We start from the raw sequence: 57,671 nt of genomic DNA, 5'->3' as shown, positions 1-57,671 counted from the left end.
CCGCTTATTTCTTACCGTTGTTGGATGTCTTTGAGCCTGCGTGGCCCTTGTAAGTTCTTGTAGGAGCAAACTCACCGAGCTTGTGACCTACCATATCCTCTGTTACATATACCGGAACGTGCTTACGACCGTCATGTACAGCAAATGTGTGACCTACAAAATCAGGGAATATTGTTGAAGAACGGCTCCATGTCTTGAGGACCTTCTTCTCACCTGCTTCATTCATTGCAACGACCCTCTTCAGGAGAACTTCCTGGACATAAGGTCCCTTCTTAATGCTTCTGCTCATTTAATCAGTTCCTCCTTTCAGATTACTTGCCGTTGCGGCGCTTTACGATGAACTTATCAGTTCTGTGATGCTTCTTACGAGTCTTGTAGCCGAGTGCGGGCTTGCCCCAAGGGGTAACAGGTCCGGGACGGCCGACAGGTGACTTACCTTCACCACCGCCGTGGGGGTGATCGCAGGGGTTCATTACAGAACCGCGAACTGTAGGTCTCCAGCCCATGTTTCTTACACGGCCTGCCTTACCATAGTTAACGTTCTCGTGATCGATGTTGGAAACCTGACCGATTGCAGCCTTGCATCCGATCGGAACCTTTCTCATCTCGCCGGAAGGAAGTCTGATAAGAGCGTAGTTGTCCTCCTTGCCCATGAGCTGAGCCTGGTTGCCTGCGCTTCTTACGAGCTGAGCGCCCTTGCCGGGATAAAGCTCGATAGCGTGGATAAATGTACCAACGGGGATATCAGCGAGCTTGAGAGCGTTGCCGGGCTTGATATCAGCCTCAGCGCCTGACTCGATCTTGTCGCCTACCTTGAGGCCGTTGGGAGCGAGGATGTATCTCTTCTCTCCGTCCTCGTACTGAACGAGAGCGATGAATGCGCTTCTGTTAGGATCGTACTCAAGAGTCTGAACAACAGCGATCATATTGTCCTTGTCTCTCTTGAAGTCGATAACGCGGTACTTTCTTCTGTTACCGCCGCCTCTGTGGCGAACTGTTATACGGCCGTAGCTGTTTCTTCCCGACTTCTTCTTCATGGGTTCGAGAAGGCTCTTCTCCGGCTCAACCTTTGACAGAACCGAGTAGTCAGTTACAGTCATCTGACGTCTCGAAGGTGTCGTAGGCTTATATGTTTTAATAGCCATTTCAACTTTCTCCTTTAATGCATTTTTTGCGGGAGCATTACTCCCATACTTTCTGACTTATACTAATGTAGGGATCAAACCATACCCTCGAAGAACTCGATTGACTTTGAATCCTCTGTAAGAGTGATGATAGCCTTCTTCCAGTCAGATGTCTTGCCGGCGAATCTGCCCACTCTCTTTGAGCGGCCGTTGCAGTTCATAGTGTTTACCTTTGCAACCTCTACGCCGAAGAGCTGCTCTACAGCCTTCTTTATCTCGGACTTGTTAGCGTCCTTAGCAACCTTAAAGGTGTACTTTCCGTTCTGGAGCTCATCCATTGACTTCTCAGTGATAACGGGCTTCAGAATGATGTCCTGAGCTGCTTTCATTATGCGTACACCTCCTCGATCTTTCCAACGGCATTCTTAACAACGATGAACTTATCGTAGTTGAGTATGTCGTAAACATTAAGAGTATTTACAGCAACAGTCTTAACACCGGGGATGTTAGCTGCGCTCTTTACTACCTTTGCATCAGCCTCTGCTGTTACGATGAGAGCCTTGCCCTCAACGCCGAGAGCCTTGAGCATTTCAACAACTGTCTTTGTCTTGTACTCGTCAAGTGTGAGAGCGTCAAGAACGATCATGTTGTTGTCGAGAACCTTAGCAGAAAGCGCAGACTTCATTGCGAGTCTCTTTACCTTCTTGTTAAGGGAATATCTGTAATCTCTGGGCTTGGGGCCGAGAGCGATTCCGCCGTGTACCCACTGAGGAGCACGGGTCGAACCCTGTCTTGCATGGCCTGTACCCTTCTGTCTCCAGGGCTTTCTTCCGCCGCCGCTTACTTCTGTTCTTGTAAGTGTGGACTGTGTACCCTGTCTCTGGTTTGCAAGGTAATTAACAACTGCAGCGTGCATAACGCCTTCGTTGGGAGTGATTCCGAAAACTTCGTCGTTGAGCTCTGTCTCGGAAACCTGCTTACCTGTCATATCAAAAACTGAAATTGTAGACATTTACGCTTCCTCCTTCCTTAAGCCTTTACGCTGTCAACGATATAAACGATACCGCCCTTAGGACCGGGGATAGCGCCCTTGATAGCGATGAGATTGTTCTCAGTGTCTATTTTAACGATTTCGAGATTCTGAACAGTAACCTGCTCTGCACCCATGTGACCTGCCATGCCCTTGCCCTTATAGATTCTTGAAGGGGATGAGCAAGCACCCATTGAACCTGCCTGTCTGTGAACAGGACCTGTACCGTGAGTTTCCTTGAGTCTGTGCTGGTTGTGGCGCTTGATAGCACCTGCGAATCCCTTACCCTTGCTGGTGCCGACAACGTCGATAGCGTCGCCTACAGCAAATGTATCAGCCTTGATGATGTCACCTACGTTAAGAGCGTCGCAGTCGTCAAGTCTGAACTCCTTGAGTTCCTTCTTGCAAGCTACGTCAGCCTTGTCGAAGTGGCCCTTCATAGGCTTGTTAACTCTCTGTACCTTTACGTCGCCGTAGCCCAGCTGAAGAGCTGCATAGCCGTCGTTCTCTACAGTTTTCTTCTGTACAACGACACAGGGGCCGGCTTCTACTACTGTTACAGGAACAACTTTTCCTGTCTCGTCGAAGATCTGAGTCATACCGATCTTCTTACCGATAATGCCTTTCTGCATTTTCTTTTCCTCCTATAGGTTATTGGTTGATGATTTACACATCAACATGACCGACGGTCTACCGTCATCCCGCTTCCCGAGCGGTGGTTTCAAGCGTAATTTCGGTCAATTACTTGACTTCCATAACAACGTCTACGCCTGCGGGGATCTCGAGCTTCTCAAGAGCAGCTGAAGTCTTCTCAGTAGGACGGATAACGTCTACGAGTCTCTTGTGAGTTCTCATCTCGAACTGCTCACGGCTGTCCTTGTACTTGTGTACAGCACGGAGAATTGTAACAACTTCCTTGTCGGTAGGGAGCGGGATAGGTCCCGAAACTCTTGCACCGCTTCTCTTAGCTGCCTCAACGATCTTAGCTGCTGCAATATCAACAGTAGCGTGATCGTAGCCCTTGATCTTGAATCTGATCTTTTCGTTGACTGCCATTATTTTCGCCTCCTTGGAATTAATTACGGGGACGCAGATTGGAATATCACACGTTTCCGTGTGTTTCATGCCTCATCTCATAAAAAAACTCGAAAAACCGTTGTTTTCCGAGCCGTCTTAACAAAATATGAGCACAAAAAGAGCATAATCCACGCATACGCAAGCTGCGTGAAGAATAACCACAAACTGTGTTCGATATCCCATTCGCCCGGTTTAAAATCGGACATACTCCACGGAAATTACCTGCCATACCGGCAGCAACCTTCCGCTTCAACGCATATCTTCTGCAGTCAGCGCGCATATCAGCGCACTCAACGTAACCTATTATACCACATATATAGGGATAAATCAACAATTTGCAGAAATTGTAATTGTAAATTTTTAATGAACGATAATTTTGTTTTAACTATATCTGCTTCCCATTGGAAAAAGAACCTCCCGAGAGCTGTTTTTCGCCCTCGGGAGCGGTATTTTACTTCTCGACAGCTGTCGCTTCCTTCTCAGCCTTAGCAGCCTCGACGCCCTTCTTCAGAAGGAATACGCAGAGGTCGTACAGCTTGTGGATGACGATAGCGCTGATAAGTGAGCATATGAATATCTTGGGCACTACCTCGTACCAGTGACCGAGACGCTCGCCCACCTCGGCGTACTTCTCGTTGAAGCCGATATGGCGCTCGGAATTCATGTCCTTCTGCCAGCTGTTGTAGAACATATTGTCAAAGATGTAGGAGATAAGGTATGTGGCAAGGGTAACTCCCGAAAGCTGACGGAGCACGAACTTGACGCCCTTGTTCTTTGTGGTGATGTCAAAGAGCAGCAGGAATATGCAGACCGCAACAAGGAAAACGGGGTATGTTCCGTAGTCGTTGAAGTGCCATGAAAGGAAGTGCTGCTCGTTCTCTACATCTGCGACGCTCTGCTTGTAGGTGCTCCATGTAAGGAAGCCCAGTGAAGCGCAGAAGCAGGCAAAGATGATGAGCTTGTTGCGGATATTTCTCTTAGGCGGACAGTCGCGTATGAAGGCGCCCACATAGTAGTAAGCCAGAGGCCACGCACCGTTGAGATAATCTGGCAGCGCCTTTATCTGGGTGTCTCTGTCAAAGCCGAGGAAAAAGCTTCTTGCAAATATGGTAAATGCAAAAACAGTTAAGGTCATTATGAACTTCTGCTTGTTGTTCTTGCAGCCGTTGAACGCAAGGTTGATGAACGGGATAGCAAGAAAGAGCGCGATGTAGTAGTTGATGTACCAGCCGTACTGTGCGTTGCTGTACTCAAGGAAGCCCTTGAATATATCCCAGTTCTTGAATTCATAGTGCTGGATGTCCTGCTTGAACTTCAGACATATGACGCTGATGACAAGGTAAATGACGATTATCTTGATAATTCCCGTGTAGTACTTCGCACTGAAAGTCTTGTTCTTCATGAGGTATCCCGTGGATATCATGAACAGAGGAACGCAGGTGTAGGCAAACCAGCGCATAGCGATGGGACCCACAGCCGAGGTGTTTGTAAGGGGGGTATAGTAGAAGCCGTTATACAAGAAGAAATGTACGCTGATAACAAGTATTACCGCAAGTATCTTTACAATGTCTATTCCTGCGAAATACGGCTTCATAGGCACAGCAGGAGCTGCGGGTGCTGCCGCTTCGGCTGCCTTGACCTCCTTGCCCGTATCCTTGGGCTTTTTGTCCTTGGTATCGGCTGCCTTTTTGGCTGTTTCTTTTTCGGCAGCAGCCTTCTGTTTCTTTTCCATTATGTAATACCTCCACGTTTTATATTCTTTCATTTGCAGTATCGCCGTGTCACTGTTTCCTTATCATTATATCAGCCCGTCACAGCACTGTCAATAGCTGCTCATATTTTTTAGACGGATATTTCCGCATAATCTCTCAGCTTCCGAAAATATATTTCAGCACTGTCAGAACTGTGTCGCCCACCGACTTGGAATTGACCACATCAAGAGCTCTGTCAGGGCGGTCGGTGATGATATTGTCCACGCCGAGAGCCATCATCTTCTGCATCTCGCTCTGTCGGTCAACCGTCCATACAAATATGCGCTTGCCGTTATGGTGGGCAGAGTTGACCACGCTCTGGTTGACAAAGAGGTAGTTCATGCTCACCGCATCTATGTAGGGCAGCTGCGCATATGAAGTCGCCGTAGCAAGATTTGCAATAAAGGCTGTCTTTATCTTTGGGTTGAGCTGCTTCACCTTTTTCAGCGCAGGATAGGAGAAAGAGGTCACATAGCAGGAATTTACTATGCCGTACTCCTCCACCAGCTCCACCACCTTTTCGGCGGTTCGCTTTGGGTCTCCGGAGCGCTTTATCTCTATGTTCAGCATGATGTCCTTCCCCACAAGGTCAAGCACCTCAGTCATGGACGGTATGCGTACATCGTCGAACTCGCCGTCCTTGCCGAACCATGAGCCTGCCGAGAACTGCATGAGCTCGTCGTAGGTATAGCTGCTCAGCTTGCCTGTGCCGTCGGTGGTACGGTCAAGCTTGTCATCGTGGCAGACCACGAGAACATCATCGGCAGTGAGCTGCACGTCCAGCTCGATATAATCCGCGCCGCAGTCCATAGCCGCCTCAAAGGCAGGCAGCGTGTTCTCGGGAGCTTTTCTCGAAAAGCCTCTGTGCGCCGTTACCTGAGTCCTGCTCAGGACTCCCACGTTAAGGCTGACATTTCCCTGTGACAGCGCCTTGAAATAGGACAGGTTCATAACAAGACCTGTCGCGATAAGTACAGTGACCAGAATAGCGCTGTGTCCGCGCTTCATCTTCTTTATGCTATTGTTGGGCAGCACCAGCTCCTCATCCTTGTTGTCGGCAAGGAATTTATTTGTAAGCCAGCACATCACCGCAGGTGCGGAGAAGAATGCGGAAACAGCAGTAAATACGCTCCATGTATAGCGCAGCACCTTCAGCGCAGTACCGAAAGCTGCTCTCGGCTCGGAGAAGCCCTTGATGATGAATACTATGATGAAGCTCAGTCCGAATGTGACAGCCGCTATGATGAGCACGACGGCAAGGCTCCACAGGAACAGTGAGATTATCATTTTAACGCGCTGACCGCTGATCTTCTCGCGGCTCTTTTTTATACAGTCGCGGAAGGAGTACTTCGTCAGTATGAGGTAGTGTATGCTGTAGCTTCCGTTTATCATCAGAATGATGAACAACAGCTGTATAAGTATGTATGAGGCGATAGCCATACTGCCGCTGACAGAGTAGAATATCCTCCTCAGCACAGGCATAAGCGGTGCCATGAACATACCTGAGGACAGCGAGAACTGCGCCAGAGGCATGACAGCCATATATGCAAGGAAGGAGACTATGCCCGAGCCCTTGAAGGCTTTTCCGAAGGCGCGCAGTCCCGTCCTGAACATACCTCCCGTGAATATCCGCTCACCCTTGCCGAAGCAGGAGAAGCAGGCGGCAAGTGCGGACAGCTCCACAAAGGAGAAAAAGGCATAACAAAAGAGCATCAGCACGATAACGATGATCGTGGCGGGATGCTTCAGATAAACGAGAAGATTTTCGTCATTAAGGTAATTTATGCCCGAGAGCTTCATTGTCAGCTTCAGCAGCAGCGCCAGCACGGGAGTACCGATGGCAAGCAGCAGGAGCTTGAATATAAGTTCAAATATGAGGAAGTGAGGGACAGCTCTCAGGAAAACACCTGTGGTTTTCAGGATCTTTTTCATGTGTTTTACTCCGAACAAGTGAATATACTTAAATTATACGCTCTTACAGGCAACTTGTCAATAAAAAGTTGAGAGCTGAAAGCTTATGTTTACGCTCGGGGCGTTAACATAACTCTCAACTCTCAACTTTAAACTCTCAACTGAAATTATCCGACGATGCCTGAGCGCTCTATGCCCTCGGTGAAGTGCTTCTGCATGAACACATACATCAGCAGCACAGGTGCTATTGACAGCAGGCAGCCTGCTTCCTTCCAGACTATCTGCTCTCTCGGACTTATCTGCACAGTAGGGTCGTTGAACAGCCTTATCTTCAGCTCATTGTCCAGATTTGTCAGCATAAGGGCTATTGTCTTTGTGTTAGTGAAGAAAGTGTTGCTCACATAGTAATCGTTCCAGTACCACACCACCGAGAACAGGAACACCGTCAGGAAGGCAGGTGCCGCATTTGGCGCGATAACGCTCACGAATGTTCTGAACGGTCCGCAGCCGTCTATGTATGCCGCGTCCTCAAGCTCACGGGGAAGCCCCTTGAAGAACTGCCTGAATATGAATATCATCAGTCCTGCGCGTATGCCGTTTGCAGTCATTGCAGGCAGGTACATGGTAAGCCTGCTGTCGATGAGGTTCACGCTGAACAGCCCCTTTATGCCGAAGTATCGGAAAAGCGTGTAAAGCGGCAGTGATATTACCTGTGTCGGCACCAGTATCATCATTATGACTATGACAAAGAACAGCTTCTTGCCTCTGAACTCAAATCTCGCAAAGCCGTAGCCCGTTATGGCACAGGATATGACCTGCACCAGCGAGCAGCCTATATTCAGCAGCAGGGTATTCCCCAGAGTCTTCCAGTAGTCCATAGCGTCTATGGTCTCGGTTATTATTCTGAAGGTGTAGTGTCTCGGTATCCACATTACGGTGGGGTCGCTCATGTCCGCCCTCTCTCTGAAGGCGCAGCTTATCATATATATAAGAGGATACATGATGACGAAGCCCAGCCCGATGAGTATGACTGCCCTGAATACGGGCCAGACCTTCTCTGCGGCAGCCTTTCTGCGCAGATAGCCTCTCTCCTCACGGGTCATGGACTGCATATGCAGCTTTTTCAGCTGACGCCTGCTCATGCCTCCGCCTATCTCCTCGGCGGACTTTACCTTTGGTGCAGCTGTCTCATCAGCCATGCTTCTCACCTCCTCAGTCGGTCTCGTATTGTATGAATTTGCCTGTCAGCCATGCAAAAACGCCTATGGCTCCCAGAACTATGGCGAAGTACACCCATGCCATTGCAGAGGCTCCTCCGAACTCCCACTGGTTCTTCATCGCCACGATACGGTTCATGACGCTGTTCATGGGGTTGGTAAAGGAGTCTATGACAGTGAATATAAGGTTAGCCAGTATGAATGGGCTCACCGAGGGGAAAACGATCTTCCAGAAGTACTCCCATGCCGTAGCTCCCTCCATCTGTGCGGCTTCCCTGACGTCCTTAGATATGTTCTGAAGACCTGCAAGGAACAGCAGTATCTGTATTCCCGAGCTCCAGACTATGCCGAATACGTTGTCTGCCACAGCTGTGATAAAGGTGTTCATTCTGTCGCTTATGCCGTAAATGCCGAGGAACTCCATGAGCTCGCCCACAAGGTCCGTGGAGAACATAGTCGAGAACTGCTCGGCGCCTGCGTTGCCCGTGGACTCCATATCGCCGCTGATTATTCTGAAAACAGGTCCCGTGGCGATGATGACGGGCAGGAAGAAAACTGCTCTTGCCAGAGTCCTTCCCCTGAACTTCTGATTGAGTATGACCGCTATGAACAGGGAGAAAACCAGTATCAGCGGAGTCTTCCACAGGGTCTCCAGCAGGGTGTCTATGAGGTAGTCCGTATAGTAGGGGTCCTCATTGAGGACGACGTTGTAGTTTTTCAGTCCCACGAACTGCGTTTTCAGCGCACCGGGCTCTACGGAAACATCGCAGAATGAGTACCACAGCGACTTTCCCAGAGGGATGAGGAAGAACAGTATTGTTCCTATGAGCCACAGGCTTATGAAGCCGTAGCCGTACATTGATTTCCGCCGCTGATATGACATTATGCGGCGTTTTTTCCTGCTTTCTGCCGCAGGGGCAGTCTTTCCGCTCATATTTTCCTCCTTCCCTGTCAGTCTTTAAGGTCTATTGCTCCGCCGTCCCAGCTTACAGTGCGCTCAACCAGATCGGTGGTGACGGTGATACCATTGGAATAATCCGTGGTTATGGTGTCCCCGTCCCTTTCATAGCCTGTAATGAAGCTGTCCGACACCTGCTCCAGCATTGGCGCAAGAAGACTCTGCTCCCTTGCGGCAGTGTCGGTCCAGTATTTATAATTCGCGTAATAGAGCGTATCCAGCTCCGTGTCTTTGAGCTCCCCTGTCTCCTCGTATATCATATCGTAGCTTAGACAGCTTCCCGTTGCCGCTGCCATGAGCACAGCGGTCTCGGGGTCGGCGCTGCCGTTTATAGCTTCCGATGAATAGGGCAGGACTCCGTGGAGCACCATCTGATAGAACGGTATATCCTCGTCGAAGATATCCGACCTGCCCGAGCTCAGGGGAACGTCCTTAATTCTGCTGACATAGGGCAGCGCATAGGCATTGGCAGTATCGGCAAGTATGCCGTTTTCAAGGCTGCTGTCCAGCCTGCTGTAGCCCTCCTCAAGGAGGCTCTCAGCCTTTGCGCGGGATATGCCTTTCTTGCCGTAGTCTCCGTACAGTGAGCTTGTAAGGTCACCGAGGGAAACTCCCTCAAGACCGTTTTTCGGGTAGTTCTCGGAGATATCCCCCAGCACCTCGCCAAAATAGCCCGGCGAGAGCAGGGACATATTCTTTCTGAACTTATTTGGTATGCCGTAGGCTCTGTCGTAGCTGACTATCCTCGAATATGAGCCCGAAACGCGGACCGCTGTGTCCGTAAAGGAGTAGTAGCCGTTGCCCGAATAGAAGTCCCTGTTGTCGGACACGGGATAGAAGCTGTAGCCCTTGTCGTTTATAAGGTCGGTGAGCTTTCCGAAGCCCGACCTGCCGCCCAGCTTGCCCGAGGGCTTGCCGTCGGTATCCACCTTGTTCTTTATGCCGTCATTTGTCCAGTTCTTGTAGGAAATGACCATATCCTCCACGCCGCCGCTGCCGAGGCTGCCGATGATATCAGCTGCCTGACCGTAGTCGGTGACAGAAGTCCTCAGTGATATGGGTATGCCCAGAACAGGCTTTTTCTTCATAACTCCGCCATAGAGTGTGAGATACATGGGAGCCTCGCCTGCGGTGCTCCTTTTTGTGACACCCTTTTCCTCCATGAGGTATCTGCGGTATCTTTCGGCGATATCGGTGTAGTCCGCGCCTTTTTTGGAGATGGGATAGTATCTCATTTCAATATCGTCGGACTTTATGCTGCCGCTTTCAAATACAGTATATTTCTCGTTGCTGCTGCCTGACATATAGAAGCTGTCGGTGCTGCGGAGAATGAATGAGAGGTTGCAGATGTTGTAGCTGCTGCCAGACTGCCTTGACACATTGGCAGTGAGGTATGCGTTTGAGTCGCCCTTTGCGGCAACTGCCAGCAGGGCATTGTCCTCCTTGACCACGCCGTAGACGGGCAGGTATATCTGCCCCGTCACCGCCCCTTTGTTCTGGGGCACGGCGGTAACATCGTTACCGTAGACTCTCTGCTGATAAATGTTGTTCTGGAAGGAGCGATTGTTGTTGAAGCGCACCAGCGCTCCGCAGCCGTCGGGGATAACGTAATAGCCCTCCTCCTTGTCGGAGGCAGCTCCCAGACTTCCCAGCACAGTCATTTCCGTGACCACATTGGCGGCATTGGTCTCCTTTATCTCGGACACCTTAACAGCCGCAATGAGACAGTCCTCCCCGAGGGTGTACTCCACAGGCACCTTAAAGCCTGCGTTTTTGTAGTCATACTCCACGCGGATACCATCCTTTATGTCCTTGACGGTGAATGTGCAGTCGTTCTCGTTTCCCGAGCGCAGCACATTGTTGCCCGAGCGCTTCAGGGGCACTCCGTAGCGGACCACGTTAGATGAGCGCAGCTCGTCCGCAAGAAGGGCTGTGGCAGCTCTGTCCTGTGTGGCTTCAAGGGGGGACGACCACCATATATAGCCCGTTTCCTTGACCTCGATGCCGAAAACAGCGCTCCTGTCGTCAACTATCATGCGCAGCTTCTCATTCTCCGCGCCGCTGCGGTATGCTCCGAGGAAGTGCTTCCTGTCGGCGGTGAGCCATGCGAAGCTGTCCCCTGCGGTGTACACCCGTCTGCCGTCCTCTATGCCGTCATAGGTGAAGGTCTCGTCAACGCCCCTCAAGTCCTTTTTAAGAATCTCCACTGTCTTTCCGTCAGAGGAGATGAATGCATATCTGCTGTCGAGAGTGGAGACCACCTGTCTCAGCCTTACGACTTTTGTAGTGTCCTCGTCGGTGATGATGAAGAACCTGCCTGCGTCGCTGACCCAGAGCCTGCCCTCATCGCACTTGCTGCCGCTCTTGAATGAAGCCGCAGCCTTACCTGTCTTTGTATCAATTATAACAAGCTCGCCCAGCTTTTTCAGCTCGGCGATCTTGTCCGCGAGGAGCTGCTGCTCCTCGGTGTAGTCCTTTTTGCTCTTGGGCTTGCCGCCTGCCTTTTCCCAGAGCTCATCATCGAAGTCCTTGTCCTTATAGTAGACGTCGAAGCCGTCGGCAGAGCCTATCTTTTTCAGATACTGCTCCGCGTCCTCCTGAGACAGCTCCGCTTTCTCCACTGCCTCGGAGCGCTTGGCTTTCTCCTCGGCGGCGGCAGTCTCCTCAGTGTCCTCCTCTGTCAGCTCGGGGGCAGTCTCATTGTCCTCCCCGTCTGCATAGGCACTGCATGGCACAGTCATGACAGCAGCCGCAAGGAGACAAAGCAGCAGCTTTTTTCCTATTCTTCCCATGGGCACCGCCTTTCAGACACGAGCCCTGTATGAGAGCTCGGTGTAAACGGTGGATATGAATATGAATATCTGCTGTATCAGCGACATAAGCAGCACCAGCAGGAACAGCATTATGAGCATTGCCCCTATGGTCAGCACTATGGCGAGGACGGTCTTGCCGAAGGAGTACTGATGTACCGACTTTATTGCCGAAAACAGCAGTATCACCGTCCACCCCACGCCTATGAGCTCGATTATCTGCATGAACACATACTCGTCCCGTATGAGGAAATGGGAGAGTATGACATTGATGTAGAGCTGTACCGTGTATGGTATGAGTGCATAGGCACTGTAAATACATATATTTTTCAGCGTTCCCTCTCCGTCAAGGAGGGTACACACCGACCAGTTCCCCACTGTCCACGCGCCGAAAAGCACGAAGCTCCGCACGATATATGGGATTATATTGAAGGTCTTGTCGTAGGCGATATAGAACTGGAAGCCGTAGAGCCTGCCGAAGGCTATCTCTCCGAAAAAGAGCAGCACTATTATCAGGGCGGCTATCTTCAGTGAGCCCGATTTCTTCCAGCGCATATCCTCGAAGCCCTCAACAGGGTGCATGACAGCATACTTCACCCACTGTCTCTGTGTAAGGTCCATCATGACTGCTGCTCCTCCTCTCCCTTATGAGTATCTGCTCTGCGTCTCTTTTTCAGCCTGCCGCGGACTATGAGCGCCCCTGCGGCAAGGACGATGACTGCGGCGATAACGGGGAAGTTCTCCTTGAGGAACTCCCTGCGCCTTCCCTCGAAAGCCTTGTTGTATATATCGCCTGCATCCGCAAGCTTTGCATATTTCATGGCACCCTTGTAGTCCCCCTGCCTGAGCAGAGCGGAAGCCACTCCCACATAGGCTCTGTTGTAGTTTCCGTCCCTTTTCAGCACCTCCTGCCACGGTCCGAGGGCTTCCTCATAATAGCCTGCATTATGGAGAGCCGCCGCCTCATGGACTATGCTGCCGAAAGAGGTCTCCCTGAACACGGTTATGGTGTCCTTCATGGAGTCGAGGACATATAGCTCGCTGCCGCGGGACTCCACCGCTGCCACATGGTCAAAACCGCCTGTCTGCTTGGCTATGGTGCCTGTGATGAACAGCAGATTGCAGTCCTCATCGTACTGGAACACCCTGCCTGTGGTAAAGTCAAGGCAGTTTATGCAGCCGTCCTCGGATACGTCGATATCCACGATGGACGGCGAGAGAACCTTGTTCCGCGAGGTGTCGTACATGGGAGTGTAGTCCCCGAAGGTAAGCTCCATGTTGGCGAAGATGTTCCTGCCTGCGGCGTTTAGCTTCTTCACCGTGTCGGTAGTCTGGGTTCCCGAGGCTGTGCAGGTGAATATGAAGTCCCCGTCGATATCGAATGAGGTTATGCCAGAGGGAACAGTTCTTGTCCTGTGAGCTTTCTTCTCGTCGGACATGAATATGCTCTTTATGTAGTTGCCTATTATCTTTGCAGTAGGCTCCACGCGGTTTGCGCCGTAAAAGCCCGAGAAGCTGCCGTCGGGAGCAAACATTGCCGCGCCCGTGGTTATATTGCCCAGCACCACATAGACGTTGCCGCCCTTGTCGGCGATGACGCGCTGGGGCAGGAATGTACGCTTCTGGTCATAGACCTCGGACTCAGGTTTGGTTATCTCGCTCTGAACATTGCCCTCCTTGTCGGAGATGAGGACTCTGGAATTATCGCTGTCGGCAATGTATATGAAGCCGTTCTCCGCCGACACGAAAACACCCATAGGCTTGTTGAGGGTGGTCTCGGAGCCGTCGGGCATGGTGAAGCGGTCATAGATATGTATGACCTTCTCAAGACTGCTGTCCGCGGCGATTATGCGGTTATTGCCCGTATCGGTGATGTATAGCACGCCCTCATCGTCAAAGAAGATGTCGGAGGGGTCGCTGAAGGCTCCCACACCGAGATCAAAGCCCGAAACAGCGCGGTCAGCAGTATATCCAGCCTGTGAGGGTATGGCATCCCCCCAGTTGTCATAGTTATAGCTCTCGTAGGGCTCTCCCGAAGCCGCCGAGGAGCATGGTGCCAAAAGTGTCAGTGCGGCAAGTGCCGCTGCAAACACGCCCGTATATCTTTTCACTTGCCTCACTCCCTTCCGACAGTTGAACCGTATATTATTCCTTTATTCCCGAATGCGCCATGGTCTCGATGACCTGTCTCTGCGCCAGCATGAATATGACTATGGGCGGTATCAGCAGGAAAACTGCCGCCGCCATTGCCACGCCTGCTCTTGCGAGTCCCGAGGAAGCCGCCTGTGTTACCACCGTGGGCAGGGTCTTGTACTGTTCCCTGAACACCACGGAGCCTGTCTGGATGTTCCATGCGCCCTGAAATGCGAATATTATCAGCGTCATGAGGGCAGGCTTCTGATTTGGTATGACTATCTGCCAGCATATGCGGAAAAGTCCTGCTCCGTCCACCTTTGCCGCCTCTATCATGGAGTCGGGCACCTGACTTATGGACTGCCTCATGAGAAAAAGTCCCATGGGCGAGGCTATGGCAGGGAATATCAGCGCCATGTAGGTGTCTATCATGTGCAGCTTTGCCATGACGATGTACTGCATGATGTATATTACGCTGCTCTGGTAGAGAAGCGCCACGACGATAACGCCGTTTATGAATTTGCTTCCCGGGAATTTGCACTTCGCCAGCACGAATGCCGCCATCGACGAAAACACGCATTGCAGCACCGTTACCGTCACGGTTACGAATATGCTGTTGAACACATATCTTGAAAAGGGCACCCTGTTCTGGTGGAGCACCCTGAACATATCCCTGAAATTATCAAGGGTAGGTCTTACGGCGTAGAGCTTGGGCGGAAAGACAAAGAGCTCCTCCACAGGCTTTATGGACATTATCACCGTAAGATATATGGGCAGGAACATGAAAAGTCCCAGCAGTGCAAGGAAAAGGAATATGACCATACTGCCGCCGTACTTTCTGCCTGCCTGTCTGTTTGAGCCGCGAAGCTTCGCGGTATTTATCTCTGCCACTGCTTCGCCTCCTCAGTCCATATACTTGCCGAGGACCTTGCTGATGAGCTTGTTCAGCAGGAACATGGCAACGAAAAGTATCATACATATAGCCGAGGCATAGCCCATCTCAAAGCGCTGCCAGCCGTAGTCAAAGGCATGGGTCATGATGGTATGGGCTTTGTAGTCAGTGCTTGGGAAGCCCACGAGGTTCTGGGCTACTGTGCCTGCGGTAAAGGAGCTCACTATCTGCATTACTGCTGCGAACATGAGCTGGGGCCCCATTGATGGGATAACGATGTATATGAGCTCCTGCCAGCGTGTGCGTATGCCCTCGATGGCTCCTGCCTCATACATGGAGCGGTCGATGTTCTGGAAGCCCGCGCGGAGGGCAAGGAAGCCTGCTCCGAGGGATATCCACAGCTGCACTACTATGGTGACGCCGAGGACATATCTGCCGTCGGTGAGCCACTGCACTGGAGCGTTGATGATACCGAGGTTTATAAGGAACGAGTTCAGATAGCCGTTCATATCACCGCTGAAGATAAGCTTCCACACCGTATACACGTTAGCCATTGAGGGGGCATAGAATATAAGGGTGAAAAAGGTCTTGAGCTTTGGGTGCATTTCGTTTATGAGCCATGCCAGCAGGAAGCACAGCACATAGCTGACGGGTCCCGTAAGCAGGGCGAACACAATAGTGACCCTTATGGAGCGCATGAATATCTTGTCGGAGAAGAAAAGGGTCGTGAAGTTGGAAAGTCCCACGAATTTGGGCGGCCTTGCCATATCGAAGTCCGTAAAGCCCATAGGCAGGGACATCAGCACGGGGACAGCCGTAAAGAGTATGAAGAATATCATAAAGGGCGCAAGCATACCGTAGCAGGCTTTATTGCGCTTTATATCGCGCCAGAGAGCGCCTTTCCCACGCTTCTGAGTTTTGACCGCCATTTTTTCACACTCCTTTCCTTTCAGCAGTTTTTTCGGAACGCCGAGGGCGGCGTTCCCTACATATGATAGCCGAACTCAGCTCTGCAAGAAACACAGCCGCTCCCCTGATGGCTAACGGCTAAGGGCTGAAGGCTCGCCTATTCAAGTCCTAAGTTTTTGCGCTTTCGCGTTATTTCGTCGTTTATGTCCCTGTTGTACCATATAAGGGTATCACGGGGATTTGCGCCATCGTTGATGGTCTCGCGGAAGGCGTTCATGATATTTCTGGTCACCGCATAGGACGCAGGGGTAACGGGTATCTCCGTCAGCTCCTCCTGCTGGGCGCGGAGCCTTGCAAGCTCGTCGGACGACCATGACATCTGCCCGAGAGCCTCGGTATTCGCCGTGTCAAATCTTCCCATAGTTCCCATGAGTCCCTCTATCTGAGCGGCATACCTCACCTGTGTTTCGGTGTCTGTGAACCACTTGATGAACCGCCATGCGTTCTCCTTGTTCTTCACCTTTTTGAAGATGACTGCTCCCGAGCCGCTGGAATTAGCCGCATGGGATATGGTTCCGTCCTCTCTCTCGGTCCCCGGCACGGGACAGAAGTCCCACAGACCGTTTATCTCGGGAGAAGCGGCGGTAAGCTGGTTGAAGAAGGTATAATTTGCAATGACTATAGGGTACTCACCTGTCCTGAACCTGCTGAATCCGTCATAGACCTGCTCGAAGCTGTACTTGGTGTAGAAATCCGTCCACTCCTCAAAGGACTGCACCGCCGCGGTGGTGTCCAGAGCGGAGGCGGTCTGCTCTGGGTTATAGTAGTTCTGCCCTTTCTGGAGCAGCAGCATTGCAAAGGTATGGCCGCATTCCGTGGCAGGAGAGATATCATTGGGCGGCAGGACCAGTCCCACCGACATATATCTGCGCTGGAGCGCAGGCAGCATATCTATAAGTCCGCTCCATGTCTCCGGCGGAGAGCTGAAACCCAGCTCCGTCAGTATATCGGTGCGGTAGAACATCATGGGGAAGGTCTGACTGACGGGGAGTCCGTAGCAGCCGCCGTTGAAGGTGTACTGTGTCATGGCGTTTTTCTGGAAGCGCCCCTTTACCTCCTCAAAGTCGTCAAACTGAGAAAGGTCCACAAGAAGGTCACGGGCTGCAAGATTTACGGGGAACTCTCCCCCGAGGAAAAGCGCCGCGTCGGGTCCCTTTCCTGCAAGAGTAGCCTCCACAACACCGCCTGTCACGAGGTTCACGGACACGGGTATGCCTGTTTCCTGCATGAACTGGTTCTCCGTCATCTCCTTGACCACCTGCGCCTGATCTCTGCCCAGAGCCACCCAGACGTCGATGGCGTCCTCTCCCGAAACATCGGAGAGGGTGGTGTAGTCCTCGAAGAAGGAGCCGATGAAGCCCTCAAAGCCGAATTTCAGCGACTTTCCCAGCTTCTCCTTACAGCTTGAGAAGCTGCGGTCCGCGGACGCGAACTCGATATAGTCCACCTCAAGAGGCTGGTCGCGGTTGTCCCTCATCCACGCCGAAAGTGAGGTGATGCTCGTCTTTATCTGCGAAAGATAGGAGGGTATCTTCAGAGGCTTGGCAGTGCATTTATCCAGTATCACCGCCATATTCTCTATGGCAGCCGCCTCTGTGCCGCTGCTGCCGGAAATAGACTCTATCTCCTTCTGAACGTCCTTGAGCTCGGCGGAAATGCTGCCGAATTTGTCCACCAGCTCGGGGATCTTCTCGTGGACGTAATAATCCGTGTATTTATCGGGAGCGGGTCCCGTTATCATCAGAACTCTGCGGTAATAGGTGTTCAGCTCCTTTACTGCGCTGTCAAGCCTGCGGAGACAGCCGCCTATCTCGCCGGGGACAGCCTCCATAGTTATGGTATGGCTCCTGCCGCCCTCCAGCCAGATGTACACGGGCTCGCCGCCGCTTTCGGGAGTCGTCACGGACCAGTCCGTATCGTAGTGGAACTTCACGCCGTCAAGCTCTTTGCAGGGCACCTTGCCGTCGATGTAGATACGTCGCTCGGAGTCAAAGCCTCTTATCTGATCCTGCCGTGCCTTTATGCCTATTTTATACCAGCCCCCTGCGCCTGTCTCCTCCTCGGGTATCTCCCATGTGACGGACTGGAGAGCTTTTTTCCAGCTTCCGCTGCCGAGGGTGTTGTAGACCATCTTTCTCGGGTCCGATGGTGAAGCAAGGTAGCTGCTGTTGTCGTATGTGGGATAGAGCGTCGGGTCGGACTTGAACGCCGCATTCTCCCCCTCTATCCTGAAAAGTGTGGGGGCAGTGCTCTCCACAGTGATGTCCGCACTTACAGAAGCCGCATAGCCGCTGTAATCGGGAAGCTCCTCACGCTGGCAGAAGCACAGCCTTTCTATGGCGAGCTGAGCCCTTTCCGAGGTCAGCTTCAGCTCGTGGGAGCCCTTTTCCAGATAAAAGAACAGGGGCTCGCTGAAAAGCCCGTCAACGTCACCGAAGAAGCAGCTCCTCCACGCCGATTTCTGCACCTGTGCAGGACGCACCTGATTTCCACGTATATCGGTGTATATGTCCTTTTCGTTGACCCATACCCTGCCGAGAGTAAGTCTCGAAGCGGTATCGTAGGGAGTCTGTCCGTCTATCTCCAGCCCCAGCTCTATATAGGTGCTGTTTGAGACCATGGGGCAGTAATCCACCGAAAGGCAGTAATTTCCCGTCTCGGGCACCGTGAACCGATAGGTCACCTCGCCGTCGGCACTGTTCCAGAGCAGTGTATTGTCCCGTTCCTCGCCGAAGTCGTCGGTGAAGCTGCCCTTGCGGAATTCTCCGCCTGCCGAGGAAGCATAGTCCGCTCCCTCTATGACTATTTCCGTAGCGGGTCGGGGCTCTGCGGAATGAAGGTCATAGTAGTCACCGAAGCTGAGCATCTCACTGTCGGGGGAAGCCATGGCGTAGTAGTCTGCCGCCATTGCCGCCTGTGCAGAGGTGTCCTCGGCAGCCGCAGGGAATACCTGTGCCGCACCGCAGAAAACAAGGGCTGCCGCCCCCGAAAAAAGTCTCCGCAAAAACCTGTTCACTTCCGCTCCGCCCCCTTTCATCGGACAAATAAACAAAAAATGCGCAAGCTCCCTCGGTCGGGGATCATGCGCACAGTCAGCCTGACCGCAGTTCTGCCAAACTGCAATTTTCCATCTAATAGTCAGTATATCAAATTTACGGTACAATGTCAAGAAACGGAATGTGTCCGTATTATAAATAATATATTTTACATCACGTCATTTAGCTAAATAACGTTTTTCCTGAGCAAACCGTACAAACATCGCCTTGATTATCTGTAAGTTTCTCCAAGTAATTTCTGCTGATCTTGCCGCTCGTTCCTGCAAAATTTACTATTATTAAAAAACTGTAAAATCTTAGCCGCATTCTACTTTTTGTATTGACATTTGGTGCTTTTTGTGTTATCATAAAAATGAGGAAAAAGCAATTATCCCGATATAATATTTAATAACAAAAGGAGCGATAGACTTGGCAAACGTGCTCGAAGTTAAAGAGCTGTCTAAGCAGTACTCCAAAGTCCTCGCCGTCGACAAAGTCTCATTCGAGATCGGCGAAGGTGAGATATTCGCACTCATCGGTCCCAACGGCGCAGGCAAGACTACTACTATCAGAATGATCTCCACACTGCTCCAGCCCACATCAGGCGATGCAGTTGTTGCAGGACACAGTATCCTGAAAGCGCCGGAAAAGGTAAGGGAGTCCATTACCTACCTCCCCGACGAAGCAGGCGCATATAAACAGATGACGGGCATAAAGTACCTCAGATTCATGGCAGGTCTGTTCACAACGGACATCGATACACTGAACGGCTATGTTGACCGAGCCAAGAACATCTGCGGACTTGGCGACCGTCTCAACGATAAGATAGGAAGCTACAGCCGAGGCATGATAAGAAAGCTTCTCCTTGCGAGAGCTGTTATGACAAAGCCTAAGCTTGCAATACTTGACGAGCCCACCAGCGGTCTGGACGTTCTCAACGCCCTCGAAATACGAAAGACCATCAAGAAGCTCGCCGCAGAAGAGGGAATGTCTTTCCTTCTCTCATCCCACAATATGCTCGAGATCGAGTTCGTTTCCGACCGCGTAGGCATCATCGCCAAGGGTCACCTCATGGTGACGGGACGCACGGACGAGCTGAAGGAACGCTACAACGCTCCCAACCTCGAGGAGGTCTTTGAAAGGGTGGTGAAAGAGAATGAAATTCATTAACCTCCTGAAAAAAGAACTCACCGAACTCATAAACGCTCAGATGATACTGGGACTGGTGGTTTCCCTCGCCCTTTTCTGGCTCATGGGAAATGTTATGCAGTCCGTAACCAGCGAGCTCGCTGAGGACGCAAAGAATACCAACGTCTATATCTGCGATATGGACGACAGCGACGTCACCCATGAACTGATAAAGGACATGGAGAGTAACGGTGCCAAGGTAAACAAGGTCACCGTAAACGGCGAGGATTACGCCTCAGGCTTCAAGGATAACAGCTTCAAGAGCTACGTTGTTCTTCCAAAGGGCTTCGCAGACCAGCTGGCAAGCGGTGAAAAGCCCGAGATAATCTCGGTGTCAAAGCTGAAGTCCGCTTCCACGTTCAGTGGTCTCACAGGCGGCACAGATACCACCGAGGCCCTCATAAACAAGTATGTTTCCATTGAGATATCGAAGCAGAAGGGTGTCTCTGAGGAGGACCTTAAACATATCGAGTCGGAGCTTACGGTAGTCAACCAGACGGTTGTCGCCGACAAGTCCGCAAAGATATCAAGCGGAGTTGTCCTCGGCAAGATCACCTCAACAAACATGATACTCCCCATTATAATAATGGTGCTCATTCTCATGACGTCCCAGTCACTGATAGCATCTATATCAAACGAGAAGATAGACAAGACCCTTGAGACACTGCTCTCGGCACCTGTTTCAAGAGGCTCCGTAATAACAGCAAAGATGCTTGCAGCTGCTATCGTAGCTCTCATCAATGCAGGCGTTATGATGTTCGGCTTCTCGGCTTACTCAAAGGGCATGACAGGAGCTATAACAAGCGACCTCGGTGTTTCGGATGAGGTCGGCAAAGTCCTCTCCGCAGGAGATGCCATGAAGCAGCTGGGACTTAATCTCGGCGTTACGGATTATCTCATTGTGGGAGTTCAGCTCTTCATCACCATTATGATCTGCCTTGCGATCTCCATTATACTTGGCGCACTGGTAAACGATTCAAAGTCGGCGCAGACAATGCTCCTTCCAATAATGATGATGGTAATGATACCATGGTTCGTGACCATGTTCACAGATGTGAACTCGCTCCCCACGGTACCTAAGCTCATAGTTTACGCTATCCCCTTTACTCATACTTTCACCGCCATTCCCAATCTCATGTTCGGCAATACCACCGAGTTATGGATAGGTCTGGTATATCAGATAATAGTATTCGCAGTGGTGATGTTCTTCGCACTGAAGCTTTTCAAGTCAGACAAGATACTCACCATGTCGCTGAACTTCGGACAGAAGTCCAGATTCAAGAAAAACGGCAAAACCATCGAGGATTGATTCCTCTTCCCTTTCCCCATGAAAAGGCGCAGCAGTTTCCGTTCGGGAGCTGCTGCGCCTTTTTATGCACATATATCCGTATAAAGCAAAAAGCTATGCAGTGATGCATAGCTATACAAATAAAATGAATAAATATAGAAGGGGAATTGGGGGATTACTTAATCCACTAATAATATACCAATCCAACCTTAAAATAATCTTAAAGTTACCTTAAATTACTCTGAAATTTTCATTTTACGGAATATGCGGTCTCCAGAGCTATCTCCATCATGTCGCGGAAGGTGGTCTGTCTCTCCTCGGCAGTAGTGGAAAGCCCTTTCAGCGGGCAGTCCGAAACAGTCAGTATGCAGAGAGCGTTCTTCCCTGCCCTTGCGGCGTTCATGTAGAGTGCAGCCGCCTCCATCTCGATAGCCAGCACTCCCATCTTCTGCCACTGTGCAAGGCTGTCGGCGTCATCGTAGAAGGTGTCGCTGGAAAAGATATTGCCCACATGGAAACTTCCGCCCTTTTCCTGTGCAGCCTTTACCGCTGCGGAGATAAGGCTCCATGAGGCTGTGGGAGCATATGTGCCGGGAAGTCTGTACTGTGAGGCGTAGGCGGAATTGGTGCTGGCGCTCATTCCGATAACGACGTCGCGGAGCTGAACATCGTCCGCAATGGCTCCTGCTGTGCCTACTCTGATGATGTTCTCAACGCCGTACTCGTTGAAAAGCTCCCATGAGTATATACCTATGGAAGGCATACCCATGCCGCTTCCCTGCACGGATACGGGAGCTCCCTTGTACTTGCCCGTATAGCCCAGCATACCTCTTACCTCGTTGTAGCAGACAGGATCCTCAAGGTAATTCTCGGCAATGAACTTTGCTCTCAGAGGGTCTCCGGGCATGAGAACTGTTTTGGCGATGTCGCCTTTCTTTGCATTGTTATGTGGTGTCGGCATGATATGATTCCTCCTTTGTTGTTTATAAGGGACGGTGTCCCGTCATGATCGTTTTCAGCTCCTTTTGAGAAGCTTTTTTGCTGTGTCGATTATTGCCTGATAGTTTGTGAACATGATATACGCGAACAGCAGGAACACCCACAGCAGATACAGCTTGGGCGAGCCAATGATAAGCACTGCCATTACCAGCAGCACACCTGTATTGATGAGGTTCCTGACAGCATTGAACCTGAACGGCACATAGTACCTTGCGTCGATTATTCTTGCCCAGAAGCATATGAGATAGCTGAGGAGAGTTGCCACAGCTGCTCCCTGAATGCCCCAGAGAGGAATGAGGAAGTAGTTCATGGGGATATTTATGCCGCAGGCAACAAGAGCTGTCCAGCAGGCGTTTTTCGGGTGCTTGGTAGCAGTGTAGATGCTGCCGAGGAACTGGTTGAAGCACATGAATATTACTGCCACAACAAGTATGGGAGTGTAGATGTAAACATTCTCATACACCGAAAACGTGTCCGAGGGAACAAGGAAAGAAGTAACGGGCTTGATTATGAGGAGAAGTCCTGCGCCTGCCATGAACATTATGGCTTCATAGGCTGAGAACACCCTTTCGTAGAACTTGTTCCTGTCTGCGGAGTCGTTCTCTGTTATGGCGGACATACTCCATGCCTGAAAGAATATGGTAGAGACCACGGAAATGAGGTTCGGTATCTTGTTGGCATAGCCGTAAAGACCTACGGCACCCTCTCCCAGCTCATGATAGTCGCTGTGCATCACTCTGAGGAAAAGCCTGTCGGAGAGTGAGGTTATCGCCCACATCACTATGGTGGGGATAAGGGGACCTGCAAAGCGCATCATTTCCCTTGCAAGGTCGGGGTTGAAGTACTCCCTGTTCAGGAAGTCACGGAGCTTTGCCGCAACAAAGAGGAACACGACTGAGCAGCTGTCCGAGAGTATGACCGCAAGGAGGAAGCCCTTGACGCCCATATGCATCTTTGATATGAACATGATGTTGAACAGGAAGAAGGTCAGAGTGGTCAGTATGCCGTCAAGGGAGAAAAGCTTTACCATATCCCTTGAACGGACGAAATTCTGGCAAAGCATTCGCAGGGACGACATGGCGGTATAGGCTATGAACAGAAGTGTATAGCCCTTGAGGAAGTTCAGGGCAGGCAATCCCCGCATTATGGGGACGCATACCGCCATTAACGCCATTCCTCCCAGAGTTATCATGCTTGAGGTGGTGAAGACCTCCCTCTTGTCGTAAGCCTTATCGAGACCAAAACGGATAAGGTACTCCTGAAGCGCGAATGTGAACACAGGCTGTATGAGGAGCAGAGTAGTCTCAAGGAGGTCCTTTACTCCGCTGTTTACATCGTCGATATTATGTGCATACAGTCTTGTCAGCAGGATTACCAGTATCTTTGAGCCGAATACACCTATGGCAAAGACGACTGTATTAAGAGCAAGCTTTTTGTATTTATTCATTTTCCACACTCCGAACAGTTTACATGATAGTATTATACACAATTTATTATAACATATAAATTTAAATAAATCAACGTCCGCGGAGAAAAACTGCCGCTTTTTATATCTATAGCGCGAAAAGCCCCCGAGCGCTCATTGAACACTCAGGGGCATTTATTATGTATTTGCAATACGATACGGATCTTTCTGCTTACTTTATAAACAGAGCCATATCCTCAATAGCATCCCACAACGAGGTTGTACCTGCCGATGCTGCAAGTATGATGACCAGTACAGCGAAAGCCAGTGATATAATGGAAAGTACGATACCGGTAACAGCCATTCCCTTGCCTGCGGGTCCCTTCTTGATAGCAACTGCGCCGAGAATAAGACCGACCACAGCCATTACTATTGTAACAGGGTAAAAGCAGCATGAAATGAGGAAGCCTACTATACCCAGCACCATTGAAGCAACAGCCATTCCCACGCTGCCCTCGGGAGGTGCCTGATAGGGGTTCTGAATATTCTGCTGATACGGATTCTGAGGGCCATAGTAATTGGGAGCGGGACCGTTCTGATAGCCCTGCTGCTGATATGGATTCTGAGGTCCGTAGTAATTGGGATTAGGTCCGTTCTGATAGCCCTGCTGCTGACCATAGGGAGCGCTGCCGTTCTGATAGCCGCCCTGCTGCTGTCCGTAGGTAGCGCCGCTGCTCTGATAGCTGTTCTGCTGCTGACCGTAAGGAGCACTGTTATTTGGGTAGCCGCCCTGAGGAGCGTTAGGGTCGGGACCGTCTATATATCCCGTGATCTCCTCGGTGGGCTCAGGCAGGTTCTGATTACCTCCCTGCTGTCCGTTGTTATAATTATTATCCATTTAAAAGACCCTCCTAAAGGTACTGTTTAATAAATAAAGTATACCATTTTTGCCGAAATTTGTCAATATATAAAAACAAGCTCCCGCATAAATACGGGAGCTTATTTGTGTCATCTTTAAGATACAGGACCCAGCACGGGAAATATATTCCTCAGCACATAAAAGACCATGAAGGCACCAATAAAAATACCCCAGAAAAGTCCCTTACGGGGAAGCAGCTTTACCTCTCTGCCGCTTATGCCGATAACTGTTTCCAGATAAAGCATCAACAGCAGTATTGCTATGATAGGCATTGCAGGGTTATCGCGAAAGGCTGTGATGAAATGCAGGTGGAGCAGATCATTGACGCTCCTTGTATTTCCGCAGCCGGTACACCATAATCCCGTCGTTCTATGCACATAGCACTCGGGAAAGAACTTCTCAAGCCCTATTATGTAATTCCTGAGAGCAAACAGGACAGCGACCGCCAGAGGCGCCGCCGCACCTATTATTATTCTCAGTCGTTTAGACATATCTTACTTGATGAAAAGAGCGCCGTCCTGAAGGCTCTCTGCCCAGTCCTTGAGTGATTCGCCTGCAACAACGCTGAATATCCAGAGACCTGCTGCAAGAGCAACACCGATAATGCTCAGTACAACGCCTGCGGTAGCCAGACCCGAAGGATTGTCCTTCTTAGCCTTGAGACCGAGAACCAGACCGATAACGCCAAGAATGATAGCGATAAGGCTGAAGCAGCAGAGCACTAATGAAAGAATGCCGAGTACGAGAGAAGCGATCGCCATTCCGTTCGGCTTAGGAGCACCATTCATGTTGTTGTAAGGGTCCTGAACATAGCCGCCGCCCTGTGCGTAAGGATCAGTAGACATATTCTGCTGATTGTTGTCGTTGTTGTAATTATTATCCATGATAAAATCCTCCCTAAAGGTATTATAATACATAAAGTATACCACCTTTGTCCATATTTGTCAATAGATAGACAAAAAATTATTTGTTTTTTTTATAGCCTCATATGCATAATCTATTGCAAAAGTCTGTATAAAGGAAAGAGCGCTGCCGTTGTTCGGGCGGCAGCGCCAAAAATAAGGAGGTTGTATTTATATACGAAAATATGTGAATAACATGAATTATTATACAGCGCTGTTATCAGCTCTGCTCGCTTACGAGTATTGAAACTCTGCTCTGGATAAGGTCGATGACCTCATCGGCAGTCTTTTCACCGCCAATGTATGCCATTATCTCTTCCTCTATGATTGACTCTACCTCGGGATCAAAGTCAGCTGATACGTTGTCAGCGCTCTCGATGTAATCAACGATGAAGTCTCTCTCTTCCTTTGTAAGAGGATCGACCTTGATCTCCTTGGAAGATGTATAGTATGTGAGGTCTTCTTCTACTTCCTTGCCGTTCTCATCCTTGTACTTGGGCTTTTCCATGCTCTCGTCAGCAAGCTTGTCAAATTCCGACTTCAGTGAGGGGAAGCCGTAGCTGTACATACTCTCCTCGCCGTCCTCAGCAGGTAACAGGAATTCCTTGATGAAGTTCCAGCATACTTCCTTGTCCTCTGCGTTGGAAAGGATAGCAAAGTGCTTGTCAAGTGTAAGAACAGCGCCTCTGCCATCTGTTGTGGGATTGCCGACAAATACGATGTCATCGCCCTTGTATCTGCCCTTGATCTCTCTTGTGTACTCGCGGAAGTCTGAGATGTAAAGCTCCTGAACAAGTACCTTGTCCTCCTTGAAGTTGTCCTCGGAGAACATCTCCTGCATAGCGCTCTGATCCTCCCAGTCCACAAGGTCTTCGCTTGACGGGAACCGGTCTACGAAAGCAAGAAGCTTTCTTGTCTCGGGAGTATCAAAGTTGCAGGTGCCCTTCTGATAATCTATACAGTTATTGAGAACGCCCATCATGAATGAGAGCATCTGCTCCTTGCAGTCAAGTGCTGTAAGTCTCATACCGTCGGGAAGGTTTTCATATGCCTCGATAAGGTCATCGGGAGACCAGTTTTCCTTGTCGATGAACTTCTTCTTGGCGATCATTGTGCTTACATTGAATGAAGGTGCGATAGAGAGGAGCTTGCCGTCGATCTCGCAGGCATTGAGCACGTTGGGCATGATGTCGTCCTTGTTGATGTCGCTGTCCTTATCCATGTACTCATAAAGGTCAACGAAGAGTCCCTTGTTGTAGAGGCTGCTGATGATAGCGCCGTTATATGAAACGATCATATCGGGTGCATTGCCTGAAACTATATCCTTCTTGAGCTGATCTGCGCCCGATGACAGTGTCTTTCCTGTCTCTTCCTCGTAGTTGTCGTACTTGCTGTAATCCACCATCTTAAAGCGGACATCGTCATTTTTCTTATTGTATGCGGATATCTTCTCCTTTACAGCCCAGTCGTCATAGAGAACGCCGACAGTGATGACCTTTGTGTTCTCCATTTCGGAAGCATCGCGCTTTGTGAGCTTATAAAGTGTAGCGCCGCTGTTGCCGTAGTCTCCGCCGCTGTAGTCGTTATAGCATACTACGAAATCTCCGTCATCAAGAATTAAAAGTGACTGTATACCGCCGTCTCCGAGGTCGGAATCCAGCCAGTTGACGATCTCTGTGGACTTGCCGTCCTCAGTGATGCCGAAAAGACCCGATGAGCCGTTTATATAGAGCTTATAGTCGCCTGTTCCCTTGAACACGCTTCCCATCTGACCCTCAAGGCCTGCCTCTGAGAGGTCGATCTGCTCGCCTGTTTCCTTCAGAGTTCCCGCATCGAGGTACTTGACGTACTCCTTGCCGCCAAAATAGCCGCATACTGCGATCGTATCATCATCGATAGCGGTGAAGCTGTCGACGTAGTTGCTGTTTCCGAGATCGAGCTCGCCTTCTACCTTGCCGTCGGAGTTGATTATGATGTTGTAATCCTCCATCTCGCCCCATGCAGTGGCGATCATCTTTCCGCCGCCTATAGCTGAAGCTCTGCCGATATTGAGGCTTCCGCTCTCGTCGCCCTGAAATTCCTCAAGACCTGTTACATCGGCAGAAGACTTTACCTTTCCGTCGATGTCAACAACATAGAGCTTGTATGAATATGATACATTGCTGTAGTATTCTTCAAAGTCGAACTCGTCGGGATTGAAGTCGGGAGAGTCGAAATCGGGCTTTTCTCCGTCACCGTAATCGGTAAATGTAGCGAACACCATGATCTCTCCGTCGGGAGCGACACAGTTATCATATCTTACTTCCACATCGCCCTCTGCCTCGGGGATCTCCATCTTGACCTCATTGAATTCCGAGAAACCGTTATCGGTAAGATATAATGTAGGAGCATTCTTTTCCTCATCATATCCTGTAATGACGATCTTATCGTCACTGATCCTTGCAATGGAGGTAGGGTTAACGATATCGCAGTCGATCTGCTCGGTCTTGTATGCGCCTGCCATGAGCTGAGCTGCGTCCTTTGTCTTACCGCCCTCGGATGCATTGTCTTTCTTTGAGCAGGAAACTGCTGCTCCTGCTATAACTGTGAGTGCTGCGGAGAATGCTGTGATTCGTTTGAGAAATGTTTTTTCCATAATAATCCCTCTTTTTCAGATTTTTATTTTTATTGAACTTTCTTTTGCTGCCTCGGTCATTGCCTCAGCTTTCTTTTTCTGTGGTCTGCTCAGCCTTTTTAGGCATATGGTTCTTCAGCGATCTCCATTTCGCCGAGACGCCGTCTGCCGCAGCCTTCTTCAGACCTTCTTTTTTCCGCATAAACAGTCTGTATCCCATTATGATCAGGCACAGTGCCGTTATCAGCGGTATGATAAGGAGCACCCTTCGCGCTCCGTAGATAAGTGAGAGCCTGACTTCCACCATTCTTGATGCGTTCTCCCAGAAGGGATAAATGATGCCGTCCTTTGCTACGACGGAATCGCCAAGCTTTTTCAGAGCCTTTACTCTCTTTTTCGGGGTAAACCGCTCTGCGTTGTTTACTATGCTGAGCTTTCCTTTATAGCTGTCGCCAAGCTGCTTCTTGATCTTGCTGTAAGCGAAATTCTCAACGGGCTCGGGAACGATACACTCATATGAGGTTATCTTCCTGAACTCGGGAACAGCCGTATCGGATAAGCCGCTCTGATCGGCGGAAGCTCCGAAAATGAGCCCCGCAGCATAGTAGGATATATAAGCCTTCGGAGTTTTGCCTGCGCAGCGCTTCTCGGGCTTGGTAGAAGGAGTTTCGATAACTCCTGAGATAAAGAGTTTGACATTGTTTATATATATGTTCATTCCTGTGACTTCATCGGAGCCGTACAGGTCCCATGCCAGCTGACTGTCAATGACTGCGCCTGTCTGCATCAGATCTTTTTCCGAGAAGAAGGAGCCGCTTGCCAGCTTGAAATCACGGAACAGGAAGAAGTAATCTCCGCCCACAGCGGTTATCTCCGCATCGGAGTGTCCGCTTGCGTCGCCGCTGACCATTGCCGTACCTGCCGGAGCGCTGTAAGCATCGGGGACCAGATCAACGCCCTCCGTCGGATTGACAGATGCTGATTTCAGCTCGGAGAGGAGCATACTCCTCAAGCCTCCGACGCCGTTCTTGTCAAAATTCGCATCGGGACTGAAGAAGCAGCTTATCTGGGAATATTTAGTCTTTCCGTCGCTGCTCCAGCGGTCTGCCGCGTAATTATAGCTCTGGGTCTTAGCTGCATGGCTTCCCAGCGCTGTCAGCACCACAGCTCCGATAATAGCGGCGGCATTCGCCACAGCAGCTGCAATGGTAAGTTTTTTCTTCAAGGGTCTCATAAGGTCCACCACCTTATTTATCCTTCATGCGGACCTGATCGCCTGACTTCAGAGGCTTGCTGGAAGCGGTGATGATATAGTCGCCTCTGTTCAATCCGCCTGATACAGCACTTGATACCGTATCGGAAGCCTCCACATTGACCTCTACCTTTTCTGCATAGTAGCGGTTGCCGAGAGGAGTACTCTTTGAGCGGACGGTATAGACGTAGTATCCCTTATCACTGGGATAAACTGCGCTCTTGGGAACAATGGCATCATATGTGCCGCTTCCCAGCGGTATGGAAAGGTCGAGGCTGTCGCCTGTCTGGACATCGCCCGTAACGCTGAACACCAGTGTCTTGTTCTTTGCGCCTGCGGAGCTGTCGCTCTTTATTTCCTTGAGAACAGCCTTGATATCGCCGTTCCAGTTGTTGACTATCTCTGCCTCGATGCCCTTTTTGATCTTCTTGAGGTTTTCATTCTCAACGGTTATATTGACTGTAAAGCCCTCATCGGAAAGGTCTATGACAGCCAGTACCTCCTCGGGAGTTGTGGAGGCATCGGGCTGTACGTTTATTGAACTTACGACGCCCGAATACTTTGATTTTACCTCAGTGGACTTTGCTTCCTTTTTCAGCTTATCCACCTTTTCCTGCTGCTTTTCAAGAGCCTTTTTCTTTGACTCTATGCCGAGGTTTTCCTTCTTATCCGTGATGGAGTTCTTGCGCTTGGTGTTTTCCAGCTCTATGATAAGTTCCTCAAGAGCGCTCTGCTTCTCGGTAACAGAAGCTGCAAGAGCAGCATATGTCTCTGTGCCGCCCTCGCCGAACTCGGCGGTGTAATTCTCAACAGCCGCATTAAGGCTTGCCACAGAACCGCTGATATCGCCAAGCTGTGAAACAAGATCGCCGCGGATGTTGTTCTTTTCATTCATGTAGTTTTCTCTTGCGGAGTTCCTTGCAGCTTCCTTTTCGTCAGCTTCTGCCTTTGCGCTCTCAATGTTTTCGCCGCTCTCGAGAGCCATCTGATAGGTCTCGTAAGCAGTCTTGTAGTCAGCGTCGGCATTCATGTACTCTGAGCACAGTGCAGCAAGATTGCCGCTGTACTCGGGAGCTGCATCCATATATGAATCAGTGTCGATAGCCTTGATAGTTGACTGGAGCTTTTCCTGTATGCCCTCAAGCCTTGTAAGCTCTGACTTGTTGCGTCTGTTCTCTTCCTTTGCGTAAGCTGCATTGCTGTCATTTGCTCTTGCAGCGTCGCGCTTTGCGATGAGATCGTTGAGCTCTTCACGGGCTGCCTTTATCTTCTGGTTCTCTGAGGAGTAATCCAGCGGATCCTTGAGAAGTGCTGTCTCATAATCAAGCTTGAGAGTATCCAGTGTAGCCTCCTCGGTCTCCAGCTTTTCATTATCCACTGTATTTACCGTAAAGAGGACGTCGTCCTTCTTTACCTCCTGACCTGTCTTTATATGTATCTTTTCGATGACTCTGTTGCCGTCAACGGTGACGTTGTAAGCCTGATTTGCTTCAACGGTGCCGCGCTTCTCGATACGCTCCGTAAGCTTTCCCGAAGCGACTGTCTCTGTTGATATCTCGGGCAGAGACCTGTTCATTATGGTGTTTGAGAAGAATGTCAGCACCAGCATGATGGCGAGAAAGATTATGATGAGAGTCTTGATGAGCTCTCGCTTTTTTGCGGGCGACTTTATCTCTTTATCGCCGCTGTCCGCAGCTATATCCTTGACTTCTTTTGTTTCGTTCATATTATATTTACTCCTTCTGAGAGAATAGCTCTGTTAATTGTATTGTAGACCGCATTTATCAACTTTTCATCAACCCTTGATGCCGCCCGAATAGGTTATTCCCTCTATGAGGTAATCCTCTCCGTAGAGGAACATCAGCACCGTCGGTATCATGTATACCACTCCCACCGCAAAGGCGAGACCGATATCTCCCGTATTTATCTGGGAGAGGAATACCGAAAGGGGGTGATAAGCTGCATCCTTCATAAGGACCAGAGGCTGCTCCACCATATTCCAGTAGTCAATGAATACCAGCATTGCGATGGAAGCGATGGCGCCCTTGCACAGCGGAACGTATATCTTGGTAAGTATCTTCAGCTCGCCTGCGCCGTCAAGCTTTGCAGCCTCCACATAGGAGATGGGGATTCGGCGCATTACCTTTGTCAGCAGGAATATGCTGAACGGTGAGAATATGGCGGGAAGGATTATGGCTCGTCTTGTGTCGAGCATATTGAACTTTTCAGCCACGAGGAAGTTCGGCACGAGAGTTACCTGATAAGGCATTATCATCAGTATGATGTATGCGAAGAAGATGATGCTCTTGAATTTGTTGGGATATCTCGCAAAGCCGTATGAAGTGAGTATTGCCACTATCATCTGGAACACTGTGATGGGAACTGTCAGTATCACCGAATTCCAGAACTTCATGAGATAGTCAGAATTCTGTATCAGCACCGCCTTGTACTGAGCGAAGGTGACCTTGTCGGGAATGAACTTCAGGTTCACGTTCTGTGAGATGAAGGTCTTTTTCTCCTCGGTCATGTTTGAGAACATAGAGCCGTAGTTGGCGGATATCTCGCTTGAGGTCATAAACGAATTGGCTATTGTGAGCACCGTCGGGAACAGGAACAATACCGCCGCCGCCAGTATGAACAGGAACACGAAGATGTCGAACGCTTTCCTGCGCTGCTTTACTCCAAATTTTTTCGGCTTCATATCACTCCACATCCTTTCCGAAGATGTTCTCCACGATGAGGAGGACAGCCATTATAACTATCATAAGTAGTGCAAACAGCACCGCAGCCGCCGACAGCTTCTGATAATCGAGGCTGTTGAAGGTATTGTTCATGAAGTGCTGGAGCATATACAGCTTATCCTGCGGATAATTTCCCGTCAGCAGGTATACCTCGCGGAATATCTTGAAGGAGTTTATCATGGAGAGGATAAGCACGAAAAGGATAGTCGGCGAAAGGTATCTGAGCTTTATATGTACGAACTTGTACCAGCCGCTTGCGCCCTCAAGGTCAGCGACCTCGATGATGTCACGGGGTATCGCACACAGCGCCGACATGAAAAGTATCATATTGTATCCCAGATTTTTCCAGAGGAACATACATATGATGACCACCTGTCCGTAGGGCGACTTCAGCCAGTCAATGGAATGACCGCCGAAATGCTCGATTATCTGGTTTATGGTACCGTGATTGTGGAACAGCACCTGCCACACGAGGACTACGGAAGCCGTAGGCACCATGAGGGGGCTGAGGAAGAATGTTCGGAATATGCTCTTTCCGGGTATCTTTCTCTCAAGGAGCATTGCCAGTCCCAGAGCCAGCACCACCGACAGGGGCACCGACACCAGTGAGAAGAACGCTGTGTTCTTTGCTGCCTTGGTGAAAGCCGTGTTGTGAAAGAGCTTTGTGTAGTTCTCTATACCTACAAATTCTTTTAAAACAGGGTTGTTAATAAGAGAGTAGTAAATTACTATGCAGAACGGAATGAAGAAGAATATCATCACTCCTATAAGGCTGGGCATGACGCAGATATTGCTGAATATCCGCTCGCCCCTCCTTCCGCACTGGTTTCGGGTCTTGTTTTTCATCTGAATACAACCTCACAAAATGTCTTTTGTTCTGAGTTTTTCTGTCTGACCTCCATCATATCGTTCTCTGTAGATAAGTGTCCTGAGAACCCCCAAAAAGACGAAGATCAGACATATTTTTTTATTTTAACTATATCATGCTGCCACCGGGCAGTTTGTAACTGTATCATTTCTCCTTCTCAGCGGAGACTTTACTGTATAAAGATATATGATAATTCCAAGGCATACAGCACCGAGCAGAAACATTGACCGGCGGTATTCCCATGAGATGATGTCATTCATCATGAACAGCAGCTGTACCGCTATGAAAGGGATCACCATTATATTATAAAGGACAGCCTTGTTCTTGCGGAGAAGCTTTACCATGAGCCAGCCCCAGACTGCCGCCGCAGTACCGAGAGCCGTGTAGGCTATAAGGTCGGGGACATCGGAGAACATCGCAGAAGAAAGGCTTCCGCCGAACTTTGCATACTCTATCGTATGCTTGACTGCTGCATATCCGTAGTAGCCAACGTCCAGCCCGAGAAATGTGAGAAACAGGTCACGGAGCATTGTCTTCGCATCAACGTCCCTGTGTATTATCAGCAGTATCACCAGCGGCCATATGGTCATATCCGAGATGAGATTGCTCACACACAGCGGAACTTTTTCGTGAAGCTCTCCGAGGAACTGTCCTGCTATACCCATTGCAGCTCCTATCCACAGATAAGCTGTGGTCTTCATTATTTTCACAGTACCACTCCTGAACACACCACACTATATACACAGATCAGAACTTCATTTCCGTGCATATGGCAGCATTTTTTTGTACTATGAACAAGATCAGCCGCTTTGAGGACTTCCCCTCATTTTAATATAATACATCATTGACAAACCGTTGTCAATATCCCACAGTAGATTTTTACATTTTCTTTACTATATGGAATATATATTAAGTGCCCTGATAAAGAAGCTCATAGAGGTCCTCAGCCGCCTCAGACGACCGTTTTCAGCGCCCTCTTTCATAGTTCTCTTATATCATACACTGTCAAGATGACATTAACGTGACTTTTTTATAACAAATCTGTCACTTAACTTTTCAGGGAAATTGCCTCCTATATAATTAGACGTTTCAAAAGCCCGAATTGTGACAAAAGTTTTTAAAATTTTTCTGTCCTGCAAGCTATAATCAGCATTTTGACTTTCGTCAAGGCGGTATACCGTAAAATTTTAGTCAATGTGACTGTTTTTCAAAACTGCTATTGACAATCCGCTCTGATTATGATACAATATTTTCTGTTGAAACGCCGTGCGGGTGTAGTTCAATGGTAGAATTCCAGCCTTCCAAGCTGGTTACGTGGGTTCGATTCCCATCACCCGCTCCATTTATTAGCAGCTATGGCTGCTAAAGTTTTCTGTGCGCCTTTAACTCAGCTGGATAGAGTAACTGCCTTCTAAGCAGTAAGCCGCTGGTTCGAATCCAGCAAGGCGCGCCACACCGAAACTCTCCGTTATATGACTCCATCTAATGGAGAGCTTCGTTTTTATTTATTGAATATGGTGGGTGTAGCTTAGCTGGTTAAAGCGTCGGATTGTGGTCCCGAAGACCGTGGGTTCGAATCCCATCTCCCACCCTCATGAAACAGGCACTTCTGAGTTTTCAGAAGTGCTTTTTTCGTTGTTTTCTAATATTTTTTCTAATATAAATGTCCCCGCAATCGCGGGGACTTTCTGTATCATATTTTCATTGATTTTTGAATCTATCTTGGTACTAAGCCGTCAGCAGGGGCGGATATTATCCGCCCGATAATAAAGCGGCAAAGCCGCTTCCTTATGGCTAAAGGCTAAGGGCTTCTATATATCCATCATTCCTTCACGATCACAGCTATCGCACATGGCATCCTTCCGTTCACAACATGATATTTCACATTTTTATATCCCATATCCGAAAAAAACTTCTTGTAGGAATCCATATCAAACTGCTTTTTGAAATCAGCTCCCAGCATTTCAATGAGCCTTACTGCATACCTTCCTGTTTTTTTCGACATATTTATGTATGTCGGGATAATGATACTGCCGCCATGCTTTACTACCCGTTCAAGCTCGTGCAAAGCCTTTTCGGGTTCGGGAAGCAGGTGTATAACATTTCCTGCGATCACCTTATCAAAGCTTTCGTCTTTGTACTTCAGATCCGTTATATCCGCTCTCCTGAACGTAACATTACGGTACATACGGCACTTTTTTTCAGCCTGCTTTAGCATTCCGACAGCATAATCGGTAGCAATAAGCTTTCGGCATTTTTGCGCTATATAAACGCTTATAGCACCTGTTCCGCAGGCACATTCCAGTACATTATCCGAAGTATCTATCATTTCAGCGACCTTTGCTCCTGTTCCCGTAAAAACCTTTCTGTTGTAAACAGTTTCAAACAGGTCATAGATCGGTGATATCCTGTCCCAGAATACTTTTTTGCTCATGGAAAAACCTCCTGTAAGATATGCTCTGTCATAAATGAATATATGAGCATCTATTCATATGATACCATACGATCTGCTGTTTGTCAATAGGCATTTTCACATTGTTTTCCTTAGTTACAGTTTTTCCGGAATTTATTTATCTTCTCCGCAAATATTTCCATATCATCGCAAAGTCAGGCTCTCAGAATAAGCCCTGCGTTATTATGACACAAAGAAAAGTCCCCACTAATCGTGGTGCTTATATAGCAGCTTATGCGTGATTATCGGGGGAAAAAACCTTTCTGAGGAAAGGTTCTTTTTTCCCCCCCTTTTTCCAAAGACTTTTAACTGAATTTAGCCCAGACAAGGCGCTTCACGAAAAATGTGAAACCCGGTAGTATTACCGGGAGCGCCCTGTCTGGGCTAAATTTAATGCTGAAAGTTTTAGGAAAGGAGTTTGAGGAAGAACCCTTTTTCAAAAGGGTTCTTCCTCAATATCACCTATAAAACTGCTGTACGAGTATCACGATTACTGTGGGGACTTTTTTGATGTATTATTTAGTCTTTTCTCTTTTTGTATGCTGCTGCGGATAACAATACTGCCGCTATGCCTGTCACAGCTATTCCCGCAGCACCGCTGTCGCCGGTTTTGGGAGAGTTATTATTTGCAGTGGTGGCAGCTGTTGTCTTTGCAGCAGTTGTTGTAGTTGTAGTTGTAGTTGCGGCAGGCTTTGAACCGTCATCGTTCAGCACCACAAATCTTATATCGTTATCCTTTGCGTACTTCTCGATATCCGTATCCTTGTATCCGTAGATCGTAAGCTTATCAGTGCGTCCCTCAAATATATTCTCGCCAAAATACAGTTCTTTTCTTACCGGTACGATCAATTCCGTAAGCTCTGTACAGCCCTTGAAAGCATTATCGCCAATGTATTCCACAGTGTCGGGCACTGTAAGTGATTTAAGAGCTGTGCAGCCTTCAAAGGTACTCTCGGTTATCGAGATCAGCTCGCTCGGGAGATTTACGGAAGTAAGTCCCGTACAGTTTCTGAAAATGCCGTAGCCAAAAGCTTTGACATTCTCGGGGATGGTTATTGAGGTAAGCCCTGTGCAGCCCTCAAAAACATGATGTCCCACATCTTTGAAAGATTCGGGAAGTGTTATCGAGGTCAGACCGCTGCAGCCTGAGAAAGCATCGTTTTCTATGACCTCAAGTCCCTCGGGGAGCTTTACCTCTGTCATGCCCGAACAGTCAGCAAAGGCTGAGCCGCTGATAAGCTTTATATCATCAGGGACAGTTACAGATGTATTATCAGGCATAGTTCCCTTGAATTTATACACGGTTTTTCCTATAATGACCATTCCGTCAGGCTGTTCTTCGTACCATTTCGTGTTGGCAAAAGCATTTCCCATGACATACTCAACTCCCTCGGGAATATTTATGTCGGTCAATGAGATGCAGTTTTCAAAGGCTTCATAATCAATATCTCTGATACTGTCGGGAAGCTGAACGGACTGTAAGCTTGTGCAGTCCTTGAAAAGGCTGTGGGAGATCTCTGATACGCCGTCAGGGATATTTACGGAAGTCAGACCGCTGCAGCCTTCAAAGGCAGACATTGAGATGTTTTTTACACTGTCGGGAACTTTGACCGAGGTCAGCTCTTTACAGCCGTAAAATGCGTTTGCTGATATTATGCTGACCGTTTTTCCGTTTATCTCTGACGGGAGCACAACGTCACCGCCGCCGCCCTGATAGTGTCCGACAGATACGTTATCGAATTCATCGATTTTATAGTTTACTGTAGAACCGTCTTCAAGCTCGTAGTCTCCGTGCTCAACTATCTTGACAGCCCTGATAGCTGAACTGTCGTATGCTTCTGCGCTGAATGATGCAAATGCCCCTGCAATTGCAAATGATAAGATGAATGATGCAGTCTTTTTCATAATAACGCTCCTTACTTGTATGTTTTTTGCTTAAACGAAACAAGGGTATCATATCCCGCTTTTATTCCGTGCAGACGGCTGCACTTTTGTTTATTATACTCCCCATAAGATCATATGTCAACCCCGGGTACGAGTCTGAAAGCATACTCCGCAGTCCACCGCCCAGTCCTCGAAGTAACTCCCGAAAAATCGGCAATGCAACGGCTTTTTACATAAATGTTAAGCCCCGTTGACAGATTGCCTGCGGCAGTTGGTAGACTCATCGCAGCAGAAATGATATCATGGAAGCAGAAGAAAAAACTGTCACGCTGTGGCAGAAGGAGGTATCATTTATGATAAGATCATTGGTTCCCGTGAGAGGCTTCATAAAAAATATAAGCCCTTTCAACAACAGAGATGATATGCCGTCGGCTTTGCTCATCACAAAAAAGCTGCTGGCATTTTTCCTGTGCTATCTGGCAGGGATTTTTCTTGCGGAGGGACTTGTCATCGGAGGACTGTTCCTCTGCGGCAGGAACTTCTTAAAGGGAGAAATGTTCAGCGAAAATGTTATGCTGCTATTAAAGCTTTACGGTATGATCATTCTCATTGCTGTATGCATTCTCTATTGGAAGCTTGTCGTGAAAAGGAAGCTTAATGAAATGGGCATAACCAAAAAGATCTCGGGCTGGTTCATGGGCGCAGGTATGGGAGTTGTATTGATTATCACCGCAGTTTCTGCTATAATGGTTACAGGAACAATAAAATTCAGCGGCTTTTCCGCGAATTTCAATATAACAATGCTGCTCATGCTCGGAGGATACATAGTTCAGGGAGCAGCCGAGGAGCTTCTTTCCCGAGGACTGGTTTTCTGCTCGCTGAAGGATAAGGTATCTCTCCCTGCTGCTGTCGGTGCAAGTGCTGCCGCATTCGCCCTTCCCCACATGGGTACGCTGTGCAGCTTTGAAGCTGAGTATATATTCCCGGGTGTGCTCTGTCTTATCCTTATCTCATGTGTATTCTCTCTGCTGACTCTCCGTACAAAGAGCATTTGGGCTGCCTGCGGACTGCATTCCATGTGGAATTTCTGTCTCAGCTGCATTCTGGGACTTGACCTCAGCGGCAGCGAAGGCTCATGGGCAGTCATAAATATGCGTACATCGGACAAAAACCTTTTCAACGGCGGCAGATACGGCATAGAGGCAAGTATCATCACCGCTGCGGTACTGGCTGCGGCAGCTGTTCTGCTGTGGCATATGTATAAAAGAAACAATACAGAAAGGCAGGCGTGAAATATGGAATTCAACAACAAGCTCTACGAGCTTCGCAAGCAGAAAGGCTTTTCACAGGAGGAGCTTGCAAACCGTCTTAACGTATCAAGGCAGACCGTCTCAAAGTGGGAGGTGGGTGACTCAACTCCCGATATGGAAAAGCTCATTGCCATCAGCGACCTGTTCGGTATCTCTCTGGACGAGCTGGTGCTGGACAAGGCTCCCGAGCCTGCCCCTGCCCCACAGACCGTAAAGTCGGAGCTGTATGCAGATATAAAGGAAAAGGTCCTCACTGAAGATAACGGGAAGAAAGTCAGAAAGGGTCTGAAGATAGCAGGCATAGTTCTCGGAGCAGTAATGCTCGTCGATATCATCTCATTCGTGATCTATGTCATACTCAACGGCTTTCCCAAATGATCCAAAGATATTTTTATCAAAGCTCCCTCGGGAGCTTTTTTTCGGCTTCTGAGCTAAATTGGAATTTAACACCTTCGGTGTTAAATTCCGAAGCCCTTAGCCTTTAGCTTTTAGCCATTAGGAAGCGGCTTCGCCGCTTTATTATCGGGCGGCGGAACGCCGCCCCTACATCAGGCTAACGGCTAATGGCTATGGGCTAACGGCTCAAATCATAATTTTGCTCCGCAAAATTATGATTTATGTTAGCTGCAATTATAAGTAAAAACGCCCGTCTACTCCGAAAAACCGCCCTTTTACTCCTTTATTGTAGCGCTTCTGCATAAGAGCTGTTATTATAGGCACATAAGGAAAACGCCAGTCGGTGCAACAGTATCGGCAGAAAAACAACAGCAAACGGAGGTAAAAAATGAAAAAAACAGTCGCAGTATTAATGGCATCACTTATGTGCATGGGCGGCGCAGCAGCAGTTGCTTCCCCCGACGTGGTAAAGCCTGTCAGCGCTTATGCCATCACACAGTCACAACAGCAGCAGTTCATCAACAATCTGGGCACAGCAGCTCAGAAAGGCTATGCACAGTACAGAATACTCCCGAGCATGACCATTGCTCAGGCTATCCTCGAATCCGCATGGGGTCAGAGCACTCTCTCCAGCAGATACTATAACTTCTTCGGCATGAAGGCAGGCTCCAACTACCACGGAGAGACCGTTACCTTACAGACCACTGAGGAGATCAACGGCGTTCTGGTAAGAGTGAACGGCACATTCAGAGCATACCACTCCTTCGATCAGGGCATAGAGGGCTACTACCAGTTCATCACAGGCTATTCCAGATACTCAAATCTTATCGGCGAAACGGATTATAAGGCTGCCTGCCGCAAGATAAGGGAAGACGGCTGGGCTACCGACAGCGGTTACACCAACAAGCTCATCAGCCTCATCGAGAGATATGATCTCACAAGATTTGACACTATGGTACCCGTCACGGAAGGTTACTTCAGAGCCTGTGCATCAAGCTACACAAGCATAGTTGATGCCCTCAACTCCATCGGTGCCGAGTCATCATTCGCTTACCGCAAAAAGATCGCTGCTGCAAACAATATCACCAATTACAGCGGCACACCTGCTCAGAACACAACTATGCTCAATCTTCTGAAGCAGAGCAGGCTCAAGAAGCCTTCAAGCGGTCCCTCAATAGTATACTTCCCTGCCTGCGGTCAGAGCTACAACTCCATCGTTGACGCTCTCGTTTCTATCGGTGCTGATTCATCCTACAATTACCGCTGCAAGATCGCTGCCGCAAACAGCATCTCAGGCTATTCGGGAACTCCCGCACAGAATACATCTATGCTCAACCTCCTCAAGGCAGGAAAGCTCATCAAGCCCAACTAAGGTACATAAAGCCTTAATATAAAATCAAATCTATCAATAAAAGGAGTAATTATTATGGAAAACAAGATCATCAAAACATTCAAGAAGGCAACAGCTGTTATCGCTTGCTCAGCTTTCATTGCAGGCAGCGGTCTCATCAGCAGCGCACCTGTTTCTGCAAACGCTGCAAACGCAACTATGGAAAGAGCTATCAACTGGGCTATCGGTATCGCCAACGACAATTCCCACGGCTACAGCCAGACCAACAGAAACGGCAACCCCGATTACGACTGCTCTTCACTGGTCATCAACGCTATGAAGTATGCAGGTATCAATGTTGGCAATGCTTACTACACAGGCAATATGAAATCTGAGTTCACAGCTCACGACTTCGTATGGATCCCGTGGAGCGAGATCGGCAGCACAGCTAACCTCAAGCGCGGCGACGTTCTCCTCCGCAGAAGCAATAGCAGCGGACATACAGAGCTCTATCTCGGCAACAACAAGAACGTAGGCGCTCACAGCGACTATGACGGCAGAGGCGGCGACAGCTCGGGCAGAGAGATCAATGTTGCTTCTTACTATTACGGCAACTGGCAGGGCGTTCTCAGATACAAGCCCATTGCCAACGAAGGCGGCGGCGGAGGCGGCTATGTTGCTCCGGGCTGCTATCCTGCCTGCGGTCAGGGTTACACCTCCATCGTTGACGCTCTCAACTCTATCGGTGTTGACTCATCCTACTCAAACCGCTCCAAGATCGCTGCTGCAAACAATATCACCAATTATAGCGGCACACCCGCTCAGAACACAACTATGCTCAACCTCCTCAAGGCAGGCAGCCTCAAAAAGCCCGGCTCAACTGTACAGTACTTCCCCAAGTGCGGTTCACAGTATAATTCGATAGTTGATGCCCTTGTTTCCATCGGTGTAGACTCATCCTACTCATACCGCTCCAAGATCGCTGCTGCTAACGGCATCTCGGGATATTCGGGAACACCTGCTCAGAATACGAATATGCTCAACCTCCTCAAGGCAGGCAACCTCAAAAAGCCCGCTTGATAAGCAAACATACAATAAGTATATATCACGGTGCAGCTGTAACGGCTGCACCGTTTTTTCGCGTATCTTGCTATTAATTTTATTATGTGGTATAATCTATAAAACAGACAAGGAGCACAGCAGCTCAGGATATTACGGAACAATTGCACAGCCTGCACAGCGTTGCAGGCTGTTTTCGGTAAAAACGACCATGAAAACCATTTAAGGATTATTTAATAATTCCCATGCTAAGATATAGTCACAGAAAGCGAGGGATGAATATGTTTCTGAGGATACTAAAAAAAGACCTGAAACGCAAAAAGACCATGAACATCATTCTGCTGCTGTTTGTGATAATGGCGACTATGTTCGCAGCAAGCAGCGTCAACAACATCATCGCCGTCATGAGCGGTCTGGACAATTACTTCGAGAAGGCAAACATGAGCGATCACTTCATCATCAGCCTCTCAAAGGACCCTGATGCTATCGAAGATATGCTTTCGCAGAAGCCAAATGTCAGCGACTTCCGCACAGAGAAACAGCTCGTATTCCATGATAATGACCTTACCCGCAACGGCGAAAAGTTCTCCGAATTCAGCAGTATTGGTCTGGCACTCTCCGTCGACAACGCTCAGATCAATTACTTCGACAAGGACAACAAGATAATAAAGAGCGTTCCGCAGGGAAAGGCTTATCTCACAGGCTGTATTCTCAACAGGACACACTTTGAAAGCGGTGATGAAATACAGCTGAAGATAGGAGATACGGAGCTGACGCTGGAATATGCTGGAATCGGCAAGGACGCCTTCCTTGGCTCGGATATGATGACCAATCCCCGTATAATAATGAACAATGAGGACTATGAAAAGCTGGCAGCCGATGAAAAGGCGCAGGAGAACAACAGCGCTTCTGTATTCTATATAAACGGTCCCGATGCAAAAGCTCTGGAATCGGACCTTTCCGATATTCCCGATACTGTCCTGAACGTAGGCATATCTGTTATCAGGACATCTTATATAATGAATACGATCGTTGCAGGATTGCTGCTCATCGTAAGCGTCTGCCTGATACTGGTATCCTTTGTGATGCTGAGATTTACTATCAGCTTCACCATCAATGAGGAGTTCAGAGAGATAGGGGTCATGAAGGCTCTCGGACTCAAAAACCGCTCGGTAAGAGGGCTCTTCCTGGTGAAGTATCTGGGTATCGCGGCAATAGGCGCAGTCATAGGCTTCTTCCTCAGCATACCCTTCGGAAATATGCTGCTTAGTTCAGTCAGCAGAAAAATGTACCTTGGCAGCGACAGCTCCGCTGCGGTGGGTGTCCTGTGCAGTCTTGCGGTAGTTCTCGTGATCCTGGCGTTCTGCTGGAGATGTACAAGAAAGATAAAGAAGCTCTCCCCCATCGACGCCGTAAGAAGCGGTCAGACAGGCGAGAGATTCAAAAAGAAGGGACTGCTCAGGCTGGGAAAGAGCAAGCTCGGCGCCACGGGCTTCCTTGCACTCAATGATGTGTTCAGCAGCCCGAAGCAGTTCGGCATAATGACAGTAATATTCACAGTCTGCCTGCTCCTGGTAATGTGCCTTGCCAACACGGGCAACACCCTTGCAAGCAGGAAGCTGCTGCCCCTTATGTGCTCCACTGACAGCGACATATACATAACCGACACGGATATGATAATGGAAGTAATGACAGGTGAGACCACTGTTACGGAACAGTGCGACAAGATAGAGAAGAAGCTTATCGATAACGGTCTGCCGTGCAGCGTACACGCTGAGGGTCTTGTCTCTCCCGCTGTGGAGTTCAAGGGGAACAAGCTCTCTCCCACATTCATGTACTGCAAGGACACAAAGGCTTCAGACTACAGCTACTCCGAGGGCTATGCACCCAAATACAGCAACGAGATAGCACTCACCAGCTCCGTTGCGGAGAAGCTGGAAGCAGGTATAGGGGACAAAGTAAACATCACCATCGACGGAAAGACAGACGAATACATCGTCACAGCCCTTTTCCAGAGCATGGTTAAGCTGGGCGAAACGGGACGCTTCCACGAAAGCCTTGAGGTACCCGACTCAGCTGTAAGTCAGGTCATGGGATTTCAGATAGATTTCGACGACTCTCCCGACGAAAAGGAGATAAACAGCCGCATAAGCAGAGTCAAGGATATATTTGATACCAAGTATGTCGACGATACGGACGGCTTTGTAATGAGCTGCATAGGAGAGGGCGTAAAGGACACCATTAACGGAGTCAAGGTCTTCGTACTGCTCATCACAGTTATCATCGTCATCATGATCTCGGTACTCATGGAGCGCTCATTCATCTCAAAGGAGAAGCCCGAGATAGCTCTCATGAAGGCAATGGGCTTCAAGAGCAGATCCGTGAGAAGGCAGCACACTCTCAGGTTCCTTATCTCGGCTGCCATCGCGGCAGTGCTGGCGATACTGCTCAGCACCCCCGTCACAAAGCTGTGCATCGACCCCATATTCGGCATAATGGGTGCCCTTGACGGCGTGGAATACAACATAAAGCCTGTGGAGGTCTTCGCGGTATACCCAGTTATCATTGCGGCGGCAACAGTCCTCGGCGCATACCTCACAGCAATGTACATGAAGACCATCAAAGCCTCGGATACTTCCGACATAGAATAAAGGAGATATGGATATGAGCAAGAATACTATACTCGAGGTCAAGGACCTCTGCAAGACATATATCATAAACAAGAGACAGAACAACGTGCTCAGGAACGTCAGCTTCCACATAGACAAGGGGGAGATGGTGGCTGTCATGGGTCCCTCGGGCTCGGGCAAGTCCACCCTGCTCTACACCGTTTCCGGCATGGACAAGATGACCGCCGGAGAGGTTAAGTTCTGCGGAAAGAGCCTTTCCGAACAGAATGAGAACAGCCTTGCGGAGATGAGACTGGACGATATGGGCTTCATCTTCCAGCAGATGTACATGATGAAGAACCTGTCCATCATCGATAATATCATCCTGCCTGCCGTGAAGTCCTCAAAGAAAAAGGAGAGCCGCAAAGAGATACTCAGGCGCGGTCAGGACCTTATGCACAAGCTGGGCATAAGCGAGGTCGGCGAGAACGATATAAACGAGGTCTCGGGCGGACAGCTCCAGAGAGCCTGCATCTGCCGCAGCATGATAAACGATCCGCAGATGATATTCGCGGACGAGCCCACAGGCGCTCTCAACCGCACCTCCTCAGACGAGGTCATGGAGGAGCTCACCAAGCTCAACAGTGAGGGTACTACCATCATGCTGGTAACTCACGATTCAAAGGTGGCTGCAAAGTGCTCGAGAGTGCTGTATATAGTTGACGGAAACATCAGGGGGGAGTATAATATAAAAAAGGAGCAGCCGCTCCACGACCGCGAGCGCGGTCTCAATAACTGGCTTATGGAAATGGGTTGGTAAAATGGTAGATATACTTATAGTTGAAGACAATGAGGAGCTGAGCGGACTGCTGTGCGAATTTCTCCGCGCCGAGGATTACACAGTCAGCACAGCTCCCACAGCCGAGAAAGCCTTGTCCCTGTTTGAAAAATACGGGGCAAGGCTTGTCCTGCTTGATATAATGCTCCCCGACATGGACGGCTTTGCGGTCTGCCGCAGGATAAGAGAGAGGGACAATACTCCCATAATCATGCTCACTGCAAGGACGGACAAGGAGGACAAGCTCAGCGGAATCCTCCTCGGGGCGGACGACTACATCGAAAAGCCCTACGATATAGATATACTCATAGCCAAGATAAAGGGCATATTCAGGCGCAGACTGGCTATGGACATGATATCCGACGGGGGCATAGTCCTCAATCTCGCGGAGGGTACAGCCTCAAAGGACGGTGTCCCATTGGAGCTCACCGCAAAGGAGTTTGAGCTGCTGCACCTGCTCATCGCCAACAAGGGGCAGACTCTCGGCAAGGAGCTCATATTCAGCAGGATATGGGGCGCCGACAGCGAATCCGAGCCACAGACACTGACCGTCCACATCAAATGGCTCCGCCGGAAGATAGAGAACGACCCCAAGGCTCCCGAGAAGATAATCACGGTCTGGGGCAAGGGCTATCGCTGGGAGGGCTGATATGAAAGGCTTCAACAGGATAATCGCCGCAGCCGTTATCATAATGGCTGCGGTCATAATAATTCTTGACGCGGTAATGCTGAAAAGCGAAAAGCTCTCGCAGCCGCTGTACAAGGTGGAGGTGAGCCGCATAGAGCGGGAGCTCTCACAGGGGGCGCAGGTAAGCGCCGGGGACTATCCCCACATCACGGGGATATACAGCTATGACGGAAGCCCCGACTTTTACAGCTCCGACGGCGAATACCTCATAAGGGAGATAAACGGTCAGCTCTGGCGGATAGATTACACCGATTCCGAGCCGCACAGCAGCGGACGTACCTTTGTCCTTATGAATGTATTCCTCGCCGCCTTTGCAGCAGCGGTAATCGGCATACTGCTCTACATCAGAAGGAGCATAATAAAGCCCTTCAACGAAATAAGCGAGCTCCCCGAAAAGCTCTCGAAGGGCAATCTCACCATTCCCCTAAAGGAGAAAAAAAGCCGCTATTTCGGACGCTTCATTTGGGGACTTGATATGCTCCGTCAGGAGCTGGAGCAGTCCCGTCAGCGCGAGCTTGAATACGCAAGGAACGAAAAGACCTTCCTGCTGTCGCTTTCCCACGATATAAAGACTCCCCTCGCCGCCATAAAGCTCTACGCAAAAGCGCTGTCCAAGGGGATATACACCACCGCCGACAAGCAGCGCTCCGCCGCAGACAGCATTGACGGCAAGGCTGACGAGATAGAGGGCATAGTCAAGGAGCTTTCCGCCAATCTCAGCAGCGACTTTATGGACTTTGACGTCCGCAGCGGAGAGTTCTATCTCTCAGAGGTCATGGACGAGATAAAGAACTATTATACAGACAAGCTGTCCGTTACGAGAACGGAGTTCAACATTGAAAAATACAGCGACTGTATGCTGTCGGGAGACCCCGACAGGCTGGTGGAGGTGCTCCAGAACATCATGGAGAATGCCGTGAAATACGGCGACGGCAGAAGTATTTCCGTAAGCTTCTCCGAGGAGGAGGACTGCCGCCTCATAACCGTTGCCAATACGGGCTGTACCCTGCCGGAGGAGGAGCTGCCCCACATTTTCGACAGCTTCTGGCGGGGCTCCAACACAGGCAGCCAGAGCGGAAGCGGTCTGGGGCTCTACATCTGCCGCAGGCTCATGGCACTCATGAACGGCGATATATACGCGGATACGGCTTTGGATACCATGAAGGTGACAGTGGTCTGCCGCAAGCCTGAATGATAAACAGCAGATACACGGGGACGCAAGTGTGCGTCCCCTGTTTTGTTTCCTCTGACCGCCGATAACTTTTTATTTATATGTTGTAAACAAATTTCAATATTCCTGTTATGATATATTCATTGACTTCGCCCGCCCCAAATGGTATCATGTGAGTATAAGATCACCATAAAAGGAGTGTGTGAACATGAAACGATCATTATTACTATTAGCATTAGCAGGAACCCTCTCCCTCACAGCCTGCGGAAGCGGTGACAAACAGGATACTCCCCGACCGCGCAACGGCGAATTTACAGTGGGGAGCTATGAGGACAATGATACAGCTGCGGCAGAATCCGCAGACACCGAAAACAGCGATGCCACAGCTACGGACTATAAGCAGTCAGAGCCCAAGCTCATCGACACGAAAATGCTGGTCTATTCATGCGATATGAGCATTGACGTTCTCGATTTCGATAAGTCCCTTGACAGGATACACGAGCTTATCAGCAGCTACAACGGATTTATCGAGAGCGAGGTCTACTCCGACGGCGGTTCTTCGAGCCAATGGGTATATTCCGACGACGAAAAGTGGAAGAGCCTCAGCGCCGTCATAAGAGTTCCCAGCGCAAGCTATGACAGCTTTTGCAGCGATATCGAGGAGGTCGGCGACCTGAGACGCAAGAACGCTTCCGTCGAAAACCTCAGCACGGAATACTCCGACCTGAAAACGACTCTCGCTATCTATGAGGCAAAGGAGCAGCGCTATCTCGACCTGCTGGAATCTGTCAAAAACGAGTCAGACGCCATACAGTACGAAAACGAGCTGACGGATATACAGATACAGATAGCTACCCTGAAGACCCGTATGAACACCATCGAGAACGATGTGGCGTACTCCTACATAAACCTCTCCGTCAACGAGGTAAGGAAGTATACCGACAAGCCCGTGGTAAAGAAAACAGATACATTCGGTCAGAGACTGAAGAACACGGCTTCCGAGACATGGAGCTCATTCCTCGAATTCCTTGAAAAGCTCCTGTTCGTTGTCATAAGGGTACTTCCCTATCTGCTCCTGTTTGGTATCATCGCATTCATCATTGTAAAGTTGGCAAAGCTCATATCAAAGCTTGCGGAGAAATACCGCGCAAAGCACCCCAAGCCCGTAAGGCCTGCTCCCGTATATATGCAGGCTCCGCCAATGTATCCTGCTCCTCAGCAGATGCCCGTGCAGAACAGGGCACCCGTTCAGGGACCGCCTCCTCCGCCTAAGGAAAAGGCTGCCCCTAATGTCGATAAAGCCGACAAAAAAGACGATAAAGACGCATAACACACAATAGGAAAAACCCCGATATTCTCATATCGGGGCTTTTCCATATACTTTACAAAGGAGTGTAGATATCATACGCCGAGTTTCTGACGGCATTCCTCATAGTAGGAAAAATCATCAAATTCTTCTTTAACTATGCGCCAGTCGCTGCAGGCGGGGTCAATTGCAAAGCTCATCAGCTCGCAGCCGCCCATACCTGCTGAGATGTCATATGTATAATAAGGTATTATGGCTGTAAACGATGTATCCGTCCTGTCTTTTATTATGACAGGGTAGTCTTCAAATAAGTTCATCACAGGATGTCTTCCGTTCGGGTAGAAGGTATTCTGATAAAGCTTTCCGTTGTGGTCTATATATGCAACGCTGTACTGCTGACTGTTGCCGAGGACAGGTCCGAGACCTGATCCATCCGAGACAAGGGTGCAGCCGTAGTAGCTGTCCTTCCAGCCGTCTGAATAGTACAAGCTGTTGTAATAGTTGATGATATCGGCTGTACTGCCGAAACGGCTGTCAGTTACACGGGCAAAATATGCGGTATGTGTATTGCAGTACATCGGAGGATCCAGCGACAAGTCGCGGGTATAAAACTCAACAGAAGGGTCAACATCGAATGTGATGTAGTCGCTGTCATCTGTCTCCATTACTCTGAAGGTAAGAAGGTTTGAAAGCTCCTGACTTTTTACGAAGAAATCCTCTGCTCTCTCTCCCAGAGCAGCGTCAACGGAAAGACCGCTGCTCACGGCACCGCCGCCTGCGGACGAGCCCGATGAAGGTGCTGCTTCTCCGCTTGATGAGCTGCCGCCTGCGGTACCATTGGCTGCTGTGGTCACTGTACCTGCGCCTGCATTATTATCAGATGTACCGCCTTCTCCCGATACGGCAGTTGTGGAAGTAGTCGTTACGGAAGAACCGCTCACGCCCGTTAAAGCTGTGGTGGTGCCTGTTGCCCTTTCGGTGGTGACTGTAACGGCAGGAGTTACCACACCGCCGCCGCCACCGCTGTGTCTGCGTAAAAGGGTAGTGCTGCCGATCAGCAGACCTGCTACGAGTATAAGCGATGCTGCTGAGCAGACCGGAGCCAGCCATGCAGGTCTTCTTATGTGTTCTGCTCCCGAAACGGTCTCACCGCTCATGGTTATATTATTATCTCTCTCTGTTCTGTTTCTTTCGATTTCTCTCTTTTTCATTCTGTATTTCCTTTCGCTTGCCGCGAAAAGTCTTTCCATCTGTGCATCATATATCTCGGGGCACTTGTCCGTGAGTATATCCATGGGCTCTTCCTCTGCATTCCCCAGCATATCGAATAAGTTTCTTTTTCTCATATCCTGTGCCTCCTTACTTTGATATACCGACTTCGGCAAGCTTGCCGCGCAGCTTCTGAACAGCCCTTGTACATCTTGAACGTACCGATGACGGATTCATGGAGACGTTCCTTGCTATCTCGGAAGATGTGCGGTTATAGTAAAATTTCTGTATAATTATAGTGGAATCAGGTTCCCCCAGCTCCGCTATCTTGTTAAGGAGGACTCTGCGGAGTTCAGAACTGTCCACACGCTCGTCAACACTGAAGTCAGAGACGAGCTGCTGCATATCGTCCTCGTCCTCATATACGACATGGCTGTTTGCAGCGGACAGGCTCCTGAACCTGTCGATAGCCGTTCTTTTTGCCACGGTACCTATATAGCCCTTTATATCGCCCACATAGGCTTCCTCGTACTCGAATTTTATAAAGATATCCGCAAAGACGTCGCTGACGCACTCCTCGATATCCTCCTGAGTACCACAGCTTCTCAGCTTATTGAAAACAATGGCATACACATACCTGCCGTACTCCCTGATGAGCGCCCTGTGACAATCCGTGGGAGACCTGTCAAGCATATTTTTCAGCTCGCTGCCTGTCATGTTTATTCCTCCTAATATTGATGTAAGGTCGACCTTTCATAAACAACATTCGTCCCCCGAAAGCAAATTGCTGCACTGATTTATATATTTTTTTATTTTAACTATAAGAGATTGTGGACGATATTCCGTTTTTTTCTATTTACAGCCATTTCAGGCGACAAAATAAAAGCGGCTGATGGTCTCTCAGCCGCTTTTATCATGAACACACCTTTATATATCTTCTCTTCTAATTATAACCTGTTTCACCGTTCATTATCATCTCCATAGTCACGGGAAGCACCTTGTACTCGCCGAGGACGAACTTTTCCAGCACGGCAACGTCCGCAGATGTCACCTGTCCGTCTTTCAGCATATCCGCGCTGTCAAGCTGAAGCTCATTGAGCTCGACGCGGTCTGCCAGATACTTGTTGATGGTAATGATATCGAATGTATTTATCTCGCCGTCGCCGTTTATATCTCCCGAACCCACGGGAACGGTCTTGTATCTCTCGGGGATATACTCATCCTCAAGGGAACCGTCCACTTTGACGAATATCTGCTCCCAGTAGTACTTGTACTCGCTGTTTGGGTCATAGGAAACGGAAACACCGATATGTGTATAATCGGGATTGAGTATGGATTTCCAGTGATTTGGCGAATTTTTCCACTGATCAAACGTCGCCTCGGCATTATTTGAGCCTGCGGCGATGTTCTCCGCAGCCTTCGTCCACGGAACGAGACTGTCGTCAATGACTGTAAAAAATCTGTATTCCTCTGTGCCGTCAGGCATTATGGTAGGTCCCGGGCGGTCGTGACTGAAGTTGAAAATGCACTCTCTCGAGCGGACATTTGACACATCATTGAGATAAGGAACAGCTTTCAGCGGCTTGATGCCTGCTTCTGCCCTTGCCTCGTTGGTGAGCCACAATATCTCCTCAGCCATTTGTGCGAGGTTGTCCTCCGGATCGGCATGGGCGTCTGAATAAGGAGCTCTTGAAATACAGCATACAGATATGAACGAAGCTATAATAACAGCCAGCACTCTGCACGCAAAACTTTTCACGCTGCTCATACAAACACCTCCCGAAAATAAGATATCTGAACTAATTACAGTTTAGCACAAATAAATATATTTTTAAAGAGGATATAGAGAGTTTTAGCAGATTTCACAATAAAAATCTACTTTTTGTACAATAAAAACTTTACAGGCGGTAATATTCTTCCTTCTTTATCCGAAAAATAATTGAAGAATTTGCCTATATACCGTTAATCTTTTTTGCTATTCTTAATTATTTCAGAAATCCTGCCGTAGTATTTGTCAAGAGATACGATGGCAACGTTAAGATAATCCTCCATCTGGTCTCTGGGGTCCTTGCCTGCAAGGATAGCACTTGTCAGTACCACAAGCTCGCCATTGTGCTCGATGTACATCTTGCAGCCGAAGCTCTCCGAATCAGCGTTGAAGTCGTTGATGACCTGATAAAGGTCAAGACCTACGCTTGTGAACTTCGCAGTGTGATTGAGCGCCAGTGTCAGCGCCTGATTATCGGGATTGAAGTGTATGAACACATAGGGAGCTACCTCATGATGGGGCAGCTTTGTGCGGAATCTTATCATATTAGCATCATTGTCGTTAAGCTCATAGGGAACACTGCGGCTCTCGAGAAGTCCGCAGAAGTCGGCTACTATGGGATTCATTACTACTTTATCGTCCATTGTTATTTCCTCCGTTAAGGTGAATTTTTCAGTTAATTTGTTATAAATCAATTATACCACACCTGCACGAATTTGTCAATAATGTTTAAACGGAAAAAGCGCCCGTTTCCGAGCGCTTTCCCCTTTAGGGTGGTTTATATGAAAAATGAAGATGTCGTGTAAAACGGGACAGAGTCTCAGTTGTCCCTGAATTGCTCCATATATGTCTGGAGTCCCTGACGGGTAGTCATCTCGCTGACGGTAAATGTAAACGAGCCGCCTTCTCCGCCGTCACCTGCATATGCCGTGTAGGTCTTTCCCATTTCAAGCAGCGGAGTGCTGATGACCAGATGGTCGTAGGAATGCACGGGAGCGTATCTCAAAAGCTCCTTTCCGCTCTCGTCCTCAAGGACAAAGGGCGTACCTGCTTCAAATATGGTGTCAAAGCCTATGGAAGCGGAGCACTGTGTGGAGCTCTGTGACGGATAGTCCGCCATATCGTGATAGCCGGCCGCAATAAGTGTACCGCCCGAGACGATGAATACTCCGTTGCAGTCCAGTGCGCTGTTCATGCCGTGCTCGGGACCGTTTACGGTGATATCTCCGCCCAGTATGGTAAGGTCTCCGTTGGAGTCAAGACCGTCGCCGCCGATAGCGTTGGCGTAAAGAGTGCCTCCGCTGATGACTACGGATACTCCCTCCACAGGGTCTTCCTTGTGGCTGCTGTGAGTGCCGTCTCCTGCGTTGATGCAGTCGTCCTCGGCAAAGATACGCATATCGCCGCCGCTGATATCCATTACAGCGGACTCAAATCCCTCGCGGGCATTGAAGATACGGAGCGTACCTCCGCTGACGGAGATGCTGTTGTCTGCGTGTATGCCGTCATCCTCAGCACTGAGAGTAACGGCTGCTTCTCCGCTGATGAAGGCGCTGCCGTTTGAATGTAGAGCGTCGTCCGCGGAATTTATACTGAAGGTACCGCCGCTTATGTTGAGCTCGGTGCCTGCCTTGATGCCTTTTTTACTGTTGGGAGCTTCTCCGCCGAATACCTCGGGAAGTCCCGTCTGTGAGCTGCCGATATCATCGGGGCTCATGTCCTTGTCTGTGTTCTTGTAGCCTCCCGACAGGTCATTGCCCCCTGCGGTGGTGATGCGGAAGTCTCCGTCCTTAGCGGAAAATATGCCTTCTGCCTGTATGCCGTCGCCCATGGAGCTTATATCGAAGGAGCCGCCCTCAGTGTAAACAAATCCTAAAGCATTCTCGTCCTTGCCGGATGCCTTTATGCCGTCGCCTCCTGCGGTGATGTTAAGTTTGCCGTCAGCGACCGCAACGTAGTCCTTTGCCTTTATGCCGTCGCTGCCTGCGGTGATGTTAAGCGCTCCGCCCGTGATGACTATATTGTCCTTTGAGCGTATGCCGCAGTAGTTTCCGCTGATATTGAGAGTACCGCCGCCGTTGATGGTAAGACTGTCCCTGCTGAATAAAGCAGCGTCGGGTATATCCTCCCCCTCGGGAATGGTATCGCTCCTGCCGTCGGTGAGTGAGTTTACGCTGTTATACTCAAGGGTGATGTATGTTTTTTTGGCGTCATTTATGAGTAAAGGCGCCGACGTCCCGGAAGTGATATTTACGTTGTTCAGCTTCAGATGAACACTTGCTTCCGGTGCATCGATTATTATCTGCCCGTTTGTGAGCTCTCCTGATATGCTGTAAATGCCCTCGGAAGTGATAGTTACAGTGCTGCCCTCAATGGTCACGCCTGTTCCCTCGACCTCAGCCTTGCTGCCCATTAGGTTTATCTCTGCGTCATTCTCAACCAGCGGAGGAGATATGTCTTTCGTTGTGAACAATTCCTCCGGGGTCGGCAATGTATCGGATAAGCTGCTGACAGGCTCGGGTATGTTTGCGGTCACAGTCTCAGCGGCAGCAGCCGTAGTATCGCGTGTGGTGAGCTCCTCGGTGACCTTGGTCTCCGAGGCGGAGCTTCTGCCGCCCGTTAACGGGATACATCCTGCTGTCGTGGAAGCAAGAGAAGCCGCAGTGACAAGCAAGCCGAGTATCTTAGCATAATTTTTCATAGTAAAACCTGCTTTCTCTGTCTTTTTTATCTTGCGGCTCTCTATCTATGCAAGCATTATACGCTATGGATATGTGTATTATGTGATAGAAAGCTGAATTATTGATGTAGCAATTAAAGAAAAATCCTCACGGAAAGTCCGTGAGGAAATATGCTCTCATAGGGTATCAGAGCCCTGAAATTGAGAAGTCCACCTCTATATCGGTCCAGTCCTTGAATTCGGCAGGATCAACTATCTGGGCGGAATAGCTGCCGTCGTTGATCTCCGATGGCGAATTGGTGTCGAAGTTGACATACAGACCTCCCTCGGCAGTCCTTGCGTCTGCGGGCAGAAATTCATCACTGACCCACTCGTTGAATATATTGGTGCGGACAGCCTCTGCCTCGGTATTGGTGTAATTCTTCTTTTTCAGTTCAACGTCCCTGCCGTCCACCTTTACGTTCTTTACGGTGATTATGGCGTTGGGGAGCACCGACTCCGCATCGTGGATGATAACTGCCGCGAAGCCTATGCCGTTCACCTTATAGTCGCCGTTGGGGTCTCCCGAAGCGAGGTACTGGAAGGCGGTGCTGTTGGCGGTAACGCTGACCTTATAGTCGCCGTTGCCGTCTATGTGTACCACTCCTGCCTTATAGCAGAGCTGGTTCTTTTCATCTGTGCCGCCGAGATACTGCTTGTCCCAGTTGGTATCGACCACGGCAAGGTAGGCGTCGCCTGACTGTACTCCCACAGCTTCGTCGAAGTTCACTCCCGGTACGGGAGCTGTGGTGGGCTCGGCAGAAGCCGCCTTATCGGGCGCCTTTTTATCCTTGGAGCTGCATGAAGCTGCTGCTCCGCAAATGAAAGCGGCAGCCAGTACAGCTGCAAGAGCTTTCCTTATATTCATTTTCATGACCTCATTTCCCATAACATTTACACTATCTATAATAATACACGATATGCCGTTTTTCTGCAAGATGCTTATTGAACAAACTTTTTACTTTGCCTGTTTTTTGAATTGTATAATCAGCTCAGTTCAAACATTCCCGTGTACAGCTGATAGTACTTGCCTTGCTGTGCGATGAGCTCTCTGTGGTTTCCTCTCTCGATTATCCTGCCGTGCTCAAGCACCATGATGGCGTGGGAGTTGCGGACGGTGGAGAGCCTGTGAGCGATGACGAATACTGTCCTGCCCTCCATAAGGGAGTCCATTCCCTTTTCGATAAGGGCTTCTGTACGGGTATCGATGGAGCTTGTAGCCTCATCGAGAATGAGCACAGGCGGGTCTGCAACGGCTGCCCTTGCAATGGCGAGGAGCTGTCTCTGTCCCTGTGACAGGTTCGCACCGTCAGCGGTGAGCATGGTGTCGTAGCCGTTTTCCAGATGCTTTATGAAGCTGTCTGCATTGGCAAGCTCTGCTGCGGCGTAGACCTCCTCGTCGGTGGCGTCAAGCTTTCCGTAGCGGATATTGTCCATGACCGTACCCGTGAACAGATGGGTGTCCTGAAGAACTATGGACTGTGAGCGTCTCAGGTCGGCCTTCTTTATCTTGTTGATGTTTATGCCGTCATAGCGTATCTTGCCCTCGGGCACATCGTAGAAGCGGTTTATGAGGTTGATGATAGTGGTCTTGCCCGCGCCGGTTGAGCCTACAAAGGCTATCTTCTGACCCGGCTTTGCATAGAGGGAGATGCCGTTGAGAACGGTCTTGTTGGGCTCATAGCCGAACACAACATCGTCGAACTCCACATTGCCGCGGACCTCGGTGTAGGTAACGGTGCCGTCAGCCTTGTGGGGGTGCTTCCATGCCCAGTGACCTGTACGCTTGTCGGTCTCGGTAACTGTACCGTCGGGAGCTATCTCCGCATTTACCAGTGTGACATAGCCCTCGTCAGCCTCGGGCTCCTCGTCGATGACACGGAATATCCTCTCGGCACCTGCAAGAGCGGTGAGAACGGAGTTGAGCTGCTGGGAGACCTGTGTGATGGGCTGTGAGAATGAACGGGTGAACATGAGGTAGGACACAACGGTACCTATGGTCATGCCGCCGATGTGCTTAACGGCGAATATACCGCCGATTATAGCAGTTGCGGCATAGTGTATATAGGAGAGGTTGTTCATGACGGGCATGAGGATATTTGCAAAGGTGTTGGCGTGGGTGGCAGCCTTGCACAGCTCCTCGTTGAGAGCGTCGAACTCCTCCTCAGCCTTTTCCTCGTGGCAGAATACCTTTACCACCTTCTGACCGTCTATCATCTCCTCGATGTAGCCGTTTACGCTTCCCAGAGCCTTCTGCTGGGCAATGAAGCCCTTGCTGCTGCGTGAGCCCACAAAGCCGATGACCTTGATGATTATGAACAGCATGGCAACTACCAGTATGGTAAGTCTCCAGCTGTAGATCAGCATTGCCGTGAAAACTCCCACGATAGTCACCGCGGAGCTGATGAACTGTGCGATACTGTTGCTGAGCATCTCGCGGATAGCGTCTGTATCGTTGGTGTAGAGGCTCATGAGCTCGCCGTGAGTGTGCTTGTCGAAATAGCGTATGGGGAGCATTTCCATCTTGCAGAAAAGGTCGTTCCTGATACGCATAAGGGTGGTGGTGGATATCTTCATCATCATGCGCTGATAGAACAGCGAGCAGAGTGCTCCCATGACGTAGATGGACGCCATGAGCACAAGTATGCCGATAAATCTGCCGTAATGCCACTTTCCGTCGTCTATGGCATGGTCAAGGTTGTCGATGAGGGGCTTCAGCAGGGAGTTTCCCATAATTCCCGCAAAGGAGCTGAAGATTATGCAGATGACCACGAAGATGAACTGCACACGGAAGCCGTACATATAGCTGAATATGCGCTTCAGAGCCTTGAATGTGTTCTCGGGCTTTGCCATTGCTCTTTGTGTTCTCGGAGGCATTATTCTTCATCTCCCTTCTGCTGTGAGTCGTATACCTCGCGGTATATCTCGCTGGACTCCATGAGCTGTGCATGGGTGCCGATGTCGGTTATCCTGCCGCTGTCCATGACGATTATCCTGTCCGCGTCCATGACGGAGGTTATGCGCTGAGCGATGATGATAGTGGTGGTGCCCCCGAGCTTCTCGCGGAACGCCTTGCGGATACTGCTGTCCGTAGCCGTATCGACCGCACTGGTGGAGTCGTCAAGAATGATGATCTTGGGCTTTTTCAGAAGGGCTCTTGCGATACAGAGCCTCTGCTTCTGACCGCCCGAAACGTTTACGCCGCCCTGTCCGAGATCGGTGTCATAGCCGTCGGGGAAGCTCATGATAAAGTCGTGAGCGCAGGCGGACTTGCAGGCGTCGATGATCTCCTCGTCTGTGGCGTTCTCGTCGCCCCAGCGGAGATTGTCCCTGATAGTGCCGGAGAACAGCACGTTCTTCTGGAGCACCATTGCCACCTGATCTCGGAGAGTCTCAAGGGGATACTCCTTTACGTCGTGACCGCCAACAAGCACCCTGCCTGCGGTGGCGTCATAAAGGCGGGGTATGAGCTGTACCAGTGAGGTCTTTGACGAGCCCGTACCGCCGATGATACCGATGGTCTCGCCCGAATGTATATCAAGGTCTATGCCCTCAAGGGCAAGATTTTTCATATCGTCATAGTAGCTGAAGCTGACATTCTCAAATCTGATGGAGCCGTCCTCTGCGGACACGGAAGCTCCCTCGGGAGCAACAATGGTGGGCTCCTCCTTCAGTACCTCGTAGATACGCTGGAGAGAAGCTCTCGATACCACGAACATGATGAACAGCATAGAAAGCATCATCAGCGACATGAGTATCTGTCCCACGAACATGATGAAGCTGTAGAGCTCGCCTGTCTCTATACCGCCCTTTACGGACATATGTCCGCCGAAGTAGAGTATGGCAACT

48 protein-coding genes and 3 tRNA genes (1 of these 51 cut by a window edge) are annotated in these 57,671 nt (G+C 49.6%); 14 read left to right on the top strand and 37 right to left on the bottom strand.

Annotated elements, in window-relative coordinates; translation table 11 throughout:
- Nucleotides 1–4 precede the first annotated feature (4 nt).
- The 16 genes from rpsS to DSZ37_RS06665 all read right to left on the bottom strand — a co-directional run bounded on the left by rpsS (nt 5) and on the right by DSZ37_RS06665 (nt 18,888).
- Nucleotides 5–289 carry a 30S ribosomal protein S19 gene (rpsS, locus tag DSZ37_RS06740; protein ID WP_009984992.1) on the bottom strand — a complete coding sequence of 95 codons (285 nt, stop codon included), beginning with the start codon at nt 287–289 and terminating at the stop codon, nt 5–7.
- 22 nt (nt 290–311) lie between these two features.
- Nucleotides 312–1,145, bottom strand: a complete 834-nt coding sequence (gene rplB, locus DSZ37_RS06735) for a 50S ribosomal protein L2 (protein ID WP_109726169.1) — start codon at nt 1,143–1,145, stop codon at nt 312–314.
- 74 nt (nt 1,146–1,219) lie between these two features.
- Nucleotides 1,220–1,513, bottom strand: a complete 294-nt coding sequence (rplW, locus tag DSZ37_RS06730; protein WP_028519372.1) for a 50S ribosomal protein L23 — start codon at nt 1,511–1,513, stop codon at nt 1,220–1,222.
- Nucleotides 1,513–2,136 (bottom strand): 50S ribosomal protein L4, encoded by a 624-nt coding sequence (gene rplD, locus DSZ37_RS06725; protein WP_109726168.1) that lies wholly within the window; start codon nt 2,134–2,136, stop codon nt 1,513–1,515. Before rplD ends, rplW begins: the two co-directional genes overlap by 1 nt.
- A 17-nt stretch (nt 2,137–2,153) precedes the next feature.
- Nucleotides 2,154–2,786, bottom strand: coding sequence for a 50S ribosomal protein L3 (gene rplC / locus DSZ37_RS06720; protein WP_019680099.1), 633 nt, complete (start codon nt 2,784–2,786; stop codon nt 2,154–2,156).
- A gap of 109 nt (nt 2,787–2,895) precedes the next feature.
- A complete protein-coding gene (rpsJ, locus tag DSZ37_RS06715; RefSeq protein ID WP_109726167.1) occupies nt 2,896–3,210 on the bottom strand; it encodes a 30S ribosomal protein S10 in 315 nt (104 codons plus the stop codon).
- A gap of 472 nt (nt 3,211–3,682) precedes the next feature.
- Nucleotides 3,683–4,963 carry an acyltransferase gene (locus DSZ37_RS06710; RefSeq protein WP_173386794.1) on the bottom strand — a complete coding sequence of 427 codons (1,281 nt, stop codon included), beginning with the start codon at nt 4,961–4,963 and terminating at the stop codon, nt 3,683–3,685.
- A gap of 136 nt (nt 4,964–5,099) precedes the next feature.
- Nucleotides 5,100–6,914, bottom strand: a complete 1,815-nt coding sequence (locus DSZ37_RS06705; RefSeq protein WP_109726165.1) for a glycerophosphodiester phosphodiesterase family protein — start codon at nt 6,912–6,914, stop codon at nt 5,100–5,102.
- A 146-nt stretch (nt 6,915–7,060) separates the two neighbouring features.
- Nucleotides 7,061–8,092, bottom strand: coding sequence for a carbohydrate ABC transporter permease (locus DSZ37_RS06700; RefSeq protein ID WP_109726164.1), 1,032 nt, complete (start codon nt 8,090–8,092; stop codon nt 7,061–7,063).
- Nucleotides 8,093–8,105: 13 nt separating this feature from the next.
- Complete coding sequence (locus DSZ37_RS06695; RefSeq protein ID WP_109726163.1) at nt 8,106–9,044, bottom strand: carbohydrate ABC transporter permease; 939 nt, start codon at nt 9,042–9,044, stop codon at nt 8,106–8,108.
- Nucleotides 9,045–9,061: 17 nt separating this feature from the next.
- Complete coding sequence (locus DSZ37_RS06690; RefSeq protein ID WP_109726162.1) at nt 9,062–11,860, bottom strand: DUF5696 domain-containing protein; 2,799 nt, start codon at nt 11,858–11,860, stop codon at nt 9,062–9,064.
- A 12-nt stretch (nt 11,861–11,872) separates the two neighbouring features.
- On the bottom strand, nt 11,873–12,502 hold the full coding sequence (locus DSZ37_RS06685) for a YIP1 family protein (RefSeq protein WP_109726161.1): 630 nt from the start codon (nt 12,500–12,502) through the stop codon (nt 11,873–11,875).
- A complete protein-coding gene (locus DSZ37_RS06680) occupies nt 12,499–13,989 on the bottom strand; it encodes a hypothetical protein (RefSeq protein WP_109726160.1) in 1,491 nt (496 codons plus the stop codon). Before DSZ37_RS06680 ends, DSZ37_RS06685 begins: the two co-directional genes overlap by 4 nt.
- 34 nt (nt 13,990–14,023) lie before the next feature.
- Nucleotides 14,024–14,902, bottom strand: coding sequence for a carbohydrate ABC transporter permease (locus tag DSZ37_RS06675; RefSeq protein ID WP_109726159.1), 879 nt, complete (start codon nt 14,900–14,902; stop codon nt 14,024–14,026).
- Nucleotides 14,903–14,914: 12 nt separating this feature from the next.
- Nucleotides 14,915–15,832 (bottom strand): carbohydrate ABC transporter permease, encoded by a 918-nt coding sequence (locus tag DSZ37_RS06670; protein ID WP_109726158.1) that lies wholly within the window; start codon nt 15,830–15,832, stop codon nt 14,915–14,917.
- 137 nt (nt 15,833–15,969) lie between these two features.
- Nucleotides 15,970–18,888, bottom strand: a complete 2,919-nt coding sequence (locus DSZ37_RS06665; RefSeq protein ID WP_242978582.1) for an extracellular solute-binding protein — start codon at nt 18,886–18,888, stop codon at nt 15,970–15,972.
- Nucleotides 18,889–19,345: 457 nt separating this feature from the next.
- On the opposite strand from DSZ37_RS06665, the gene DSZ37_RS06660 reads away from it, so the two are divergent.
- Nucleotides 19,346–20,077, top strand: a complete 732-nt coding sequence (locus DSZ37_RS06660) for an ABC transporter ATP-binding protein (RefSeq protein ID WP_242978586.1) — start codon at nt 19,346–19,348, stop codon at nt 20,075–20,077.
- Complete coding sequence (locus DSZ37_RS06655) at nt 20,064–21,404, top strand: ABC transporter permease (RefSeq protein ID WP_109726155.1); 1,341 nt, start codon at nt 20,064–20,066, stop codon at nt 21,402–21,404. The genes DSZ37_RS06660 and DSZ37_RS06655 overlap by 14 nt, the downstream gene beginning before the upstream one ends.
- Nucleotides 21,405–21,633: 229 nt before the next feature.
- Here the strand turns inward: DSZ37_RS06655 and deoD are convergent, their stop codons facing one another.
- The 11 genes from deoD to DSZ37_RS06600 all read right to left on the bottom strand — a co-directional run bounded on the left by deoD (nt 21,634) and on the right by DSZ37_RS06600 (nt 33,793).
- The gene (deoD, locus tag DSZ37_RS06650; RefSeq protein WP_109726154.1) at nt 21,634–22,344 is read right to left on the bottom strand and encodes a purine-nucleoside phosphorylase; all 711 of its coding nucleotides are present in this window, start codon (nt 22,342–22,344) and stop codon (nt 21,634–21,636) included.
- A 54-nt stretch (nt 22,345–22,398) separates the two neighbouring features.
- Entirely contained in the window at nt 22,399–23,829 is a 1,431-nt protein-coding gene (locus DSZ37_RS06645) for a lipopolysaccharide biosynthesis protein (RefSeq protein ID WP_109726153.1), read from the bottom strand.
- A gap of 190 nt (nt 23,830–24,019) precedes the next feature.
- Nucleotides 24,020–24,685 carry a DUF4190 domain-containing protein gene (locus tag DSZ37_RS06640; protein WP_109726152.1) on the bottom strand — a complete coding sequence of 222 codons (666 nt, stop codon included), beginning with the start codon at nt 24,683–24,685 and terminating at the stop codon, nt 24,020–24,022.
- Nucleotides 24,686–24,801: 116 nt separating this feature from the next.
- Nucleotides 24,802–25,197, bottom strand: a complete 396-nt coding sequence (locus tag DSZ37_RS06635) for a DUF2752 domain-containing protein (RefSeq protein WP_109726151.1) — start codon at nt 25,195–25,197, stop codon at nt 24,802–24,804.
- A gap of 3 nt (nt 25,198–25,200) precedes the next feature.
- A complete protein-coding gene (locus tag DSZ37_RS06630) occupies nt 25,201–25,590 on the bottom strand; it encodes a DUF4190 domain-containing protein (protein ID WP_242978581.1) in 390 nt (129 codons plus the stop codon).
- Nucleotides 25,591–25,828: 238 nt separating this feature from the next.
- On the bottom strand, nt 25,829–28,243 hold the full coding sequence (locus tag DSZ37_RS06625; RefSeq protein WP_109726150.1) for an ABC transporter substrate-binding protein: 2,415 nt from the start codon (nt 28,241–28,243) through the stop codon (nt 25,829–25,831).
- A 64-nt stretch (nt 28,244–28,307) separates the two neighbouring features.
- The gene (locus DSZ37_RS06620; RefSeq protein ID WP_109726149.1) at nt 28,308–29,456 is read right to left on the bottom strand and encodes an ABC transporter permease; all 1,149 of its coding nucleotides are present in this window, start codon (nt 29,454–29,456) and stop codon (nt 28,308–28,310) included.
- A 13-nt stretch (nt 29,457–29,469) separates the two neighbouring features.
- Nucleotides 29,470–31,200 carry a biotin/lipoyl-binding protein gene (locus tag DSZ37_RS06615; protein WP_109726148.1) on the bottom strand — a complete coding sequence of 577 codons (1,731 nt, stop codon included), beginning with the start codon at nt 31,198–31,200 and terminating at the stop codon, nt 29,470–29,472.
- A 69-nt stretch (nt 31,201–31,269) separates the two neighbouring features.
- Entirely contained in the window at nt 31,270–32,175 is a 906-nt protein-coding gene (locus DSZ37_RS06610) for a carbohydrate ABC transporter permease (RefSeq protein ID WP_109726147.1), read from the bottom strand.
- A gap of 1 nt (nt 32,176) precedes the next feature.
- Nucleotides 32,177–33,061: a carbohydrate ABC transporter permease gene (locus DSZ37_RS06605; RefSeq protein WP_109726146.1), complete on the bottom strand. Its 885-nt coding sequence runs from the start codon at nt 33,059–33,061 to the stop codon at nt 32,177–32,179.
- Between the two features lie 135 nt (nt 33,062–33,196).
- Nucleotides 33,197–33,793 carry a hypothetical protein gene (locus tag DSZ37_RS06600; RefSeq protein ID WP_109726145.1) on the bottom strand — a complete coding sequence of 199 codons (597 nt, stop codon included), beginning with the start codon at nt 33,791–33,793 and terminating at the stop codon, nt 33,197–33,199.
- Between the two features lie 558 nt (nt 33,794–34,351).
- Between DSZ37_RS06600 and DSZ37_RS06595 the strand changes: the two genes are divergently transcribed.
- The 3 genes from DSZ37_RS06595 to DSZ37_RS06585 all read left to right on the top strand — a co-directional run bounded on the left by DSZ37_RS06595 (nt 34,352) and on the right by DSZ37_RS06585 (nt 34,675).
- Nucleotides 34,352–34,425: transfer RNA gene (locus DSZ37_RS06595), tRNA-Gly, on the top strand.
- Between the two features lie 34 nt (nt 34,426–34,459).
- Nucleotides 34,460–34,536: transfer RNA gene (locus DSZ37_RS06590), tRNA-Arg, on the top strand.
- Nucleotides 34,537–34,599: 63 nt separating this feature from the next.
- A tRNA-His gene (locus tag DSZ37_RS06585) sits at nt 34,600–34,675 on the top strand.
- A gap of 230 nt (nt 34,676–34,905) precedes the next feature.
- Here DSZ37_RS06585 and DSZ37_RS06580 read toward each other — a convergent pair.
- Together DSZ37_RS06580 and DSZ37_RS06575 are read right to left on the bottom strand one after the other, a co-directional pair.
- Entirely contained in the window at nt 34,906–35,517 is a 612-nt protein-coding gene (locus tag DSZ37_RS06580; RefSeq protein WP_109726144.1) for a class I SAM-dependent methyltransferase, read from the bottom strand.
- 537 nt (nt 35,518–36,054) lie between these two features.
- Nucleotides 36,055–37,440: a leucine-rich repeat protein gene (locus DSZ37_RS06575; protein WP_109726143.1), complete on the bottom strand. Its 1,386-nt coding sequence runs from the start codon at nt 37,438–37,440 to the stop codon at nt 36,055–36,057.
- A gap of 332 nt (nt 37,441–37,772) precedes the next feature.
- On the opposite strand from DSZ37_RS06575, the gene DSZ37_RS06570 reads away from it, so the two are divergent.
- From DSZ37_RS06570 to DSZ37_RS06530, 9 genes are all read left to right on the top strand, one after another.
- Complete coding sequence (locus DSZ37_RS06570) at nt 37,773–38,711, top strand: CPBP family intramembrane glutamic endopeptidase (protein ID WP_181380262.1); 939 nt, start codon at nt 37,773–37,775, stop codon at nt 38,709–38,711.
- Nucleotides 38,712–38,714: 3 nt separating this feature from the next.
- Nucleotides 38,715–39,107, top strand: a complete 393-nt coding sequence (locus DSZ37_RS06565; RefSeq protein WP_109726141.1) for a helix-turn-helix domain-containing protein — start codon at nt 38,715–38,717, stop codon at nt 39,105–39,107.
- A 406-nt stretch (nt 39,108–39,513) separates the two neighbouring features.
- Complete coding sequence (locus DSZ37_RS06560; protein WP_109726140.1) at nt 39,514–40,497, top strand: glycoside hydrolase family 73 protein; 984 nt, start codon at nt 39,514–39,516, stop codon at nt 40,495–40,497.
- A 54-nt stretch (nt 40,498–40,551) separates the two neighbouring features.
- Complete coding sequence (locus DSZ37_RS06555) at nt 40,552–41,535, top strand: peptidoglycan amidohydrolase family protein (protein WP_109726139.1); 984 nt, start codon at nt 40,552–40,554, stop codon at nt 41,533–41,535.
- Nucleotides 41,536–41,795: 260 nt separating this feature from the next.
- Nucleotides 41,796–44,165 (top strand): ABC transporter permease, encoded by a 2,370-nt coding sequence (locus DSZ37_RS06550; protein ID WP_181380261.1) that lies wholly within the window; start codon nt 41,796–41,798, stop codon nt 44,163–44,165.
- A 13-nt stretch (nt 44,166–44,178) separates the two neighbouring features.
- The gene (locus DSZ37_RS06545) at nt 44,179–44,943 is read left to right on the top strand and encodes an ABC transporter ATP-binding protein (protein ID WP_109726137.1); all 765 of its coding nucleotides are present in this window, start codon (nt 44,179–44,181) and stop codon (nt 44,941–44,943) included.
- A gap of 1 nt (nt 44,944) precedes the next feature.
- Nucleotides 44,945–45,610 (top strand): response regulator transcription factor, encoded by a 666-nt coding sequence (locus tag DSZ37_RS06540; protein ID WP_109726136.1) that lies wholly within the window; start codon nt 44,945–44,947, stop codon nt 45,608–45,610.
- Between the two features lies 1 nt (nt 45,611).
- Nucleotides 45,612–46,844, top strand: a complete 1,233-nt coding sequence (locus DSZ37_RS06535) for a sensor histidine kinase (protein WP_109726135.1) — start codon at nt 45,612–45,614, stop codon at nt 46,842–46,844.
- Nucleotides 46,845–47,028: 184 nt separating this feature from the next.
- Entirely contained in the window at nt 47,029–48,150 is a 1,122-nt protein-coding gene (locus DSZ37_RS06530) for a DUF4349 domain-containing protein (protein ID WP_109726134.1), read from the top strand.
- A gap of 71 nt (nt 48,151–48,221) precedes the next feature.
- Here DSZ37_RS06530 and DSZ37_RS06525 read toward each other — a convergent pair whose 3' ends face one another.
- The 8 genes from DSZ37_RS06525 to DSZ37_RS06490 form a co-directional block, all read right to left on the bottom strand.
- Nucleotides 48,222–49,472, bottom strand: coding sequence for a hypothetical protein (locus DSZ37_RS06525; RefSeq protein WP_109726133.1), 1,251 nt, complete (start codon nt 49,470–49,472; stop codon nt 48,222–48,224).
- A gap of 13 nt (nt 49,473–49,485) precedes the next feature.
- Complete coding sequence (locus DSZ37_RS06520; protein WP_109726132.1) at nt 49,486–50,052, bottom strand: RNA polymerase sigma factor; 567 nt, start codon at nt 50,050–50,052, stop codon at nt 49,486–49,488.
- A 226-nt stretch (nt 50,053–50,278) separates the two neighbouring features.
- The gene (locus DSZ37_RS06515) at nt 50,279–51,103 is read right to left on the bottom strand and encodes a CAP domain-containing protein (RefSeq protein ID WP_109726131.1); all 825 of its coding nucleotides are present in this window, start codon (nt 51,101–51,103) and stop codon (nt 50,279–50,281) included.
- 194 nt (nt 51,104–51,297) lie between these two features.
- Nucleotides 51,298–51,747 carry a YbjN domain-containing protein gene (locus DSZ37_RS06510; RefSeq protein WP_109726130.1) on the bottom strand — a complete coding sequence of 150 codons (450 nt, stop codon included), beginning with the start codon at nt 51,745–51,747 and terminating at the stop codon, nt 51,298–51,300.
- 176 nt (nt 51,748–51,923) lie between these two features.
- Entirely contained in the window at nt 51,924–53,804 is a 1,881-nt protein-coding gene (locus tag DSZ37_RS06505; RefSeq protein ID WP_109726129.1) for a carbohydrate-binding domain-containing protein, read from the bottom strand.
- 166 nt (nt 53,805–53,970) lie between these two features.
- Nucleotides 53,971–54,690 carry a hypothetical protein gene (locus tag DSZ37_RS06500; RefSeq protein ID WP_109726128.1) on the bottom strand — a complete coding sequence of 240 codons (720 nt, stop codon included), beginning with the start codon at nt 54,688–54,690 and terminating at the stop codon, nt 53,971–53,973.
- Nucleotides 54,691–54,809: 119 nt separating this feature from the next.
- Complete coding sequence (locus DSZ37_RS06495) at nt 54,810–56,699, bottom strand: ABC transporter ATP-binding protein (RefSeq protein WP_109726127.1); 1,890 nt, start codon at nt 56,697–56,699, stop codon at nt 54,810–54,812.
- A protein-coding gene (locus tag DSZ37_RS06490) for an ABC transporter ATP-binding protein (protein WP_109726126.1) crosses the window boundary here: on the bottom strand, nt 56,699–57,671 show its 3' portion. It continues 755 nt past the right edge of the window; only the last 973 of its 1,728 coding nucleotides appear in the window; its start codon lies beyond the right edge, outside the window; its stop codon occupies nt 56,699–56,701. Before DSZ37_RS06490 ends, DSZ37_RS06495 begins: the two co-directional genes overlap by 1 nt.

Source organism: Ruminococcus flavefaciens (assembly GCF_900116855.1).
GTDB classification, from domain to species: Bacteria; Bacillota; Clostridia; order Oscillospirales; family Ruminococcaceae; genus Ruminococcus; species Ruminococcus flavefaciens_R.
This window is presented reverse-complemented; position numbering and strand designations above follow the sequence as displayed.

What these genes read in the sequence shown, in the direction of transcription:
- rpsS (WP_009984992.1), bottom strand. Translation starts at nt 289, where the DNA reads ATGAGCAGAAGCATTAAGAAGGGACCTTATGTCCAGGAAGTTCTCCTG.
- rplB (WP_109726169.1), bottom strand. Translation starts at nt 1,145, where the DNA reads ATGGCTATTAAAACATATAAGCCTACGACACCTTCGAGACGTCAGATG.
- rplW (WP_028519372.1), bottom strand. Translation starts at nt 1,513, where the DNA reads ATGAAAGCAGCTCAGGACATCATTCTGAAGCCCGTTATCACTGAGAAG.
- rplD (WP_109726168.1), bottom strand. Translation starts at nt 2,136, where the DNA reads ATGTCTACAATTTCAGTTTTTGATATGACAGGTAAGCAGGTTTCCGAG.
- rplC (WP_019680099.1), bottom strand. Translation starts at nt 2,786, where the DNA reads ATGCAGAAAGGCATTATCGGTAAGAAGATCGGTATGACTCAGATCTTC.
- rpsJ (WP_109726167.1), bottom strand. Translation starts at nt 3,210, where the DNA reads ATGGCAGTCAACGAAAAGATCAGATTCAAGATCAAGGGCTACGATCAC.
- DSZ37_RS06710 (WP_173386794.1), bottom strand. Translation starts at nt 4,963, where the DNA reads ATGGAAAAGAAACAGAAGGCTGCTGCCGAAAAAGAAACAGCCAAAAAG.
- DSZ37_RS06705 (WP_109726165.1), bottom strand. Translation starts at nt 6,914, where the DNA reads ATGAAAAAGATCCTGAAAACCACAGGTGTTTTCCTGAGAGCTGTCCCT.
- DSZ37_RS06700 (WP_109726164.1), bottom strand. Translation starts at nt 8,092, where the DNA reads ATGGCTGATGAGACAGCTGCACCAAAGGTAAAGTCCGCCGAGGAGATA.
- DSZ37_RS06695 (WP_109726163.1), bottom strand. Translation starts at nt 9,044, where the DNA reads ATGAGCGGAAAGACTGCCCCTGCGGCAGAAAGCAGGAAAAAACGCCGC.
- DSZ37_RS06690 (WP_109726162.1), bottom strand. Translation starts at nt 11,860, where the DNA reads ATGGGAAGAATAGGAAAAAAGCTGCTGCTTTGTCTCCTTGCGGCTGCT.
- DSZ37_RS06685 (WP_109726161.1), bottom strand. Translation starts at nt 12,502, where the DNA reads ATGATGGACCTTACACAGAGACAGTGGGTGAAGTATGCTGTCATGCAC.
- DSZ37_RS06670 (WP_109726158.1), bottom strand. Translation starts at nt 15,832, where the DNA reads ATGGCGGTCAAAACTCAGAAGCGTGGGAAAGGCGCTCTCTGGCGCGAT.
- DSZ37_RS06655 (WP_109726155.1), top strand. Translation starts at nt 20,064, where the DNA reads ATGAAATTCATTAACCTCCTGAAAAAAGAACTCACCGAACTCATAAAC.
- deoD (WP_109726154.1), bottom strand. Translation starts at nt 22,344, where the DNA reads ATGCCGACACCACATAACAATGCAAAGAAAGGCGACATCGCCAAAACA.
- DSZ37_RS06645 (WP_109726153.1), bottom strand. Translation starts at nt 23,829, where the DNA reads ATGAATAAATACAAAAAGCTTGCTCTTAATACAGTCGTCTTTGCCATA.
- DSZ37_RS06640 (WP_109726152.1), bottom strand. Translation starts at nt 24,685, where the DNA reads ATGGATAATAATTATAACAACGGACAGCAGGGAGGTAATCAGAACCTG.
- DSZ37_RS06635 (WP_109726151.1), bottom strand. Translation starts at nt 25,197, where the DNA reads ATGTCTAAACGACTGAGAATAATAATAGGTGCGGCGGCGCCTCTGGCG.
- DSZ37_RS06630 (WP_242978581.1), bottom strand. Translation starts at nt 25,590, where the DNA reads ATGGATAATAATTACAACAACGACAACAATCAGCAGAATATGTCTACT.
- DSZ37_RS06625 (WP_109726150.1), bottom strand. Translation starts at nt 28,243, where the DNA reads ATGGAAAAAACATTTCTCAAACGAATCACAGCATTCTCCGCAGCACTC.
- DSZ37_RS06620 (WP_109726149.1), bottom strand. Translation starts at nt 29,456, where the DNA reads ATGAGACCCTTGAAGAAAAAACTTACCATTGCAGCTGCTGTGGCGAAT.
- DSZ37_RS06615 (WP_109726148.1), bottom strand. Translation starts at nt 31,200, where the DNA reads ATGAACGAAACAAAAGAAGTCAAGGATATAGCTGCGGACAGCGGCGAT.
- DSZ37_RS06610 (WP_109726147.1), bottom strand. Translation starts at nt 32,175, where the DNA reads ATGAAGCCGAAAAAATTTGGAGTAAAGCAGCGCAGGAAAGCGTTCGAC.
- DSZ37_RS06605 (WP_109726146.1), bottom strand. Translation starts at nt 33,061, where the DNA reads ATGAAAAACAAGACCCGAAACCAGTGCGGAAGGAGGGGCGAGCGGATA.
- DSZ37_RS06580 (WP_109726144.1), bottom strand. Translation starts at nt 35,517, where the DNA reads ATGAGCAAAAAAGTATTCTGGGACAGGATATCACCGATCTATGACCTG.
- DSZ37_RS06575 (WP_109726143.1), bottom strand. Translation starts at nt 37,440, where the DNA reads ATGAAAAAGACTGCATCATTCATCTTATCATTTGCAATTGCAGGGGCA.
- DSZ37_RS06570 (WP_181380262.1), top strand. Translation starts at nt 37,773, where the DNA reads ATGATAAGATCATTGGTTCCCGTGAGAGGCTTCATAAAAAATATAAGC.
- DSZ37_RS06565 (WP_109726141.1), top strand. Translation starts at nt 38,715, where the DNA reads ATGGAATTCAACAACAAGCTCTACGAGCTTCGCAAGCAGAAAGGCTTT.
- DSZ37_RS06560 (WP_109726140.1), top strand. Translation starts at nt 39,514, where the DNA reads ATGAAAAAAACAGTCGCAGTATTAATGGCATCACTTATGTGCATGGGC.
- DSZ37_RS06555 (WP_109726139.1), top strand. Translation starts at nt 40,552, where the DNA reads ATGGAAAACAAGATCATCAAAACATTCAAGAAGGCAACAGCTGTTATC.
- DSZ37_RS06550 (WP_181380261.1), top strand. Translation starts at nt 41,796, where the DNA reads ATGTTTCTGAGGATACTAAAAAAAGACCTGAAACGCAAAAAGACCATG.
- DSZ37_RS06545 (WP_109726137.1), top strand. Translation starts at nt 44,179, where the DNA reads ATGAGCAAGAATACTATACTCGAGGTCAAGGACCTCTGCAAGACATAT.
- DSZ37_RS06540 (WP_109726136.1), top strand. Translation starts at nt 44,945, where the DNA reads ATGGTAGATATACTTATAGTTGAAGACAATGAGGAGCTGAGCGGACTG.
- DSZ37_RS06535 (WP_109726135.1), top strand. Translation starts at nt 45,612, where the DNA reads ATGAAAGGCTTCAACAGGATAATCGCCGCAGCCGTTATCATAATGGCT.
- DSZ37_RS06530 (WP_109726134.1), top strand. Translation starts at nt 47,029, where the DNA reads ATGAAACGATCATTATTACTATTAGCATTAGCAGGAACCCTCTCCCTC.
- DSZ37_RS06525 (WP_109726133.1), bottom strand. Translation starts at nt 49,472, where the DNA reads ATGAGAAAAAGAAACTTATTCGATATGCTGGGGAATGCAGAGGAAGAG.
- DSZ37_RS06520 (WP_109726132.1), bottom strand. Translation starts at nt 50,052, where the DNA reads ATGACAGGCAGCGAGCTGAAAAATATGCTTGACAGGTCTCCCACGGAT.
- DSZ37_RS06515 (WP_109726131.1), bottom strand. Translation starts at nt 51,103, where the DNA reads ATGAGCAGCGTGAAAAGTTTTGCGTGCAGAGTGCTGGCTGTTATTATA.
- DSZ37_RS06510 (WP_109726130.1), bottom strand. Translation starts at nt 51,747, where the DNA reads ATGGACGATAAAGTAGTAATGAATCCCATAGTAGCCGACTTCTGCGGA.
- DSZ37_RS06505 (WP_109726129.1), bottom strand. Translation starts at nt 53,804, where the DNA reads ATGAAAAATTATGCTAAGATACTCGGCTTGCTTGTCACTGCGGCTTCT.
- DSZ37_RS06500 (WP_109726128.1), bottom strand. Translation starts at nt 54,690, where the DNA reads ATGAATATAAGGAAAGCTCTTGCAGCTGTACTGGCTGCCGCTTTCATT.
- DSZ37_RS06495 (WP_109726127.1), bottom strand. Translation starts at nt 56,699, where the DNA reads ATGCCTCCGAGAACACAAAGAGCAATGGCAAAGCCCGAGAACACATTC.